Origin of the sequence: Actinosynnema sp. NPDC050436, assembly GCF_040655415.1 — a bacterium.
In the GTDB taxonomy this organism is placed as follows: Bacteria; Actinomycetota; Actinomycetes; order Mycobacteriales; family Pseudonocardiaceae; genus Actinosynnema.
This window is the reverse complement of sequence record NZ_JBFAJV010000003.1, coordinates 784,275-841,709: the sequence shown is the minus strand read 5'-3', so window position 1 is coordinate 841,709 and position 57,435 is coordinate 784,275. Positions and strand designations below refer to the sequence as shown.

At 73.4% G+C, this 57,435-nt stretch carries 52 protein-coding genes and 1 tRNA gene (2 of these 53 running past the window's edge); 18 read left to right on the top strand and 35 right to left on the bottom strand.

What is annotated here, in order from left to right:
• Nucleotides 1-55, top strand: the 3' end of a protein-coding gene (locus tag AB0I60_RS12530) for an NADH-quinone oxidoreductase subunit D (RefSeq protein WP_360728447.1). 1,019 nt of this gene lie to the left of the window's left edge; only the last 55 of its 1,074 coding nucleotides appear in the window; its start codon lies off the left edge, out of view; it ends in the stop codon at nt 53-55.
• 66 nt (nt 56-121) lie between these two features.
• Here the strand turns inward: AB0I60_RS12530 and AB0I60_RS12525 are convergent, their stop codons facing one another.
• From AB0I60_RS12525 to ftsH, 8 genes are all read right to left on the bottom strand, one after another.
• On the bottom strand, nt 122-2,098 hold the full coding sequence (locus AB0I60_RS12525) for a DUF6779 domain-containing protein (protein ID WP_360728445.1): 1,977 nt from the start codon (nt 2,096-2,098) through the stop codon (nt 122-124).
• Nucleotides 2,099-2,148: 50 nt separating this feature from the next.
• The gene (locus AB0I60_RS12520; protein WP_360728444.1) at nt 2,149-2,601 is read right to left on the bottom strand and encodes a DUF3180 domain-containing protein; all 453 of its coding nucleotides are present in this window, start codon (nt 2,599-2,601) and stop codon (nt 2,149-2,151) included.
• Nucleotides 2,602-2,614: 13 nt separating this feature from the next.
• Nucleotides 2,615-3,271, bottom strand: a complete 657-nt coding sequence (locus tag AB0I60_RS12515) for a maleylpyruvate isomerase family mycothiol-dependent enzyme (protein ID WP_360728441.1) — start codon at nt 3,269-3,271, stop codon at nt 2,615-2,617.
• Nucleotides 3,272-3,356: 85 nt separating this feature from the next.
• The gene (folK, locus tag AB0I60_RS12510; RefSeq protein ID WP_360728438.1) at nt 3,357-3,839 is read right to left on the bottom strand and encodes a 2-amino-4-hydroxy-6-hydroxymethyldihydropteridine diphosphokinase; all 483 of its coding nucleotides are present in this window, start codon (nt 3,837-3,839) and stop codon (nt 3,357-3,359) included.
• Nucleotides 3,836-4,198 (bottom strand): dihydroneopterin aldolase, encoded by a 363-nt coding sequence (gene folB, locus AB0I60_RS12505; protein WP_360728436.1) that lies wholly within the window; start codon nt 4,196-4,198, stop codon nt 3,836-3,838. The genes folK and folB overlap by 4 nt, the downstream gene beginning before the upstream one ends.
• A complete protein-coding gene (gene folP, locus AB0I60_RS12500; RefSeq protein WP_360728574.1) occupies nt 4,191-5,000 on the bottom strand; it encodes a dihydropteroate synthase in 810 nt (269 codons plus the stop codon). The genes folB and folP overlap by 8 nt, the downstream gene beginning before the upstream one ends.
• Before the next feature lie 29 nt (nt 5,001-5,029).
• Nucleotides 5,030-5,653, bottom strand: a complete 624-nt coding sequence (gene folE / locus AB0I60_RS12495; protein WP_360728572.1) for a GTP cyclohydrolase I FolE — start codon at nt 5,651-5,653, stop codon at nt 5,030-5,032.
• A gap of 5 nt (nt 5,654-5,658) precedes the next feature.
• A complete protein-coding gene (gene ftsH, locus AB0I60_RS12490) occupies nt 5,659-7,890 on the bottom strand; it encodes an ATP-dependent zinc metalloprotease FtsH (protein ID WP_360728433.1) in 2,232 nt (743 codons plus the stop codon).
• A gap of 422 nt (nt 7,891-8,312) precedes the next feature.
• On the opposite strand from ftsH, the gene AB0I60_RS12485 reads away from it, so the two are divergent.
• On the top strand, nt 8,313-10,013 hold the full coding sequence (locus tag AB0I60_RS12485) for a substrate-binding and VWA domain-containing protein (RefSeq protein WP_360728430.1): 1,701 nt from the start codon (nt 8,313-8,315) through the stop codon (nt 10,011-10,013).
• A gap of 163 nt (nt 10,014-10,176) precedes the next feature.
• Here the strand turns inward: AB0I60_RS12485 and hpt are convergent, their stop codons facing one another.
• Genes hpt through dacB form a run of 4 tightly spaced genes read right to left on the bottom strand, consistent with a single transcriptional unit; the run spans nt 10,177 to nt 14,165 of the window.
• Nucleotides 10,177-10,728, bottom strand: coding sequence for a hypoxanthine phosphoribosyltransferase (hpt, locus tag AB0I60_RS12480; protein ID WP_360728569.1), 552 nt, complete (start codon nt 10,726-10,728; stop codon nt 10,177-10,179).
• Nucleotides 10,729-10,745: 17 nt separating this feature from the next.
• On the bottom strand, nt 10,746-11,684 hold the full coding sequence (tilS, locus tag AB0I60_RS12475) for a tRNA lysidine(34) synthetase TilS (protein WP_360728428.1): 939 nt from the start codon (nt 11,682-11,684) through the stop codon (nt 10,746-10,748).
• Nucleotides 11,681-12,703: a zinc-dependent metalloprotease gene (locus AB0I60_RS12470; protein ID WP_360728425.1), complete on the bottom strand. Its 1,023-nt coding sequence runs from the start codon at nt 12,701-12,703 to the stop codon at nt 11,681-11,683. The genes tilS and AB0I60_RS12470 overlap by 4 nt, the downstream gene beginning before the upstream one ends.
• Before the next feature lie 58 nt (nt 12,704-12,761).
• Complete coding sequence (gene dacB, locus AB0I60_RS12465) at nt 12,762-14,165, bottom strand: D-alanyl-D-alanine carboxypeptidase/D-alanyl-D-alanine-endopeptidase (protein WP_360728423.1); 1,404 nt, start codon at nt 14,163-14,165, stop codon at nt 12,762-12,764.
• Between the two features lie 719 nt (nt 14,166-14,884).
• Here dacB and AB0I60_RS12460 point away from each other — a divergent pair.
• A complete protein-coding gene (locus AB0I60_RS12460; protein ID WP_360728420.1) occupies nt 14,885-15,388 on the top strand; it encodes an inorganic diphosphatase in 504 nt (167 codons plus the stop codon).
• 98 nt (nt 15,389-15,486) lie between these two features.
• Here AB0I60_RS12460 and AB0I60_RS12455 read toward each other — a convergent pair whose 3' ends face one another.
• The gene (locus AB0I60_RS12455) at nt 15,487-17,157 is read right to left on the bottom strand and encodes an MDR family MFS transporter (protein ID WP_360728418.1); all 1,671 of its coding nucleotides are present in this window, start codon (nt 17,155-17,157) and stop codon (nt 15,487-15,489) included.
• A complete protein-coding gene (locus AB0I60_RS12450; RefSeq protein WP_360728415.1) occupies nt 17,157-17,660 on the bottom strand; it encodes a MarR family transcriptional regulator in 504 nt (167 codons plus the stop codon). The genes AB0I60_RS12455 and AB0I60_RS12450 overlap by 1 nt, the downstream gene beginning before the upstream one ends.
• Nucleotides 17,661-17,800: 140 nt before the next feature.
• Between AB0I60_RS12450 and AB0I60_RS12445 the strand changes: the two genes are divergently transcribed.
• Nucleotides 17,801-18,256: a DUF4442 domain-containing protein gene (locus tag AB0I60_RS12445; protein ID WP_360728412.1), complete on the top strand. Its 456-nt coding sequence runs from the start codon at nt 17,801-17,803 to the stop codon at nt 18,254-18,256.
• Here AB0I60_RS12445 and AB0I60_RS12440 read toward each other — a convergent pair.
• Complete coding sequence (locus AB0I60_RS12440) at nt 18,253-18,672, bottom strand: 50S ribosomal protein L11 (RefSeq protein WP_360728410.1); 420 nt, start codon at nt 18,670-18,672, stop codon at nt 18,253-18,255. The two genes, AB0I60_RS12445 and AB0I60_RS12440, sit on opposite strands and share 4 nt — an antisense overlap.
• A 116-nt stretch (nt 18,673-18,788) precedes the next feature.
• On the opposite strand from AB0I60_RS12440, the gene AB0I60_RS12435 reads away from it, so the two are divergent.
• Nucleotides 18,789-19,721: a TIGR03617 family F420-dependent LLM class oxidoreductase gene (locus AB0I60_RS12435; RefSeq protein WP_360728407.1), complete on the top strand. Its 933-nt coding sequence runs from the start codon at nt 18,789-18,791 to the stop codon at nt 19,719-19,721.
• Here the strand turns inward: AB0I60_RS12435 and AB0I60_RS12430 are convergent.
• Both AB0I60_RS12430 and AB0I60_RS12425 read right to left on the bottom strand, forming a co-directional pair.
• Nucleotides 19,708-19,845: a hypothetical protein gene (locus AB0I60_RS12430; protein ID WP_360728404.1), complete on the bottom strand. Its 138-nt coding sequence runs from the start codon at nt 19,843-19,845 to the stop codon at nt 19,708-19,710. The two genes, AB0I60_RS12435 and AB0I60_RS12430, sit on opposite strands and share 14 nt — an antisense overlap.
• A gap of 196 nt (nt 19,846-20,041) precedes the next feature.
• Nucleotides 20,042-20,115 (bottom strand) — tRNA-Thr (locus AB0I60_RS12425).
• Between the two features lie 126 nt (nt 20,116-20,241).
• On the opposite strand from AB0I60_RS12425, the gene AB0I60_RS12420 reads away from it, so the two are divergent.
• Nucleotides 20,242-21,813, top strand: a complete 1,572-nt coding sequence (locus AB0I60_RS12420; RefSeq protein WP_360728401.1) for a hypothetical protein — start codon at nt 20,242-20,244, stop codon at nt 21,811-21,813.
• A gap of 7 nt (nt 21,814-21,820) precedes the next feature.
• Here AB0I60_RS12420 and AB0I60_RS12415 read toward each other — a convergent pair whose 3' ends face one another.
• The 8 genes from AB0I60_RS12415 to AB0I60_RS12380 all read right to left on the bottom strand — a co-directional run bounded on the left by AB0I60_RS12415 (nt 21,821) and on the right by AB0I60_RS12380 (nt 33,043).
• On the bottom strand, nt 21,821-23,023 hold the full coding sequence (locus AB0I60_RS12415) for a DNA polymerase III subunit delta' (RefSeq protein ID WP_360728399.1): 1,203 nt from the start codon (nt 23,021-23,023) through the stop codon (nt 21,821-21,823).
• A gap of 22 nt (nt 23,024-23,045) precedes the next feature.
• Nucleotides 23,046-25,049, bottom strand: coding sequence for a dTMP kinase (locus AB0I60_RS12410; protein ID WP_360728397.1), 2,004 nt, complete (start codon nt 25,047-25,049; stop codon nt 23,046-23,048).
• A gap of 84 nt (nt 25,050-25,133) precedes the next feature.
• Entirely contained in the window at nt 25,134-25,676 is a 543-nt protein-coding gene (locus tag AB0I60_RS12405) for a hypothetical protein (protein WP_360728395.1), read from the bottom strand.
• A gap of 15 nt (nt 25,677-25,691) precedes the next feature.
• Entirely contained in the window at nt 25,692-28,460 is a 2,769-nt protein-coding gene (gene topA / locus AB0I60_RS12400; protein WP_360728392.1) for a type I DNA topoisomerase, read from the bottom strand.
• Between the two features lie 126 nt (nt 28,461-28,586).
• Nucleotides 28,587-29,273, bottom strand: a complete 687-nt coding sequence (locus AB0I60_RS12395) for a hypothetical protein (RefSeq protein WP_360728390.1) — start codon at nt 29,271-29,273, stop codon at nt 28,587-28,589.
• A gap of 113 nt (nt 29,274-29,386) precedes the next feature.
• The gene (locus AB0I60_RS12390) at nt 29,387-29,998 is read right to left on the bottom strand and encodes a hypothetical protein (RefSeq protein WP_360728388.1); all 612 of its coding nucleotides are present in this window, start codon (nt 29,996-29,998) and stop codon (nt 29,387-29,389) included.
• A 32-nt stretch (nt 29,999-30,030) separates the two neighbouring features.
• Nucleotides 30,031-30,603 (bottom strand): hypothetical protein, encoded by a 573-nt coding sequence (locus AB0I60_RS12385; protein WP_360728386.1) that lies wholly within the window; start codon nt 30,601-30,603, stop codon nt 30,031-30,033.
• Nucleotides 30,604-30,736: 133 nt separating this feature from the next.
• Entirely contained in the window at nt 30,737-33,043 is a 2,307-nt protein-coding gene (locus AB0I60_RS12380; protein ID WP_360728383.1) for a sodium-translocating pyrophosphatase, read from the bottom strand.
• 210 nt (nt 33,044-33,253) lie between these two features.
• Between AB0I60_RS12380 and AB0I60_RS12375 the strand changes: the two genes are divergently transcribed.
• On the top strand, nt 33,254-35,602 hold the full coding sequence (locus AB0I60_RS12375; RefSeq protein WP_360728382.1) for a DEAD/DEAH box helicase: 2,349 nt from the start codon (nt 33,254-33,256) through the stop codon (nt 35,600-35,602).
• Nucleotides 35,603-35,993: 391 nt separating this feature from the next.
• Here the strand turns inward: AB0I60_RS12375 and AB0I60_RS12370 are convergent, their stop codons facing one another.
• From AB0I60_RS12370 to ssd, 8 genes are all read right to left on the bottom strand, one after another.
• A complete protein-coding gene (locus AB0I60_RS12370) occupies nt 35,994-36,623 on the bottom strand; it encodes a bifunctional DNA primase/polymerase (RefSeq protein ID WP_360728381.1) in 630 nt (209 codons plus the stop codon).
• A gap of 263 nt (nt 36,624-36,886) precedes the next feature.
• Nucleotides 36,887-37,363, bottom strand: coding sequence for an Rv3654c family TadE-like protein (locus AB0I60_RS12365; protein ID WP_360728566.1), 477 nt, complete (start codon nt 37,361-37,363; stop codon nt 36,887-36,889).
• A complete protein-coding gene (locus AB0I60_RS12360) occupies nt 37,356-37,769 on the bottom strand; it encodes a TadE family type IV pilus minor pilin (RefSeq protein ID WP_360728563.1) in 414 nt (137 codons plus the stop codon). The genes AB0I60_RS12365 and AB0I60_RS12360 overlap by 8 nt, the downstream gene beginning before the upstream one ends.
• Nucleotides 37,770-37,846: 77 nt before the next feature.
• Nucleotides 37,847-38,002: a DUF4244 domain-containing protein gene (locus tag AB0I60_RS12355; RefSeq protein WP_360728379.1), complete on the bottom strand. Its 156-nt coding sequence runs from the start codon at nt 38,000-38,002 to the stop codon at nt 37,847-37,849.
• A 28-nt stretch (nt 38,003-38,030) separates the two neighbouring features.
• Nucleotides 38,031-38,534: a type II secretion system F family protein gene (locus AB0I60_RS12350; RefSeq protein ID WP_360728377.1), complete on the bottom strand. Its 504-nt coding sequence runs from the start codon at nt 38,532-38,534 to the stop codon at nt 38,031-38,033.
• 356 nt (nt 38,535-38,890) lie between these two features.
• A complete protein-coding gene (locus AB0I60_RS12345; protein ID WP_360728375.1) occupies nt 38,891-39,667 on the bottom strand; it encodes a type II secretion system F family protein in 777 nt (258 codons plus the stop codon).
• The gene (locus tag AB0I60_RS12340) at nt 39,664-40,794 is read right to left on the bottom strand and encodes a TadA family conjugal transfer-associated ATPase (protein ID WP_360728373.1); all 1,131 of its coding nucleotides are present in this window, start codon (nt 40,792-40,794) and stop codon (nt 39,664-39,666) included. Before AB0I60_RS12340 ends, AB0I60_RS12345 begins: the two co-directional genes overlap by 4 nt.
• A gap of 129 nt (nt 40,795-40,923) precedes the next feature.
• On the bottom strand, nt 40,924-42,027 hold the full coding sequence (gene ssd / locus AB0I60_RS12335; RefSeq protein WP_360728371.1) for a septum site-determining protein Ssd: 1,104 nt from the start codon (nt 42,025-42,027) through the stop codon (nt 40,924-40,926).
• Between the two features lie 465 nt (nt 42,028-42,492).
• Here ssd and AB0I60_RS12330 point away from each other — a divergent pair, with 465 nt between their 5' ends.
• From AB0I60_RS12330 to AB0I60_RS12305, 6 genes are all read left to right on the top strand, one after another.
• Nucleotides 42,493-43,305, top strand: a complete 813-nt coding sequence (locus tag AB0I60_RS12330; RefSeq protein ID WP_360728369.1) for an HAD-IB family hydrolase — start codon at nt 42,493-42,495, stop codon at nt 43,303-43,305.
• Between the two features lie 578 nt (nt 43,306-43,883).
• A complete protein-coding gene (locus tag AB0I60_RS12325) occupies nt 43,884-45,605 on the top strand; it encodes a glycoside hydrolase family 3 N-terminal domain-containing protein (RefSeq protein ID WP_360728366.1) in 1,722 nt (573 codons plus the stop codon).
• A gap of 34 nt (nt 45,606-45,639) precedes the next feature.
• Entirely contained in the window at nt 45,640-46,923 is a 1,284-nt protein-coding gene (locus tag AB0I60_RS12320; protein WP_360728363.1) for a DUF1343 domain-containing protein, read from the top strand.
• 23 nt (nt 46,924-46,946) lie between these two features.
• The gene (locus AB0I60_RS12315) at nt 46,947-48,701 is read left to right on the top strand and encodes a serine hydrolase domain-containing protein (RefSeq protein WP_360728361.1); all 1,755 of its coding nucleotides are present in this window, start codon (nt 46,947-46,949) and stop codon (nt 48,699-48,701) included.
• Between the two features lie 107 nt (nt 48,702-48,808).
• Complete coding sequence (locus AB0I60_RS12310) at nt 48,809-49,723, top strand: MurR/RpiR family transcriptional regulator (RefSeq protein WP_360728358.1); 915 nt, start codon at nt 48,809-48,811, stop codon at nt 49,721-49,723.
• Nucleotides 49,720-50,652 (top strand): N-acetylmuramic acid 6-phosphate etherase, encoded by a 933-nt coding sequence (locus tag AB0I60_RS12305; protein WP_360728355.1) that lies wholly within the window; start codon nt 49,720-49,722, stop codon nt 50,650-50,652. The genes AB0I60_RS12310 and AB0I60_RS12305 overlap by 4 nt, the downstream gene beginning before the upstream one ends.
• Here AB0I60_RS12305 and AB0I60_RS12300 read toward each other — a convergent pair.
• Nucleotides 50,621-51,070: an Lrp/AsnC family transcriptional regulator gene (locus tag AB0I60_RS12300; protein ID WP_360728353.1), complete on the bottom strand. Its 450-nt coding sequence runs from the start codon at nt 51,068-51,070 to the stop codon at nt 50,621-50,623. The two genes, AB0I60_RS12305 and AB0I60_RS12300, sit on opposite strands and share 32 nt — an antisense overlap.
• A gap of 106 nt (nt 51,071-51,176) precedes the next feature.
• Here AB0I60_RS12300 and AB0I60_RS12295 point away from each other — a divergent pair, with 106 nt between their 5' ends.
• Both AB0I60_RS12295 and kynU read left to right on the top strand, forming a co-directional pair.
• Nucleotides 51,177-51,992 (top strand): tryptophan 2,3-dioxygenase family protein, encoded by an 816-nt coding sequence (locus AB0I60_RS12295; RefSeq protein ID WP_360728352.1) that lies wholly within the window; start codon nt 51,177-51,179, stop codon nt 51,990-51,992.
• Complete coding sequence (kynU, locus tag AB0I60_RS12290; protein ID WP_360728350.1) at nt 51,989-53,113, top strand: kynureninase; 1,125 nt, start codon at nt 51,989-51,991, stop codon at nt 53,111-53,113. The genes AB0I60_RS12295 and kynU overlap by 4 nt, the downstream gene beginning before the upstream one ends.
• A gap of 12 nt (nt 53,114-53,125) precedes the next feature.
• Here kynU and AB0I60_RS12285 read toward each other — a convergent pair whose 3' ends face one another.
• On the bottom strand, nt 53,126-53,851 hold the full coding sequence (locus AB0I60_RS12285) for an oxidoreductase (protein ID WP_360728348.1): 726 nt from the start codon (nt 53,849-53,851) through the stop codon (nt 53,126-53,128).
• 91 nt (nt 53,852-53,942) lie between these two features.
• On the opposite strand from AB0I60_RS12285, the gene AB0I60_RS12280 reads away from it, so the two are divergent.
• The 3 genes from AB0I60_RS12280 to nhaA form a co-directional block, all read left to right on the top strand.
• Nucleotides 53,943-54,512 (top strand): GNAT family protein, encoded by a 570-nt coding sequence (locus tag AB0I60_RS12280; protein WP_360728347.1) that lies wholly within the window; start codon nt 53,943-53,945, stop codon nt 54,510-54,512.
• A gap of 202 nt (nt 54,513-54,714) precedes the next feature.
• The gene (gene acs / locus AB0I60_RS12275) at nt 54,715-56,700 is read left to right on the top strand and encodes an acetate--CoA ligase (protein ID WP_360728345.1); all 1,986 of its coding nucleotides are present in this window, start codon (nt 54,715-54,717) and stop codon (nt 56,698-56,700) included.
• A gap of 123 nt (nt 56,701-56,823) precedes the next feature.
• A protein-coding gene (gene nhaA / locus AB0I60_RS12270; protein WP_360728343.1) for a Na+/H+ antiporter NhaA crosses the window boundary here: on the top strand, nt 56,824-57,435 show its 5' portion. It continues 585 nt past the right edge of the window; 612 of the gene's 1,197 nt are visible here — the first part of the coding sequence; the start codon lies at nt 56,824-56,826; the stop codon falls past the right edge of the window.

Genomic DNA, 57,435 nt, shown 5'->3' with positions numbered 1-57,435 from the left:
CCTGCCGGCCGTGCTGGGGTCGTTCGCCGTCGTGGTCGGCGACATCGACAAGTAGTCCCCGCCGACCTCCGCCCGGCACGACCTTTCCAGGTCCCCCGCAGGTCCCCCACCGATTCCGGGGTCAGTCCTCGCCTCGCCGCCGACGCCGACGCGGCGACTCGCCCCCGCCGAACGCGGCGAGCAGCTCGCTCACCGACTTGCCGTCCGCGTGCGCGCCGGCCGGGGTGGGCTCGGGTTCGGGGGCGCTGCGCCGACCGGTCGGCCGGTCCTCGGCCCGCCGCCGGCCACCGCCGTCCTCGGCCGCCCGCCGCCCGGTGGACAGCTCGGCCGACGAGCGCCCGGCGGGCTCCGCCGTCACCGGCAGGTACCCGCTCTGCTCGGCGGCCCGGGTGCCGACCGCCTGGTACCCGCGCTGCTCGGCGGCGCGGTCGCCGACCGGCTGGTGCTCGCCCAGCTCGGCGGCCCGGTTGCCGACCGCCGCCTGGTACCCGCTCTGCTCCGCCGCCCGCGTGCCGGGGGCGACGTGGTAGCCGCTCTCCTCCGCCGCGCGGTGGCCCGGGGTCGGCGCGGCCTGCTCCGCGCGGTTCCCGGCCGGCGCGGGGTGGTGGCCGCTCTGGTCGGCGCGCTTCGCCGCTGCGGGGACGGGCTGCTGGTAGCCGCTCTGCTCCGCCGCCCGACGGCCGGGCCGGACGGGTTCCGCGCCGGTCACCGGGGGGAAACCGCCGGTCCGCTCGGCGGCCGTCGGCGTGGTGCGTCGCGCCGGCTCGGGCCGGGCCTGCTCGCCTGCGGGGCGACGGGCGGGCTGGTCGGCCTCCACCGCGTCCCGGCTGAACATCTCGGTCCGCTCGGCGACCCGGCTGCGCCGCTGGACGGTGCGCCCGGTGCGGGAAGTCTCGGTACGAGCAGCCTCGGCACGAGGAGCCTCGGCACGAGCGGCCTCGGGGCGGGACGCCTCGATCCGAGCAGCCTCGGCACGCGCGACCTCGGGCCGGGACGGCTCGGGCTTGCGCGCGACGGGTTCCGCCGGAGCCTCCGACCGCCCACCCTCCGACCGCCCACCGGCAGAACCAGCAGAACCGCCGACACTCCCACCAGCACCACCGACACCGGCACCACCGCCGACACCGACACCGGCACCGCCGACCCGGCTGCCCAGCACCGCGCCGCTGCCCATGACGCCCGGCGCGGGACGGGCCGGGGTCTTCACGTCGGAGAAGAAGTCCGCCTCGGCGGACTGCCGGGCCGGTTCACGCCGGGCCTGGTCGGCGGTCCGGCCGGCCGGTCGCCCGGCCAGGTCCACCCGGCTCACGCGCTCGGTCGGCTCCGGCGCGCGCGCCGCCGTCGCGGGGCGCTGCTGCGCCGTCCGCGCCGGTTCGCGCCGGGTGGCCTGGGCCCCCTCGCGCCGGTCGGGTCGGCTCGGGTCGGGCCGCACGGCGTCGGGGCGCACGGGTTCGGGACGCCGCACGGTCTCCTTGCGCGGGGCCTCGTGCGCGACGCGCTCGATCAGCTCCGTGCGGTCCGGCGCGGAGGGCTTCTCGACGGTCTTCTTCACGGTCGTCTTGGCGGGCCCGGCGGTGATGATCCGCTGGTCGCTCACCGCCATCACCCGGGACTGGTCGGACAGGGCGCGCATCCGGGTCGACTCGGCGCGCAGCGCCACCCGTTCCACCAGGACCTCGCCGCCGAGCAGGGCCTCCAGGTTCTCCCGCAGGGCGCGCAGCTCGCCGCGCAGCGCCTCCAGGTCGTCCTTGGCCTCCTCCTGCACCCGCTTGCGGGTCTCCGCCTCGATCTCCAGCTCGTACTCGCGCCGGGCGGCGACCTCGCGCTCCAGCTCCAGCTCGTACACCGACTGGAGGTCGGCGACCTCGTCCTCGGTGTCCACGACCTGGCGGCGGTAGCGGGCGGCGAGGAACGCGCCGACCAGCGCGGCCCACAGCGCGGCGACGACGGCCAGTCTCAGCCACCGGGCGTTGTCGCTCAGCACCAGCACGGCCGCGGCGCCCAGGGCGAGCGCCAATGCTGCTACCAGCAGTAGTCGCCCGGAGCCCCGACCGTGATCTTGCTGCTCGTCGTCCTGCGACGTGCCTCGCCCGGTCATGGCGTCTACCGTACCGGTCAGTTACCCGATTGAGACCTCCGCACCGGTATTCACCCGTCCCGGTGGGAATCTTTGGGCGTCCGGCAGCAGTGCTCCAGCCACAGCGCCGCGCCGATGAGCAGCACCGCGCAGACCAGTCCCACGACCGCGCTGACCAGGTCGTGGTCGGCTGCCTCGACGTCGCCGCGCGCGGGCAGCACGTAGATCAGCACGCCGGCCCACGCGCCGGCCATGATCGCGCCGAGCAGGGACGACGCCTTGGCCAGCGCCACCGCGCGCGCCGCCGTCAGCGGCTGCACCGGTTCGCTGCCGGGTTTGCGCTGGATGCGGGCGCGCAGCGAGAAGGCCAGCACCAGGTCGACCGCCGCGATGACGAGCAGGGTGAACCCGGCGAAGGTCGGCAGCGGCGGGAGCGTGTCGTAGGCGAGCCGGAGCAGCAGGTGCGCGAGCAGGCCGGCGATGATGCCGGCGGCGAGCAGGTCACGGGGCTTGGTGAACCTCACGCACCCCATGGTGTCATTCGACCAGCGCGGTCTCCCGCGTGCCGAAGAGCTGGATCGCACCCAGCCACCGGGTCGGGTCGGCGTCCCAGTCCAGCGACCGGATCTGACCCTCGCTGCGCCGCCCGCCGACGACCCGCAGCAGCTCGAACGACGACGTGCGCAGGGTGGCCGCCGGGTCGCCCTCGCCGACGATCCGGTCGCCGTGCTCCAGGGTGATCCGCAGCGCGGGCAGGTCGCGGGTGCGCAGCCGCTGGTCGACCTCCTGCAACGGCCGGGTGAGCGCGGCGCGCACGGCGGCGTTGTCCCGCTCGCCGGGCCGGCCCAGCGCGGTCCGGATGTCGTGCTCGTGCTCGACGACCTCGGCGATCAGCACCGCGCCCAGCGGCGAGTCGAACAGGCCCCCGGCGGCCTGGAAGTTGCGCTCCCACTCGGCCAGCAGGTCGCCCAGCGGGTGGTCCCTGCGGTCGCGGACCTGGCGTTCACCCCACTCGCCGGTCTCCACGCCGTCGAACGCGTTGTCCGCGAAGTCGCCCAGGCCGGCCGCGAGGTGCGCCACCACGTCCTTGACCGTCCACCCCGGGCACGCCTCGACCTCGGCCGCCGGGTCGCCGTTGGTGACCAGGCTGACGATCCGCCGCCGCGCGACGTCGTACGTGACCGCGTTGCTCATCGCCGACCTCCTGCGCCGACGCTAACCCCGCTCACCGCCCCCCGCAGCCCCGGAGCGCGCGATTCGCCGCGCGCGGGACTGCGAATCAGGCCAGGCGCAGGTCGTCGCGCCGCGTCACACCGCCGAGGTCGAGGTCCGCGACCAGGTCGGCCACCCGCCCGTGACCGGGCAGCACCGCGCCCGGCTCGACGTCCAGCCACGGGACCAGCACGGTGGCCCGCTCGTGGGCACCGGGGTGCGGCAGCAGCAGCTTCGGGTCGTCCGACACGACCCCGTCCACGGTGACCACGTCCACGTCCAGCGTCCGGGGACCCCACCGCAGGGTGCGCACCCGGCCGGACGCGTCCTCCAGCCCCTGCCCGCGCCGCAGCCACTCCCACGGCCCGAGGTCGCCCGCGACCACCAGCACGGCGTTGAGGAAGTCGTCCTGGTCGGTCACGCCCCAGGGCGCGGTCTCGTAGACCGGGGACACCGCGACCAGCTCGGCCGCGAACCCCGCCACCGCCTGCCGCAGGAAGCCGAGCCGGTCGCCCAGGTTCGAGCCGACCGACAGGACCGCGCGGCTCACCCGCGCTCCCGGCGCACGGTCACCGACACGTCCTCGAAGGTGAGCGGGATCGGCGCGGACGGCTTGTGGACCGTCACCTCGGCGGCCCGGACCCGCAGGTCGGTCATCACCTCGTCGGCGACCTTGCCCGCCACCGTCTCGATCAGGTCGTACGGGCCGCCGGCCACGATCGCCGCCGCCCGCTCGGCCAGCTCGCCGTAGTGCAGCGTCTCGCGCAGGTCGTCCGTCGCCGCCGCGCGGGACAGGTCCAGCCACGCCGTCACGTCGACCAGGAAGTCCTGGCCGTCGCGCTTCTCGTGCTCGAACACCCCGTGGAAGCCGCGCACCCGCAGCCCCCGCAACGAGATCCGATCAGCCACGGCCCGCCCTCCAAGCTCGTGCCACCGCCACCGCGTCCAACGACTTGTCCACGTCGTGCACCCGCACGCCCCACGCGCCGGCGAACGCGGCCAGCGCCGACACCGCCGCCGTCGCGTCCTCGCGGCCGTCCGGTGGGCGGTCACCCGGCCGCGCGCCGGGCAGCGCGCCCAGCAGCGATCCCAGAAAACGTTTGCGGGACGCGCCCACCAGCACCGGGAAGCCCAGCGCCAGCAGCTCGTCCAGGCGCTGGAGGAGCTGCCAGTTGTGGTCGGCGTTCTTGGCGAAGCCCAGGCCGGGGTCGAGCACGACCCGGTCCGCCGCCACGCCCGCCGCCAGCGCGGCGTCCACCCGGGCGCACAGCTCGTCCCGGACGTCGCGCACCACGTCGTCGTACACGGCGAGGCGGTCCATCCCGGCGCTGTGCCCGCGCCAGTGCATCAGCACGTAAGGCACCCCGGCGGACGCCACCACCGACGCCATCGCCGGGTCGGCGAGGCCGCCGGAGACGTCGTTCACGATCGACGCGCCGGCCTCCAGCGCCGCCTCCGCCACCTCGGCGCGCATGGTGTCCACCGACACCGGCACGCCCTCGGCGACCAGCTCGCGGATCACCGGCGCGATCCGGGCCGCCTCGACGGCGGGGTCGACGCGGGCCGCGCCCGGCCGGGTGGACTCGCCGCCGACGTCGACCACGTCCGCGCCCCGGCGGAACATGGCCACGCCGTGCTCGACCGCGTCCGCGCGGCCGAGGTACCGGCCGCCGTCGCTGAACGAGTCCGGGGTGACGTTGACGACGCCCATGACCACGCAGTGCCCCGGCCGAGGCAGGCTCACCTCGTGCGCCCTCGGATCAGCTCGATGGCCTCCGCCCTGGTCGACGCCGAGGACCGCAGCAGCCCGCGCACGGCGGACGTGGTGGTCCGCGAGCCGGGCTTGCGCACGCCGCGCATACCCATGCACAGGTGCTCGGCCTCGACCACGACGATCACGCCGCGCGGCTCCAGCCGGCGCACCAGGGCGTCGGCGACCTGGGAGGTCAGCCGCTCCTGCACCTGGGGCCGCTTCGCGTAGAGGTCGACCAGCCGGGCCAGCTTGGACAGCCCGGTCACCCGTCCCTGCTCGTTGGGGATGTACCCGACGTGGGCGACCCCGTGGAAGGGCAGCAGGTGGTGCTCGCAGAACGAGAACATCGGGATGTCGGTGACCAGGACGAGTTCCTCGTGGCTCTCGTCGAAGGTCTTGGCGAGCACCGAGTCCGGGTCGGTGTACAGGCCGGCGAACAGCTCCCGGTACGCCCGCGCGACCCGCGCCGGCGTGTCCTGGAGCCCTTCGCGGTCCGGGTCCTCGCCGCAGGCGAGCAGCAGCTCGCGCACGGCCGCCTCGGCGCGCTTCTGGTCGAACGTCCGCCTCGTGGAACCGGCCCCCCCGTTCGCGGAGGGGCCGGCCTGGTCGATCTCGGTCACGTGCGGTTGTCCGGATCCGTGTCGAAGGACCGCTTCCCGGCGTCCGCGTCCGTGGGCTCCGGCTGCCACTGGGGGGCGGGCTGGCCGCCACCGGGCACGGTGGCCGGGGTCCACCCGGGAGGTGCGCCGTAGTTCGGCGGACCGGACGTCGGGTGCTGGGGCTGCTGCGGCTGGTAGGGCGTGCCGTTGCCGTTGGGCACCGCCTGCGGCGGCGCGGGCACCGGGTCCCGGTCCGGGGGCAGCTCCTGCCCGAGGGTGTCCTCGATGGCGGGTGGCCACGGCTCGCCGCGCTCCTTCGCCAGCTCCGCCGGGGTCTTGACCGGCGGCTTGTCGGACGGCGTCCGGTTGCCGAAGTCGTTGAACTTCGTGATCCTCGGGCGCTTCTCCACGGCGGCGAAGATCCGCTCCAGGTCCTTCTGGTGCAGGGTCTCCTTCTCGATCAGCTCCAGGGTGAGCGCGTCGAGCACGTCGCGGTAGGTGTTGAGCACCTCGTACGCCTCGGTGTGCGCGGCCTCGATCAGCTCGCGCACCTCCTCGTCGATCTCGTGCGCGACCTCCAGCGAGTAGTCCGCCTGCCGGCCCGCCGTGCGCCCGAGGAACGGCTCGCCCTGCTCCTGGCCGTACTTGACGGCGCCGAGGCGGGCGGACATGCCGTACTCGGTGACCATCGCGCGGGCGATCTTGGTCGCCTGCTCGATGTCGTTGGACGCGCCCGTGGTCGGCTCGTGGAAGACCAGCTCCTCGGCGGAGCGCCCGCCGAGCGCGAACACCAGCCGGGCGATCATCTCGGACCTGGTCATCAGGTCCTTGTCCTCTTCCGGCACGGACAGCGTGTGACCGCCGGTCCGCCCCCGGGCGAGGATGGTGACCTTGTAGACCGGGTCGATGTCCGGCATCGCCCACGCGGCCAGGGCGTGCCCGGCCTCGTGGTAGGCGGTGATCTTCTTCTCCTTCTCGGAGATGATCCGGCTCTTGCGGGCCGGACCGCCGATCACCCGGTCGACCGACTCCTCCAGGGCGGCCCCGTCGATGACGGTGCCGTTCTGGCGGGCGGTGAGCAGGGCGGCCTCGTTGATCACGTTGGCCAGGTCCGCGCCGGAGAAGCCGACGGTGCGCTTGGCCAGGCCGTCCAGGTCCGCCTCGGGGGCCAGCGGCTTGCCCTTGGCGTGGACGCGGAGGATCTGCTTGCGACCCTTCAGGTCGGGCGCGGACACCGGGATCTGCCGGTCGAACCGGCCGGGGCGCAGCAGCGCCGGGTCCAGGATGTCGGGCCGGTTGGTCGCCGCGATCAGGATGATCCCGCCGCGCGAGTCGAAGCCGTCCATCTCCACGAGCAGCTGGTTGAGGGTCTGCTCGCGCTCGTCGTGACCGCCGCCGAGTCCCGCACCGCGATGGCGGCCGACCGCGTCGATCTCGTCCACGAAGATGATGCACGGCGCGTTCTGCTTGGCCTGCTCGAACAGGTCGCGAACGCGGGAGGCGCCCACACCGACGAACATCTCGACGAAGTCCGAGCCGGAGATCGAGTAGAACGGCACCCCGGCCTCACCGGCGACGGCCCTGGCCAGCAGGGTCTTGCCGGTGCCGGGCGGGCCGTAGAGCAGCACGCCCTTCGGGATCTTCGCGCCCAGCGCCTGGTAGCGGCCGGGGTTCTGGAGGAAGTCCTTGATCTCCTGGAGCTCCTCCACCGCCTCCTCGGCGCCCGCGACGTCCGCGAAGGTCGTCTTGGGCATGTCCTTGGACAACTGCTTGGCCTTGGACTTGCCGAAGTTCAGGACGCGGTTGCCGCCGCCCTGGGCGTTGTTCATCATCCACATCAGGAGCAGCAGCAGCAGGCCGAGCGGGACCAGGTACAGCAGCATCTGCATCAGGAACGAGTCCTGGCTGACCTTGGTCTCGACGGTCGGCTTGCCGGTGGAACCGGACTGGTCGCCGGTCCCGGTGAGGATGTTGAAGATCTCGTCGGTGGAGCTCGCCGGGAACTGCGTGATCAACCGGTTGTGACCTTCGAAGGTCACCCCGTCGTTGAGGGTCAGTTTGAGGCGCTGCTCCTTGTCCTCGATCGTGGCTTCTTTGACTTTGCCGTCCCTGACCTGTTGCAGTGCCTGGGACGTCTTGACCGGGGTGTACCCCCGTGCGTCGTCGAAGAGCACGGTGAAGGCGTAGTACAGCAGCAACACCGCCACGATCCACAGCAGCGGGTTGCGAAGCAGGCGCTTGCGGTCCATTCACTTACGGCCGGCGGGCGGCCTCGACCCTCCCTGACTTGGTGACGGGCGCGGACGGGCACGACCCGTCCGACCAGCCTACCGCCCGAGGCGCGGGCGGAGTGCTCCGCGTTGGGGGCTGGCACGTCTCGTGGGAGCAACGGACGGGGCCGGCGCTGTGTTCCCCGCGGTGACCGCGAACACTGTTCGCAGGTCAGGAGCGGTGCTCCCGCGCCGGGCGGGCCGCAGACGGCGGCCGACGGTCCGCCGTAACACTTGGGGGGCGTCGGACGTTACTAGCAGGTAGCCGGGAAGTGAGGTCCGTTCGGGTGACCCAGGCCACGTGAACGGGTCGCCGGAACCGACCGTGTTCTCCTCGGCAGCTACCGAGCGTTCGAATGCCACCCGAAAAGGTGAACACCGACCCGAAGGTACCCAGGTCTATGTCAGCACCGACCGAGCGTCCCACCGGCCGCGCGCGCCGGACAGCACTCCCGATCGGCGCCCTGATCGGCGTCGTCGCGGCTGCGGCGGCCACCGTCGTCGCGGTCCGGGCGGCCGACGGCCCGGACTGCCGGGGCACCCTGCCGCTCAAGGTCGCGGTCACCCCCTCGGTCGAGGAGGTGGTGCGCGGCGCGGCCGACGACTACCAGGCCGACCAGCCCGTAGTGGACGGCAAGTGCGTCCAGGTGCAGGTCGAGGCGCGCGGGGCGGCCGACGTGTCCCACGAACTGCCCACCGCGCAGATCAACCCGCCCGCGCTGTGGGTCCCCGACTCGTCCATGTGGGCGGCCGAGAGCCGCCGCCAGGCCGGCGACCAGGGCCCGGACGCGCCGAGGCTGGACATCAAGGGCTCGCTGGCCTCGTCGCCGCTGGTCATCACCGGCTCCGAGGGCTCGATGAGCGCGCTCGGCTGGCCCGTCACCCCGGTCAGCTGGGCCCGCGTGGTCGACCCGCAGGTGGCGGTCGCGCTCAGCGACCCCACCACATCCTCGGAGGGCCTGGCCACGCTCGCGGTCATCCGCGCCCAGCTCGGCAACCCGGACGGCACGCCCAAGCCCGAGCTGGTCGGCGCGCTGCTGAGGGTCGGCCGAAGCGCGCTGCCGTCCGTGCGGGACGCGTTCGGCAAGGTCGTGCAGGGTGCCGAGAACGCGCCGGTGTTCACCGCGACCGAGCAGGCCGTGCTCGCCGCCAACCGCGCCGCCGGCTCCCGCCGGGTGGTCGGGTCGTACCCGAAGGAGGGCACGATCAGCTTCGACTACCCCGTCGTCCGGGTGAGCCGGAGCGGGGAGGTCGCCGGCACGGCGCAGGCCGCGGCGGGCTTCGAGCAGGCCCTGCGCACCGAGCGCAGCGCCCGGCGGTTCGCCGACGCGGGCTTCCGCACCACCGCCGGCCAGGCCCCGCAGGGCTGGAGCAACGACGAGGAGGGCGTGCGCGGCGACGACGTGGCCGCCATCGGCACGCCGCCACCGGACCAGGTCGCCGAGCTGCTGCGCACGTGGGGCGCGATCGGCCTGGACACCCGGATGCTGGCCGTCCTGGACGTGTCCGGCTCGATGGCGGAGAAGATGCAGGGCAGCGGGCTGACCAGGGCCGAGGCCGCGAAGGAGGCGGCGCTGACCGCGCTGTCGATGCTGCCCGACACCTCGGAGGTCGGGCTCTGGGCGTTCTCCACGGCCAAGGGGCCCCGGGGCTACACCGAGCTGGTGCCGACCGGCCCGCTGGGCGAGCCGATCGGCGGCGCACCCCGCCGTGACCAGCTGCAACGGGGCGCGGGCGCGATCGCCGGCATGGTCGGCGGCGGGACGTCGCTCAACGACACTGTGCTGGCCGCGTTCCGCAGCGCGCAGCAGTCGTTCGACCCGAACAAGATCAACTCGGTGACCCTGATGACGGACGGCAGCAACGACGACATCTCCACCACCGCGCTGCCCGAACTCCTCGACACCCTGCGCCGCGAGTCCGACCCCGCCCGCCCGCTGCCGATGTTCCTGGTCGGCCTGGGCCCGGGAGCCGACATGGACGCCCTGCGCAAGATCGCCGAGGCCACCGGCGGCAAGGCGTACCAGGCGACGCAGCCCGACGACATCAAAACGGTCCTGCTGGACGGCATAGCCCAACGCCGCTGCCGGCCGAACTGCTAGGGCCCGGCCCGCCTTCTGCCCGCTCTCCAACTCGATCACCACGCGAGGCCGCGTCGGTCTGTCGGCTCGCCTCCCACCCCGATCACGCTCTTCGATCGGGGTGGGAGACGAGCCGATGGGCCGACTTCCAGGCGGCCGAGCCGCCGCGACGGAGTCGCGGCAATCAGGTGCTGTAGACCTTGGGGTCGAGGGTGCCGATGTAGGGCAGGTCGCGGTAGCGCTCGGAGTAGTCCAGGCCGTAGCCCACCACGAACTCGTTGGGGATCTCGAAGCCGACGTACTTGACCGGGACGTCGACCTTCACGGCGTCCGGCTTGCGCAGCAGCGAGCACACCTCCAGCGAGCGCGGCTTGCGCGACGCCAGGTTCTTGAGCAGCCAGGACAGCGTGAGACCGGAGTCGATGATGTCCTCGACGATGATCACGTCCCGGTCCGCGATGTCGCGGTCGAGGTCCTTGAGGATGCGCACGACGCCGGACGACGAGGTGGAGGAGCCGTAGGAGCTGACCGCCATGAACTCCAGCTGCACGGGCACCGGCAGCGCCCTGGCCAGGTCGGTCATGAACATCACCGCGCCCTTGAGCACGGTGATCAAGACGAGGTCCGACCCGCCGTCGGCCGGGTGGTCCGCTCCGACCTTGTTGGCCAGCTCGGTGACCTTGTCGCTGATTTCCTGCTCGGTGATGAGCACGGAGGCGATGTCGCCGTCGTACACGGACGATCCCCTTTTTGTCATGATCGAACTGTTTTGAGCAGTGGTTCATCAGGCCGTTCGACGGCCAGCCTGCCATGCGCGCGGCGTGCCACAAAGCCGCCGGGCAGCCAGACGCCGCCCTGGCCGTGCCACTCCCCCACCAGCGCGTCGACCCGGCGCAGGTGGGAGTCGGACAACTCGGGCACGCCCGCGTCGAGCAGCCACAGGCGCAGCAGTCGCCTGCGGAGGGCGGGTGGGAGGTCGTGGAGGTCGTCGGTCGCGCGGGGGTCGCCGGCGAAGCGCCGGGCGATCTCGTCGAGGGCGTCGCAGTCGTCGCGCAACTGGGCGGCGGTGCGCGCCAGCGCGTCCGCGACACCGTGCTGGAGCACGTCCTCCAGCAGCGGCAACACCTCGTTGCGCAGCCGGACCCTGGTGAACGCCGGATCGGCGTTGTGCGGGTCGACCCACGGCTCCAGCCCCAGTTCGGCGCACGCGGCGCTGGTCGTCCCGCGCGCGACGGACAGCAGCGGCCGGCCCCACGGCGGGTCGTGGGGCCGCATCCCGGCGATGCTGCGGGCACCGGAGCCGCGCCCCAGCCCGAGCAGCACGGTCTCCGCCTGGTCGTCCTTGGTGTGGCCGAGCAGCACGACCCCGCTCTCCGGGCGCAGCGCGGCGTACCTGGCCCGCCGGGCGGCGGCCTCCGGACCGCCCGGACCGGCCACGACGACCCTTCGGACCTCCGCCGCCAGGCCGAGCCCCGCGCACGTGGCGGCGGCCCGCTCGGCGACCTCGGCGGACCCGTCCTGGAGGCCGTGGTCGACCACGACGGCCCGCGCGCCGGGCACCAGCCGGGCGGTCGCGGCGGCGAGGGCCAGCGAGTCCGCCCCGCCGGACACGGCGACGGCCACCCGGTCGGGCCGGTGCTCGGCGAGGAACCGCTTGACGGCCGCGCGGACCTCGGCCAGCGGCCCGTTCACGGCGATACGCGGCGCAGCCAGGCGGCCGGGTCGGCGATCTCGGCCCTGGTGGGCAGGGTTTCGGGGCTGGTCCACACCGCGTTGAAGCCGGCCATGCCCGCGCGGTCCACCACGTGCCGGGTGAACGCCGCGCCCTCCGCGTACTGGCGGACCTTCGCCTCGACCCCGAGCAGGGTGCGCAGGATGCGGTCCAGCACGCCGCCGCCCTTGCGCCGGGCGGTGAACCGCTCGCGGATGACCGAGACGGACGGGACGACCTCCGGGCCCACCGCGTCCATCACGTGGTCGGCGTGGCCTTCGAGCAGCGTCGACAGGGCGATCAGGCGGTCCAGCGGCTCGCGCTGGGCCGGGCTCTGCAGCAGGTCGACGAACCCGCCCGCCTCGCGCAGCCGCCGGGGCAGGTCGCGCAGCCTCGGCGCGACGCCCTCGTCCATCGAGCCGAGCAGCGTGCCGACCTGGCCGGAGAAGTGCGCGGCCAGCCACGGCACGGCGGTGAACTGGAGCCGGTGCGTGCACTCGTGCAGGCACACCCACATGCCGAAGTCCGTGCCGGCGACGTCCAGGGCGCGCTGCGCGCCGACGACGTTGGGCGCGACGAGGAGCAGCCGGCCGCCGTCGGAGAACGGGTCGTACTGGCCGAGCACCCGGCCGCTGAGGAACGCGACGACCACGCCCGCCTGCACGCCGGCGGTGCCCGACAGGACGCCGCTGAACGCGCCGGACTGGCGCGGGAGGGCTCCGTCGGTGAGCGCGGCCAGGCCCTGCACGGCCGCGCGCACCCAGCCTGGCCGGTCCACGACCTCGCCGGACCGCAGCGGCAGCCCGTGCCCGAGGCCGGTCAGCTCCCGGACGTGCACCTCCGCGTCGATGGCCTGCTCGCGCAGCCGCCCGACGGCGAGGTCCGCCTCCGCGCGGGGCACCACCGGACCGGGCCGGACCAACCGGTCGGCGGTCGCCACGGCCAACTCCCAGTCGACGGGTCGGCTCCCCGCCCGGTGATCCTGCGTAGAGGCGCTCACCCCGCTGACGCTACCTGCGTCGCCGGGGCCGGCGACACTCCTCGGCCCGTACGCGGCGTCAGGCGCACCCGCAGCCGCGCAGCGCGGCGGCCAGCTCGTCCAGCCCTCCCCGGACGGTCAGCGCGTCGGTCTGGCTCAGCGACATGAACGCGAACACCAGCAGCCGACCGTCGACGTCGACCACCACGCCGGCCAGCGAGTTCACCCCGGTCAGCGTGCCGGTCTTGGCGCGCACCCAGCCCTTGCCCGCCGCGCCCGCCGTGGCGTAGCGGCCGGCCAGCGTGCCGCTGCCGCCGGCGACCGGCAGCGCGGTCAGCAGGGGCCGCAGCTTGGCCGTGCGGGCGTCCGAGGCGTCCGGCTTGGCGGCGGCGACCAGCAGGTCGCCGAGCAGCCGGGCGGGCACCTTGTCGGCGGGCGACAGCCCGGAGGCGTCGACCACGTCGGCACCGGTCAGGTCGAACCCGTTCTCGGTGAGCACGTCGCGCACCGCCTGCACCGCGCCCGCGAAGGTCGGCTCCAGGCCCTTGGCCAGCGCCACCTCCCGGGCCAGCGTCTCGGCCAGCACGTTGTCCGAGATCTGCATCATGTTCTCGACCAGCCGGTCGACCGGCGCGGACTTGACCTCGCCGAGCACCTTCGCGCCGGAGGTCACGGTGGTCGCGCCGACCGCCGTGACGCCCAGCCGGGCGGCCAGCGCGGACGCCGCCGCCGCGCCGGGCGTGGACGTGCGGGGCGTATCGGGCATGGTCGGGTCCTGCCGGCCGCCGTCGGCCATCAGCGGGCCGATCGGGGCCACGTAGCCGTTGGGCACGTCGGTGGGGTCCCAGCCGGGGGCGGTGCCGTCGCCCTTGTAGCGGCTGACGTCGAACAGCACCTGCGTGACCGGGCCGTTCTTGGCGACCTGGGACGCGAGGTCGTCCAGGGTCGCCGCGCCGGGGTAGACGGTGCTGCGGTCGGCGGGGAACGTCGACAGCGTCGGGTCGCCGCCGCCGACCAGCACGACCGTGCCGGGCTGGTCGCCCTGGACGACCTTGGTGGTGAGCTGCGCGGTGTGGTCGAGGGTGAGCAGGGCGGCGGTGGCCACCAGCACCTTCACCGTCGAGGCCGGGGTCAGCGGGGTCGTCTCGCCCTGCTTCCACAGGGTGGTGCCGGAGGCCGGGTCGACCACGGTGCCGGTGAGCGTGCCCAGCGCGCCGTTGCCGGCCGGACCGCGCAGCACGGCCGCGACGCCGGTCGCGGACGGGGCGGGCGCGGTCGAGCCGACGCCCTTCACGGCGAGCGAGACCGGCGCGGGTGGCTGCGGTGCGGCGGTCGTCGGCGTGGGCGCGGTCTCCAGCCAGCCGAGCTGCCAGCCCGCCACCGCGCCGCCCGCGAGCACGACGACCAGGGCCAACGCCCCGACCAGCAGCCACGGCCGCTTGCGCGGAGCCTCCTGCTCGACGGGGTCGGCGGCGGGCGGCACCCGTCGGGGCTCGCTGCGCGGCTCCGGCTCGGCGTCGCGCGCGCCCCCGGCCGCCTGGGCGGCCGAGGCGGATCGACCACCGGGGGTCTGCGTGCCGGACGGCTGACCGCCGGCGGCTCGTGCACGGGAGGGCGGGCTGCCGGCCGTTCGGCCACTGGCAGCGGGACCGCCGCCGTCCGGGGCACCGCCGGCAGCCTGGGCGCCGGAAAGTGCGCCGCCCGCTGCCTGCGCGCTCGCGGGGAACCCGCGCCCGGGGGTCGCCGGGCCGCCCGGCTGCGGGCGGGTGCCGGCCGGGTGCGGGACGGTCGTCGAACCACCCGATGCGGTGACGGCGGACGTGCCCCGGGAGGTGGGCGCGGGTGGCGCCCCGGTGGGTGGCGCAGAGCTCTCACGTTCCGTGATCGGTTCAGCCGACGGCGGCGGAGCCGGCCTCCCGGCGGTCCCCGCACCGCCCGGACGGGGGTTCGCGGGCAGGGGCACGGGGATGCGCATGGTCGGCGGATCGGCCGGTCGCGACCGCCTGACCTGCACGGTCGGCGGTTCACCGGCACTGTCGTCGCCGTCGACGGTCGGCCAGGATGGCTCGTCGGCCACGCAGTCCTCCGGGGTTGATTACGGGCAACGTCACACCCGCGACCTGCACGTGGGTGAGGGGAGGCGACACCTCGTGGTCCACACTAGTGGCGTAACGAACGTCAAAGACGAGCGAGGACCGCGCAGTGGAGTTCGACGTCACCATCGAGATCCCCAAGGGGGTCCGCAACAAGTACGAGATGGACCACAAGACGGGGCGCATCCGCCTGGACCGCACCCTGTTCACGGCCACTCAGTACCCGGCGGACTACGGCTTCGTCGACGACACCCTGGGTGAGGACGGCGACCCGCTCGACGCGCTGGTCCTGGTCCAGGAGCCGACGTTCCCCGGCTGCCTCATCCGCGCCCGCGCCATCGGCATGTTCCGCATGACCGACGAGAAGGGCGGCGACGACAAGCTGCTCTGCGTGCCGGCCGAGGACCCGCGCAGCGAGCACCTCCGCGACATCCACCACCTCAGCGAGTTCTACCGGCTGGAGATCCAGCACTTCTTCGAGGTCTACAAGGACCTGGAGCCGGGCAAGAGCGTGGAGGGCGCGACCTGGGTCGGCCGCGTCGACGCCGAGGCCGAGATCGTCCGGTCCTACCAGCGCCTCAAGGACGCCATCGCCAACGGCGAGGACCACTGACCCGCAGCACGCGAGAAGCGGGCCACCCCCCGACGGGTGGCCCGCTTCCGCACTTCACGCGGCGGACCTGAGCACTGCGGTCCGCCGCGCCCGGCGGGTCAGTGGATGGCGACCGGGGCCTGGGCGGCCTCGTCCTCGTCGTTCACCCGCTCCAGCCCGGACCGGGTGGACAGCGGCACCTCGCGCAGGAACCACACCACCGCGAAGCCGACCACCGTCACCAGGCCGCCGACCAGGAAGACCAGGTCGATCGAGCCGGAGAAGCCGTCCAGGAACGGGCGGGCCAGCACCGGGTCGAGCTTGGTGAGGAACTCGGTGTTGTCCAGGCTCAGCCCGGCGCCGCCGTCCTTCAGCGACGCGGCGAACTGCTGGTTCTCCGGCCGGGCCAGCGCGGCCATGAACTCCGGGTTGCCGAACGCCGAGTTCAGCGCGTTGCCGATCTTGTCGCCGACCGTGCTGAACAGGACGGACAGGAACACGGCGGTGCCGACCGTGCCGCCGATCTGCCGGAAGAACGTGGCCGAGGCGGTGGCGACGCCCATGTCGCGGGGCTCCGCGTCGTTCTGGATGGCCACCAGCAGCGTCTGCATGCACAGACCGAGGCCCGCGCCCATGAAGAACATCAGCACCAGCGGCTGCCAGACCGGCGTGTCCGTGCCGACCGTGCTGAACGTGAACAGCACCACCGACATCAGGCCCAGGCCGACGATCGGGAAGATCCGGTAGCGGCCGGTCTTGGCCGTGTACTGGCCGCTGGTGCCGGCCGCCGTCATGATGCCGAACGTGAGCGGCAGCATCATCAGGCCCGCCTCGGTGGCCGAGTAGCCCTTCACGATCTGGAGGTAGAGCGGCAGGGAGACCATGCCGCCGAACATCCCGATGCCGAGCAGGAAGTTCACCACGTTGCCCAGCGAGAACGTCTGCCGGCGGAACAGCCGCAGCGGCAGCAGCGCCTCGTCGCCCATCCGCTTCTGCACGAACACGAACGCGACCAGGCCGAGGACGCCGACCACGTACATGGCGATCGAGGTGCCGGACGCCCAGCCCCACTCGCGGCCCTGCTCGGCCACGATCAGCAGCGGCACCAGGCCGATGGTGATGGTCGCCGCGCCCAGGAAGTCGATCCGGTGGTTCACCCGCTTGTGCGGGATGTTGAGCACCTTGGCCACGACGACCAGCGCGACCAGCGCGATCGGCACGTTGACCAGGAACACCCAGCGCCAGCCGGCCGTGCCCAGGAAGGTCTCCAGGCCCGCGAACAGGCCGCCGACCACGGGACCCGCGACGCTGGCGACGCCGAACACGGCCATGAAGTAGCCGGTGTACTTGCTGCGCTCGCGCGGCGAGGTGATGTCCGCCAGGATCGCCATGGCCAGCGACATCAGGCCACCCGCGCCGAGGCCCTGCACCGCGCGGAACGCGGCGAGCTCGTACATCGAGTTGGCGATGCCGGACAGCAGCGAGCCCGCGAGGAACAGCGAGATCGCGGTGAGGTACATCGGCTTGCGGCCGTAGATGTCCGACAGCTTGCCGTACAGCGGCGTCGAGATCGTGGCCGTGATCAGGTAGGCGGTGGTCGCCCACGCCTGCAGCGTCTGGCCGTTGAGCTGGTCCGCGATGGTCTTCATGGCCGTGGCCACGATCATCTGGTCCAGCGCGGCCAGGAACAGCCCCAGCAGCAGGCCCGACAGGATCGTCAGGATCTGCCGGTGGGTGAGCAGCGCGGCACCCGGAGGTGTCGCGTCCGCTCGGGTTGTCGTCTCCGACATCACTTCTCCCCTTCTGAGCGCGGCCCCAGTCCGCTCTCAGCGATGAAATTCGGCAGCGCCCGCTCGTAGTCGCCGACGAAGCGCTCGAAGTAGTCGATGAACGCCCCCAGATCCCCCTCGGACCACTCGGCGAACATCCGGGCGATGGACTGGTTGCGCATCAGCCGTCGCTCTTCCAGCAGGCGTTTCCCCGCGTCCGTGACGGCCAGCACGCTGGCCCGGCCGTCGTCGGGATCCGCCCGGCGCTCGACCCACCCCTCCTTGACGAGCGTCGCGACCTGTCGGCTGACCGTCGAGGGGTCCGAGAAGACCGCCTCGGCCAGGGCGCTCGATCGTGAGGGTCCCAGGTTCATCAGGTTCGCCAGCAGCACGAACGAGGCCTTGTCCAGCCCGGCCTTGCTCATGTGCGCGGCGACGCACGCGTGCATCTTGTTCAGCCGCACCAGCGCCATGCCGATGCGCTCGGCCTGCGCGAGCTGCGCGTCCTGCGCCTCGTCACTCACCGGGGTCACCATGGGACACTCCGTTTGCTTGCATCATCCAACTAGTTGCTGGGTACAAGCATGAGCCGATCGGAGAATCTTGGCAAACGAAATAACCGGTGACTCGCGTCTCATGACTACCGGTCGGTAACATCCGGGCCATGAGCGCTGACTACTCGTTCGTCGCCGACGCGATGAAGCAGGCCGTGCCGTGGGTGAAGACCAGCCGGGTGGAGTTCCCCGAGGTCACGGGCGACCGGGTGGTGGCCGAACTCCCGGACGAGCCGGCCACCCACAACCACGTCGCCGGCCCGCACGCGGCGATGATCTTCGGCCTCGGCGAGACCGCGTCGGGCGCGGTGACCATGGCCGCGTTCGCCCCGCACATGGCGAAGGCCACACCGCTGGTGGCCCGGTCGGAGATCTCGTACAAGAAGCTGGCGCTCGGGGCGCTGCGCGCCGAGGCCGTGCTCGGCCGCCCGGCGGACGAGGTGGTGGCCGAACTCGACGCGGGCACCCGCCCCGAGTTCCCGGTGCGCGTGACGGTCACCAACGCCGAGGGTGCCACCACCGCCGAGATGGTCGTCGTCTGGACACTGCGCCCGAACCGGACCTAGTCCTCGACCGCGATCCCCATCGACCGCGCGGTGCCCGCGACGATCCGCTCCGCCGCGTCCAGGCTCGTGGTGTTCAGGTCGGGCAGCTTCCGCTCGGCGACGGCGCGCAACTGGTCGCGGCGCAACGTGCCCGCCGTGCGGTGGCCGGGCCGGTCGGACCCCTTGCCGCCCAACGCCTTGCGAATCAGGAACGCGGTCGGCGGCGTCTTCAGGCGCAGGTCGAACGACTTGTCGTCGCGGACCGTGACGACCACCGGCACGACGTCGCCGCGCTGCCCGGCCGTGCCCTCGTCGTACGCGCGCTTGACGGCGACCAGGTTCACGCCGGTCTGCCCGAGCATCTTGCCGAGGTCCATCATCGAGGCGTTGCCGGCCTCCAGGTTCAGGGTGATCTCGTGGGTCTTCTTCGCTGCCATGCCGGGCACGCTAGGAATTGACGCAACGGCAGACTCAACCCGTTATCCGGCGCCTGGACCGCTCCGGACCCGACCGCGATGGCGGCGGCACGGCCCGCGCGCCGTAGGTTGCCGGTGTGAAGGTGGAGCACCTGGAGATCGACTACGACCCGCGCACCGTCGCCGACACCGCACGCCGCGCGCGAGCCGCCGGCCGCACGGGGTTCTGGCTCGCCGAGACCAAGCACGACCCGTTCCTGGGCCTGGCCCGGGTGGCGGACGTCGACCTCGACCTGGGCACCGCCATCGCCGTCGCGTTCGCCCGCAACCCGATGAGCACCGCCGTGCAGGCCAACGACCTGCAACTGGCCTCCGGGGGCAGGTTCCACCTGGGGCTGGGTTCGCAGGTCGAGCCGCACATCACCAAGCGGTTCGGGATGCCGTGGTCGCGGCCCGCCGCGCGGATGCGCGAGTTCGTCCAGGCGCTGCACGCGATCTGGGACGCGTGGGCCACCGGCGAGCGCCTCCGCTTCCGGGGCGAGTTCTACGCGCACACCCTGATGACCCCGTTCTTCGACCCCGGCCCGAACCCGCACGGCCGGCCGAAGGTGTGGCTCGCGGGCGTCGGCGGGCTGATGACCGAGGTCGCGGGCGAGGTGGCGGACGGCTTCCTGTGCCACAACTTCACCACCGAGCGGTACCTGCGGGAGGTGACGCTGCCCGCGCTGGAACGCGGCCGGACGACCGCCGGGAAGACGCTGGAGGGGATGGAGATCAGCGCGCCGTCGCTGTTCGCAACCGACGACCGGGAGGTCGCGGAGGCCCGCCGGCAGATCGCGTTCTACGGCTCCACCCCCGCCTACCGGAAGGTCCTGGACCTGCACGGCTGGGGCGAGCTGCACGAGGAGCTGCACCGCATGTCCCGCCGACAGCTGTGGGACGACATGGCCGCCGCCGTGGACGACGAGGTCCTGCACGCGTTCGCCGTCGTGGGCTCCCGGTCCGAAGTGGACGCCGAGGTGGAACGCCGCTACGGCGACGTCGCCACCAGGGTGATCAAGACCGCGTGAGCCGGTGGTGGAACGCGGCGAGCCCGACCGCCCCCGTCCGCCGGACCCACCGCCGCCGCCCGACCCGCGCCGCCAGCAGGGCGAACGGCAGCGACAAGACCGTCAGCAGGACCATCACGACCACCACGACCACCTCCGCGTGGACGACGGGAAGTCTGGCCGCACCTGACGCGAACGGCCGAAACGCCACCCCGATGGAGCAGCCCAATCGAGACGCGACCGGCCCGGGTCACCGCCGATCCGGTCGCACTGCGGGTCGACCGGTCCCGGGAACGAGAAAGGACCAGGTCAGAAGTACTGACCTGGTCCTCGTCCCACCGAGCCGCCTATCGGAATCGAACCGATGACCTGCTCATTACGAGTGAGCCGCTCTGGCCGACTGAGCTAAGGCGGCGAGACGCGACAACTATAGCCCAGGCGTCGAGCGTCACCCAGCAGGGGGTGCCGTCGTTAGGTTGTTCGTGACGCCGCTCACGCGTGCGCCGCACCGGACGCCGACGATCCTGGAAGGTGGCAGCACATGCGCCTGATGGCCCTGCCCGCTGTCGCCGTGCTGGTCGCGCTGTGCGCCGCCCCCGCGTCGGCCCAGCCGACGACCACGCCCGTGCCGGGGCCCCGGGACCCGGGCCAGCCGCCCGTGTCGGCCGGGCCCGCGCCGACCACGCACGTGATCGGTGACGCGGGCACCGGGCTGGCCGTGGTGCGGCTCGCGCCCGACTCGACGCCCACCAACACGATCCTGCCCGGGTTCGGGGAGGTGCTGCCCAAGCAGTCGGCGGCGGAGATCGGCGTGGGGCTGGCTTCCGCGCAGGCGAACACGGAGGCGTTTCTGTCCTACGAGCGCGCGGTCGCGCAAGCCTCGCCGCTCGGGTTCGCGGTCCAGGGCCGCGCGCCGCAGACGCCCGGCACGATCGTGCAGACCGCGTCGCCGGACAACGCCCAGCCGGTCACCGGCGGCATCAGCCCGCCGCAGACCCCGTTGGACTCGCTGCTCAAGGTCGGCCTGCTCAACGGCAGCGTGCACGCCCGCTGGGACGACGAACTCGGCCCGTGCGTGCAGCCCATCGCCGACGCCAAGACGTCCGTGGCCAGTCTGTCCGTGCTCAACGCCATCCCGACCCTGCCCAGTTCGACCGACCTGACCGGGATGCTCACGCAGGACACGCCGAAGCTCGACGCCGCCGCCAAGCAGTCGCTGATCGACGGCCTGAAGGGCATGGCGGGACCGCTGAGCCGGCTCGGTGGGCTGCTCTCCGGCACGCCCGAGACCGGCGCCCAGGGCTCGCTGCTCAGCCTGCCGGACGCGCTCAGCGCGCACTCGACCGTCGAACTGGTCGACCTGCCCGGCAGCGCGAACAAGGCCGTCAAGTCCACGTCCACGCTCCAGGCGGCGAGCGTGCGGCTGCTCGCGGGCACGCCGGTGGAGATCCGGATCGACGTGGTCAGCCCGCCGACCCTGACCGCGCTGTCGACCGGCGACGCGGCCACGTCGAAGATCACCTACACCGCCCCCGTGCTCAAGGTGTCCCAGGGCGGCCGGGACCTCGGTACGCTCGACGCCGCCAACCCGGGCCTGGACGTGCCGATCGGCCTCCCGGTGCTCGGCGACCTCAAGCTCCCCGTGGTGGGTGCCCTGACCGAGCGCAAGCTCGACATCGGCGTGCTGCGCCTGCAAGTCGCGCAGCTCACCGAGAAGTCCACGGCGCTCGACGGACCGCTCCAGCAGGGCGGCCCGACCATCAAGGGGTTCATGCTCGGGGCAACCGCGCGACTGCTCGACCTCCAGCTGCTGCCGACCGACGCGCTCGGTCTGCCGAACCTGCCTTCGGCGCTGGCGCAGGTGTCCCTGGGTGAGCAGGTGGTTCGCGCGGCTGCCCCGACTGGCGGGGCGGTGTGCGCGCCGACACCGGGACCTCCCGGTGGCGGCGGGCAGGCCGCTCCGCCCAAGAACACGCCGCAGCTCGCGTACACGAGCGCCGCCTACAAGACCGTCCCGATCTTCTGGACGGGCACGGCGCTGCTGTTCGTCGGCGTGGTCGTGGTGGCCGCGCTGCCGGTGCGGCGCCGGGAGGACGAGGCCGCCGAGGGGTGAGGGCGGGTCAGCCGCGCTGGAGGGTGGTCAGCATCGCCTCGACGGCGATCCGGGGCTTCACGTTGAGTTCCAGCGCGTCCCGGCACGCCAGCACGGCCTCCAGCCGGCGCAGGGTCGACTCCTGGCTCCACGCCCCGGCCGCCGCGCGGGCGTCGGGCTCGCGGTCCGGGTGGTTCAGCACCGCCGCCGCGCCCGAGGACGTGACCAGCACGTCCCGGTAGAACGCCGCCAGGTCGACCAGCGCCTGGTCCAGCGAGTCCCGCTGGGTGCGGGTGGCGCGCGACTTCTGCCGCTTCTCCAGGTCCTTCAGCGCGCCCTTGGCACCCCGGGTCGCGGCTGCCGTGCCCTTGCCGGTGCCGCCCGCGCCCATCGCGGTCTCCAGCGCCTGCCGCTCGGACTCGTCGCGCGCCTCGTTCGCGGTCAGCGCGTCCGCCTCGGCGGCCTGCACCAGGCTGTCCGCGCAGGTGAAGATGTCCGCCGGCCGGCGCAGCGCGAGCGGGATGCGCAGCACCGACTCGCGTCGCGCGCGCACCGACTCCTCGGTCGCCAGGCGGCGCGCGCGGGTCACGTTCCCGCCGCACACCGAAGCCGCCCAGGACGCCTGGTCGGCGGGCACGCCGTCCTCGACCAGCGCCGACGCGATCGCGTCGGGCCGGGGTGTGCCCAGCGGCACGATCCGGCAGCGCGAGCGGATCGTCACCGACACGTCGTCGGGGTGGTCGGAGGGCGCGCAGAGCAGGAACACGGTCCGGTCGGGCGGTTCCTCCACCGCCTTGAGCAGCGCGTTCGACGCGCCCTCGGTCAACCGGTCGGCGTCGGCGATGATCACCACCTGCCACCGCCCGGACGTCGGCCGGCGGGCCGAGACCTGCACCAGCGCGCGCATCTCGGCCACCGCGATCGACAGGCCCTCGGGCGCGACCACCCGCACGTCGGCGTGGGTGCCGGCCAGCGTCGTGTGGCACCCGGCGCACGCGCCGCAGCCCGGCCGGTCGTCGGTCGCCGTGCACTGCAACGCCGCCGCGAACGCCCGCGCCGCGCCGGAGCGGCCCGATCCCGGCGGGCCGGTGAACAGCCACGCGTGCGTCATGGCGCCGGGGGGAGGTGCGCCGCCCGCCACGATCGACGACGCGGCGTCGGCTGCCGCGCTCAGCACGGCGACCGCGTCGGGCTGCCCGACGACCTCGCTCCACACTCCTTTGCCGGCCACGGTCGTCAAACCTACCGACGTTTCAGGAGTTCTCCGCCACCGGCCGCGCGGAAGCGCCGGCCAGCAGCGGCAGCACGGCGGCGCGCACCCGCCCCGCCACCTCGTCCACCGTCCCGTCGCCGTCCACGACCAGGTAGCGGCCGGGGTCGGCGGCGGCCATCTCGGTCAGCAGCCGCTGCACCCGCCAGTGGTGCCCGACGGCGTCCACGGACGCGCGGCCCCCGGTCGGCGTCCGGTCCAGCAGCACGGTCACGTCCGGGCGCAGCCGCCCGGTGGCCCAGTCGACCAGGCCCTCCACCTCGCGCGGCTCGACGCTGCCGGCGGCGCTGAAGTGCGCCAGCGGGCTGTCCACGTACCGCTCCATGACGACCAGCGACCCGTCGTCGAGCGCCGGCCGCACCTCGCGCTCCACGACGTCCGCCCGCACCGCCGCCGCGACCAGCGCGTGCGCCCGGACCCCGGCCAGGTCGGCGGTGGACAGCAGGTCGCGCAGCCGCTGCTCGTCCAGGTCCGGGTCGGAGGCGAGCAGCACCCGGTGCCCGGCGCCGCGCAGCGCGTCCGCCAGCCGCCGGGCCTGGGCCGACGTGTCGGCCCGGCTCTCGCCCTCGACCGCGATCAGCACCCCCGCGCCCTGCCGGGACCGCCCGCGCAGGGCGGCCAGCAGGTCGGACAGGATCGGTTCGGCCCGCCGGTCGTCCATCTGCCGGTAGGCGATCAGGCCGAGCAGCGCCGCGAGCAGGCCCGCGCCGAACATCACCGGCCGGGTGCCGTCGACCTGCATCTCGTGCCCGAACAGCGTGATGTCCCGCTGCTGGATGACGCTGACCAGCAGCGGGGCGGTCGCGGACGCGGCGAACAGCACGACCTTGAGCAGCGACTGGAGCAGCGCGACCGTCCGGCCGCGCATGGCGTCCTCGACCTGGGACCCGACGATGGTCAGGCCGGTCAGGAACGCCGCCCCGGCGCAGCCGCCGACCAGCGCGACCGCGATCAGCGCGGTCCACAGGTGCGGCGCGAGCGCGACGAGCACCAGGCTGGAGCCCGCCAGCACGATCGTCACGCCGAACAGCCGGTCGTAGGGCAGCCGGCGGGCCATCCGGGGCGCGAGCGCCATGCCGACCGCGAGGCCCGCGAACACCGCCACGAACAGCAGGCCGAAGGTCGAGTCGCCGCCGAGCAGGGACAGCGCGTACAGCTTGGCCGTGCCGATCACCGCGCCGGCCGCCGCGAACGCGCCGATCATGCCGATCACCAGGCCCCGGACCAGCGGGGTGCGGCCGGCGAATCGCAGGCCGTCGCGCAGCATGGCGAAGAACCCCTCGCGCTCGCCCTCCTCCCGCTCGACCGCGTTCACCCGACCGGACAGCTCCGGGATGCGGACGGCGACCAGGACCGCCGAGGTCACGTAGAGCGCGCCGTTGACCATCACGGCGATGGTCGCGATCCGGAACTCGACGTCGGTGCTCTGCAGGTGCAGGTAGCCGGGGATGCCGGAGATCAGCGAGTACAGGCCCGCGCCGCTGATCACCGCGATGCCGTAGGTCATCACCAGGCCGAGCTGGTTGGCGGTCTCCACCTGGTCGGGCCGGCGCAGCAGGTTCGGCACGGCGGAGTCCTTGGCCGGGATCCACAGCATCGCGCAGCAGCCGACCAGGAAGTTGGCGATGAACAGCCACCACGCGGTGCCGACCAGGGCGATCGAGAAGAACAGGCCGCCACGCAGCAGGTCGCAGACGACCATGATCCGGCGGCGGTCGAACCGGTCCGCGAGCACGCCGCCGAGCGGGGCGAACAGGATGCCGGGCAGCAGCTGGGTGAGCACGACCAGGCTGAGCGCGAAGCTCTCCCACTGGTAGCTCTGGGTCAGCTTGGAGACCAGGCCGGTCAGCGCGAGCAGCGACAGCCAGTCACCGACGCTGCACAGGTAGGTGACGCCCCACAGCCTGCGGAACGGCCGGATCGCCAACACGCTGCGAATCCGGTGGCTGGTCGAGGCCGCTGTGCCGCCGTCCTGGATGGTGCTCACCCCCGCCGTCCGTGCCGGGGGACCAGGGTAACCGGGGTGCGCCCGCCACCCGACCACCTCCGCCGCCCGGGTGGCGCGGGTCGGTCACGAGAACAGCTCGACCAGCGCCTCGAACACCTCGCGCAGCACGGTGAGCAGCAGGCCGCTGGTCACCAGGAGCGCCACCAGGCACCCGAGCACGCCGTTGCCGCTCTTCGGGGCGGTCTGCTGGACCACCTGGCCCATCGGGGGCCGCTGCGCGAGCGGGACCCGGCCGCCGGTCGGCTGCCGGCCCACCGGCGGCCGGGGCGTGAACGGGCCCGGGGCGACCGCCGGGCGCTGGGTGAACGGCACCGGCCGCTGCTGGTACGCCTGCGCGGCGTTCGGCCAGGCGGGCGCGAGCTGCGGCGCCGGGCCGGGCGCGCGGCGGGTCTGCTTGTGGTGCGCGGGCCGGCGCGGCGGTTCCGCGTACACCGGTTGCGCCGCGACCTGCGGGATCACCGGCGGTCCCGGTGCCGCCGGCCCGCTCAGCGCGTCCGGGAACGGCCGGGGCGGGTCGGCGTCACCGGTCACCAGACCGGCGAGCGAGTCCGGGAAGAGGTGGGGTGGTGGTGGTGCCTGCGTGCCGTCCGGGCCGAAGTCGTCCACCACCCCATCATCCCGCTAGCCCTTCGACTTGGCGGGTGCCTTCTTGCGGGCCGGGGCCTTCTTCTTCGTGACCGGCCCCTTGGCGCGCTTCTCCGCGAGCAGCTCGGCCCCGCGCTCGTCGGTCAGCCCCTCCACGCTGTCGGACTTGCGCAGCGACGCGTTCGTCTCGCCGTCGGTCACGTAAGGCCCGAACCGGCCCTCCTTGACCACCATCGGCTTGCCGGACACCGGGTCGTTGCCCAGCTCCTTCAACGGCGGCGCGGCGGCGGCCCGACCCCGCTTCTTCGGCTCGGCGTAGATCTTGAGCGCCTCGTCCAGGGTCACCGTGAACAGCTGGTCCTCGCTGGTCAGCGACCGCGAGTCGGTGCCCTTCTTGAGGTAGGGCCCGTAGCGGCCGTTCTGCGCGGTGATCTCCGCGCCGGTCTCCGGGTCCTTGCCGACCACGCGCGGCAGCGACAGCAGCCTGAGGGCGTCCTCCAGCGTCACCGCGTCCAGCGACATGGTCTTGAACAGCGAGCCGGTGCGCGGCTTCGGGGCCTTCTTGGTGCCCTCGGGCGCTTCGGGCAGCACCTCGGTCACGTACGGGCCGAACCGGCCCTCCTTGGCCACGATCTCGTGCCCGGTGACCGGGTCGGTGCCCAGCGAGCGGCCCTCCTGCGGGGTGGCGAACAGCTTCTCCGCGACGTCCCGGTTCAGCTCGTCCGGCGGCAGGTCGTCGGGCAGGTTCGCGCGCTGCGACGTGAGCGCGCCGTCCTCGCCCTCGACCTCGCGCTCCAGGTACGGCCCGTAGCGGCCGACCCGGACCACGACCGTGCGGCCCTCCAGGTCCACGAACAGCGGGATCGAGTTCACCTCGCGGGCGTCGATCTGCTCGACGCTCGACCCGACCAGCTTCTTCAGCCCGCCCGAGCGGCCCACCGACGACTCCGGCCCGACGTTGCCGCCGAAGTAGAAGCCGGACAGCCACGTGGTGCGCTCCTGGCGACCTGCGGCGATGCCGTCGAGCTCGTCCTCCAGGGCGGCGGTGAAGTCGTAGTCCACCAGCCGGCCGAAGTGCCGCTCCAGCAGGCCGACCACGGCGAACGCCACCCAGGAGGGGACCAGCGCGGACCCCTTCTTCCACACGTAGCCCCGGTCCTGCACGGTGCTGATGATCGACGCGTAGGTGGACGGGCGGCCGATGCCCAGCTCCTCCATCGTCTTGATCAGGCTCGCCTCGGTGAACCTCGGCGGCGGGGAGGTCGAGTGGCCGTCGGCGGACAGCTCGGCGGCGACCAGCGCCTGGTCCTTGACCAGCTGCGGAAGCCGCGACTCGGCGTCGTCGGACTCGCCGCCCGCCTCCGAGTCGACCGTCTCCACGTACGCCTTGAGGAAGCCCGCGAAGGTGATCGTGCGGCCGGACGCCGCGAACGTGACGGCCTCGCCGCCGGGCCCGGCCGTACCGGGGACCGCCTGCGTGGTGCCGGAGATGCGGACGCTGGTCGTGTTGCCGCGCGCGTCGGACATCTGGGAGGCGATCGTGCGCTGCCAGATCAGCTCGTAGAGCTTGAACTCGTCGGACTCCAGCTCCCGCGCCACCTGGCCGGGCGTGCGGAACACCTCGCCGGCCGGGCGGATGGCCTCGTGCGCCTCCTGGGCGTTCTTGACCTTCCGGGTGTACTGGCGGGGCGTCTTGGAGACGTACTGCGCGCCGTACAGCTCGGTGGCCTGCGCACGGGCTGCCGTGATCGCGGTCTCGGACAGCGTGGTGCTGTCGGTGCGCATGTAGGTGATGTAGCCGTTCTCGTACAGCTTCTGCGCGGTGCGCATGGTCCGGTCGGCCGAGAACCGCAGCTTGCGGCCCGCCTCCTGCTGGAGGGTCGAGGTCATGAACGGCGCGTACGGCTTGCGCGTGTACGGCTTCTCCTCCACCGAGGAGACCGTCATGTCGGCCTTGACCAGGCCGTCCGCGATCGCGCGGGCCTGCGCCTCGTCCAGGACCCGGACCTCCGAGCCCTCCTTGAGCCGGCCGGTCGACTCGAAGTCGCGGCCGGTCGCCAGGCGCTGCCCGTCGACGGCCACCAGGCGCGCGCCGAACTGGCGCGGGGAGGCTTGCCCGCCGGCGTCCATGGTCGCCGAGACGTCCCAGTAGGAGGCGGTCACGAACTTCATCCGCTCGCGCTCCCGCTCGACCACGATCCGGGTCGCCACGGACTGCACGCGGCCCGCCGAGAGCTTCGGCATGACCTTCTTCCACAGCACGGGGCTGACCTCGTAGCCGTAGAGGCGGTCCAGGATGCGGCGGGTCTCCTGCGCGTCGACCAGGTCCTGGTCGAGGTCGCGGGGGTTCGCGGCGGCGGCCAGGATCGCGGGCTCGGTGATCTCGTGGAACACCATCCGGCGGACCGGCACCTTGGGCTTGAGGGTGTCCAGGAGGTGCCAGGCGATGGCCTCGCCCTCCCGGTCGCCGTCTGTCGCCAGGTACAGCTCGTCGACGTCCTTGAGCAGCTCTTTCAGCTCCGCGACGGTCGCCTTCTTGTCCGGCGTGACCACGTAGAGGGGCTCGAAGTCGTGGTCGACGTCGACGCCCAGCCGCGCCCACGACTGGCCCTTGTACTTGGCCGGCACGTCCGCCGCGCCGCGCGGCAGGTCGCGGATGTGCCCCTTGGAGGACTCCACGACGAAGTCGGTGCCGAGGTAGGACGCGATCTTCCGCGCCTTCGCGGGCGACTCGACGATCACCAACCGCCGGTTGCCGCTCGCGGATCCCCCGCTGCTCTTCTTCGCCCGTGTCGATCCAGCCACGCCGTCCCGCTCTCTCCGAACACTGTGTCCCGACCCGCCAGTGTGCACTGTCCTATGTCGCCGCAGGGGCAGCCCTGGTCGGGACAGGGTGACACAACTGTGCCCGATCACCCGCCAGGAGGACCGCTACGCGGCCGGCCAGGTCCGCTCCCCGACCCCGCGCGGAGCCCTCCCGACCAGCTCGGCGAGCCGCTCCAGCCGCCGCCTGCCCACCACCCGCAGCGCCGGCCCGCCGGTCTTGAGCAGTGTCGCCGGAAGTCCCGAAGCGGCCAACGCCTTTTGCAGCGGCTCGTGCGTGTCGGGCGAGCCGGGGTCGAGCCCGAGCACGTACGCCGACTCGGCCCAGCGGCCCGAAGCCAGCGCCCACAGCCGCAGCACGCCCCCGTGGGGGGTGAAGTCGGCGGGCACCACCTTCGTCCCGTCGGCCAGCCACTGGTGGGCCAGGCCGGTGAGGTCGGTCCGGTACGCCGTGGCCACTTCGAGCCCGCCGGACTGCGGCGGGACGACCGGCAGCTCCGCGCCGGAGCCGTCCGGCGGCAGCTCCGCCGCACCGGGCCCGTCGGGCGGTTCCCCACCGGGTTCGCCCGGCGGCGGGGCTGCCCGGGGCAGCACCTCGATCCGGGCTTGCACGTCCCGCTCGGCCAGCGCCGCGACCAGCGCCAACCCGCGCCAGCGCTCGTCCAGGCACACCGAGATGCGGGCCGCGCGACCGCGCGCGAAACCCACCGCCCGCCCGGGCCCGCACAGCAGCCCGGCCAGGTCCGCGACACAGGGCCGGCGTGCCTCGGCCGAGAAGAAGGACAGTTGCCCCACGGTCCCGCAGCGTAGAACACACGTTCGACCTCGGCCAGTCCCCGATCGCGGGTCACCGGCCCCGGGTCCGACCGGCGCGGGCGGCACCGCCCGACCGGTCGGACCGCCGGTGGTCAGCCGCCGAGCGACTTCATCTTCTCGGTGAGCTGGGTGCACGCGGGCGCCTTCTTGAACGCCTCGCTGAGCTTCGGGTCATTCTGCAGCTTCTTGATCTGCACGCCGGCGGTCGTGGTCTCGTCGCCGCCCAGTTCACCCAGCTTGGTGGTGAACTCGGGGTCGTTCGGGTCGAGCTTGCCGACCTCCTCGCTGGCCTTGGACCAGGTCCGCGACGAGTCGTCGAAGAACTTGACCAGCTCGTCGTGCAGCGGCTTGGCCTCCGGCGACGGCGGGCCGACCTCGGCCAGCTTCTTCCCGGCGTCGGTGAACGACTTGCCGGACTTGTCCGCGAACTCGACGATCTTGGCCTTCAGCGTGGCCGGGTCGGTGGTCGCGCCGCCCAACATGACCTGGAGCAGCTCCACCACGCCTTCCAGCGCCGGCGTGATGCCCTCGCAGTAGGTCCCGGCCCACTTCACCGGGTCGGCGGGCGGTGCCGTGGTCGTCGTGCCGCCGGCGGTCGTCGTGGTGCCGGAGCCGGACGGCCCCGACCCGGAGCCCGAACAGGCCCCGGTCACGAGGACGGCCGCGAGGACGGCCGGCACCGTCAAGCGCAGTTTCACGATCATTACCCCCACGTTGTCCGGTTGACGGCCGGATCCTACGACGTCGGGGTTACCGGTTCGGACGGCCGCGAGGTGCGCAGCTTCTGGCAGGCGGGGGCCCTCTCGGCGGCCTCCTTCAGCTCCGGCGTGGCCTCCAGCTGCTTGAGCGGCTCGGCGAACTGGTCCAGCCGCCCGATCACCTCGCCCGCCGCCTGGAGCCCGCCGACCGGGTCGTTCGCGTCGGCCGCCTCGACCGCCGCCTTGGCGTCGCTGAAGGACTTGCCGATGTCGGAGAACGTGGCCGCCATCTTCGTCACCTGCTCGTCGCCGCCCGCCACCGGCGACGGACCGACCTCGCCGAGCTTCTGGGCCGTCTGGTTGAACGCGTCGGCCAACTGGCCCATGTACGTGCTCATGTCGGCCTTGAGCTTCACCGGGTCGTTGGCGTCGAGCTTCGGCGGTGTCTTGGACACCGACACGAACGACGACGCGGCCGAGCACACCTTGTCCATGTAGGCCACGGTGTCGCCGGACGAGGACGAGGACGTCGTCGGGGCGGGGTCGTCGCCGGAACCGCACCCCGCGGCGAGCATCGCCGACGCGGCCACCACGGCCAGCCGGATCCACATGTCGGACTCTCCATTCACCCGGAATGCCGTCCGGGAGCACCCACAGTGTGCCCATCCCCGCCGCTGCGCACACGCCGGAGCGGGCACCCCCTCGTGCCGGGGTGCCCGCTCCGGGTCGGTCAGGCCGAGCCGGTCACGCCGCCCCGTTGGAGACGGTGGCCTCCGCCGGGGTCTCCGCGATCGCGGTGCCGCGCCGCTTCGACACGACGACCGCGCCGATGATCACCACGACCGCGACGAGCGCGATGGCGTAGCGGATGCCCGCCGACTCGCTCGCGCCCACCGAGAACGTGACGATGGCCGGGGCGATCAGCACCGAGACCAGGTTCATCACCTTGATCAGCGGGTTGATCGCCGGGCCGGCGGTGTCCTTGAACGGGTCGCCGACGGTGTCGCCGATGACGGTGGCCGCGTGCGCCTCGGAGCCCTTGCCGCCGTGGTTTCCGTCCTCCACCAGCTTCTTGGCGTTGTCCCACGCGCCACCCGAGTTGGCCAGGAACACCGCCATCAGGGTGCCGGTGGCGATCGCGCCCGCCAGGTAGCCCGCCAGCGGCCCGACGCCCAGGCCGAAGCCCACCGCGATCGGGGCCAGCACCGCGAGCAGGCCGGGGGTGGCCAGCTCGCGCAGCGAGTCCTTGGTGCAGATGTCCACCACGCGGCCGTACTCGGGCTTGACCGAGCCGTCCATGATGCCCGGGTTCTCCCGGAACTGGCGCCGCACCTCGAACACGATCGCGCCCGCCGCGCGGGTCACCGCGTTGACGGCCAGGCCGGAGAACATGAACACGACGGCCGCGCCGATCACGATGCCGACCAGCACGTTCGGCGAGAACACGACGTTGCTGAAGGACACCGGCACGGTCTCGGTGATGCCCGCCAGCGCCTGCTTGATCGCGTCCTGGTAGGAGCCGAACAGCGCGGTGGCGGCCAGCACGGCGGTCGCGATGGCGATGCCCTTGGTGATCGCCTTCGTGGTGTTGCCGACCGCGTCCAGCTCGGTGAGGATCTGCGCGCCCTCGCCGTCCACGTCGCCGGACATCTCCGCGATGCCCTGGGCGTTGTCCGACACCGGGCCGAACGTGTCCATGGCGACGATCACGCCGACCGTGGTCAGCAGGCCGCAGCCCGCCAGGGCCACCGCGAACAGCGCCACGACCAGCGTGCCGGACAGCAGGAACGCGCCGTACACCGCGCCGCCGATGACCAGCGCCGTGTAGACCGCCGACTCGAAGCCGACCGAGATGCCCGACAGGATGACCGTCGCCGCGCCGGTCAGCGACGTCTTGCCGACGTCCTTGACGGGCTTGTGCTCGGTGCCGGTGAAGTAGCCGGTCAGCCACAGGATGACGCCCGCCAGCACGATGCCGATGATCACGGCGATGGCCGCGATCAGCGCCGGGTTGCCCGGCGTGGCGATCACCTCGGGGTCGTCCACGCCCCGCAGCTCGCCGAACGAGCTGGGCAGGAACACGAACGCCGCCACCGTGCACAGCACGGCGGAGATCACCGCCGAGATGTAGAACGAGCGGTTGATCGCCGACAGGCCGCTCTCGCCGGTCCGGGCGGAGGTGATGTAGACGCCGATCACCGCCGTGAGCACGCCGATCGCCGGGACGATCAGCGGGAACAGCAGGCCCTTCGCGCCGAACGCGGCGGTGCCCAGGATGAGCGACGCGACCAGCGTCACCGCGTAGGACTCGAACAGGTCGGCCGCCATGCCGGCGCAGTCGCCGACGTTGTCGCCCACGTTGTCCGCGATGGTCGCCGCGTTGCGCGGGTCGTCCTCGGGGATGCCCTGCTCGACCTTGCCGACCAGGTCCGCGCCGACGTCGGCGGCCTTGGTGAAGATGCCGCCGCCGACCCGCATGAACATCGCCAGCAGGGCCGCGCCGAAGCCGAAGCCCTCCAGCACCTTGGGTGCCTGGCCGGTGTACACCAGCACCACGAGGGCCGCGCCGAACAGGCCGAGGCCCACGGTGAACATGCCCACCACGCCACCGGTGCGGAAGGCGATCCGCGTCGCCTTCTCCCGACCGCCGGGCTCCTTCGCCGCCGCCGCCACGCGCACGTTCGCGCGGGTCGACAGCCACATGCCCAGGTAGCCGATGACGGCGGAGAACGCCGCTCCGACGAGGAAGAACAGCGACCTGCCGATCCGCTCCCCGACGTCCTCCGCCGGGAGCAGGAAGAGCAGCACGAACACGATGACGACGAAAATGCCTAGCGTTCGGAACTGCCGGTTGAGGTAGGCCGCTGCGCCCTCTTGAACCGCCTTGGCGATGTCCTGCATCTTCACGGTGCCCTGGCCGGCGGCCAGGACTTCCCGAAGCAGGACATAACCGACGGCGAGAGCAGCCAGGGCGACCACGGCGACCACGGCCACGAGACCTTGGTCACCTCCGGAGAGCTCTAGGCCCTCCGCGAGGAATTGCCGGGACATCCGTCCTCCTGGTGAGTTTTCCAAGCCCAAGGCGGGAAGCACCGCGCTGCGCCGGGACCGGCCTTGCTCACACGCGACGGTCGGTCCCGACACAACGTGACGCATCCCTCATTGGATGCGATAGCGGCGGAGTCTATTCAAGGTCCGCAAGTACCCGACAGTGAGTCCCCGTCCGTGCACGCACCGTGATAGGCCCAGGAAGCACCCGCGATGTCGGTGGCGTGTGCGAAGCTGCGCCCCGTGGCGAACCAGGGACCTCGACTGCTGGACCGGGTGCTCGCCGGAGTCCCCGCCGGAGAGTCGCCGTTGACGCACCGCGCGGACCTGCCGCGCCGGGCCGCGCAGGTCGTGCCGTGGCCGTCCTGGGCCGCGCCGGAGGTGGTGGCGGCACTGGTGGACCGGGGCGTCCCGGAACCGTGGCGGCACCAGGCGGAGGCGGCCGACCACGCGTGGGCCGGCCGGCACGTCGTGGTGGCCACGGGCACCGCGTCCGGCAAGTCGCTGGCCTACCAGTTGCCGGTGCTCAGCGCCCTGCACGAGGACCCGAGGAGGACCGCGCTCTACCTGTCCCCCACCAAGGCGCTGGGTGCCGACCAACTCCGGTCGGTGGAGGCGCTGGGCGTGCCGCAGGTGCGGGCGGCGACCTTCGACGGCGACACCCCGATGGCCGAGCGGGACTGGGTGCGGGCGCACGCGAACTGGGTGTTCACCAACCCCGACATGCTGCACCGGGGGGTCCTGCCGAACCACGCCAGGTGGATCAGGTTCTTCCGCCGGTTGTCGTACGTCGTGGTGGACGAGTGCCACTCCTACCGGGGCGTGTTCGGGTCGCACGTGGCACTGCTGCTGCGGCGGCTGCGGCGGGTCGCCCGGCGGTACGGGGCGGACCCGGTCTTCGTGCTGGCGTCGGCGACGGTGGCCGATCCCGCGACTTCGGCTTCCCGCTTGACCGGGGTGCCGTGCGAGGCGGTGACCGAGGACTGCTCGCCGCGCGCCGGGAGGACCGTCGCGCTGTGGGAACCGCCGCTGCTCACCGAGCTGGAGGGCGAGAACGGCGCACCCGTGCGGCGGTCGGCGGGCGCGGAGACCGCGCGCATCCTGGCCGACCTGGTCGTGGAGGGAGCCCGCTCGCTGGCCTTCGTGCGGTCGCGGGTCGGCGCGGAGCTGACCGCCATCGGGGCCCGGCGGGTGCTGGCCGAGGTCGACCCGGAGCTGGCCTCCCGGGTGGCCGCCTACCGGGGCGGCTACCTGCCCGAGGAGCGGCGGGCGCTGGAGAAGGCCGTGTCCAGCGGCGACCTGCTGGGCGTGGCGACGACGAACGCGCTGGAGCTGGGCGTCGACATCGTGGGCCTGGACGCCGTGGTGGTGGCGGGCTTCCCGGGGACGCTGGCGTCGTTCTGGCAGCAGGCCGGGCGCGCGGGGCGGACCGGGGACTCGGGCGCGCTGGTGGTGTTCGTGGCGCGGGACGACCCGTTGGACACCTACCTGGTGCACAACCCGGCGGCCGTGCTGGACAAGCCGGTCGAGGCGACCGTGCTCGACCCGACCAACCCCTACGTGCTGGAGCCGCAGCTGGCGTGCGCGGCGGCGGAGCTGCCGCTGACGCCGGACGCGCTGGAGGAGTTCGGCGGCCCGCTCGCGGTCGAGGTGCTGGACGGCATGGTCGGGCGCGGGCTGCTGCGGCGCAGGCCGAACGGCTGGTACTGGACGTCGCACGACCGGCCGCACGGCGAGGTCGACATCCGGGGCTCGGGCGGCGACCAGGTCGTCGTGGTGGAGGGCGACTCGGGCCGGATGCTGGGCACCGTCGACCCGGCGGCGGCCTGCTGGACGGTGCACGACGGCGCGGTGTACCTGCACCAGGGCGAGTCGTACGTGGTGGACCGGCTGGACCTGGAGAGCGGCATCGCGCTGGTGCACGCGGAGAAGCCGGACTGGACGACCACCGCGCGCGACACCAAGGACATCGCCGTCGTGCGGGTGCTGGAGGAGCGGCGGTTCGCCGGGGTGTCGGTGTGCCTGGGCGAGGTGGAGGTGACCTCGCAGGTCGTCGGCTACCTGCGGAAGCTGTCCTCCGGCCAGGTGGTCGACTCGGTGCCGCTCGACCTGCCCGCGCAGACCCTGCGGACCCGCGCGGTCTGGTACACGGTCGGCGAGGAGCTGCTGGGCAGTGCGCCGGGGGGCGCCGGGCTGGACCCGGCGCGCATCCCCGGCGCGCTGCACGCTGCCGAGCACGCGGCGATCGGCCTGCTACCTCTCTTCGCGACCTGCGACCGATGGGACATCGGCGGCGTCTCGACCGCGCTGCACCAGGACACCGGGGAGGCGACGGTGTTCGTGCACGACGGTCATCCGGGAGGCGCCGGTTTCGCCGACCGCGGGTTCGCGGCCGTGGTCCCATGGCTGGTCGCCACGAGGGAGGCGATCGCTTCCTGCACGTGCCCGGCCGGTTGCCCGTCCTGCGTCCAGTCGCCGAAGTGCGGGAACGGCAACGATCCGCTGGACAAGGCGGGCGGGTTGGCCGTGCTGGACGTCGTGCTCGGGGTTGTCGGGGAGTAGTTCCACGACGTCCAACACGGCCGGGCCGGTACTGCTACCGCGGGTGCGTCCGCGGGTGGTGCGCAGGTCGCCGGTGTGAGGCCGACGACCCTTCCAACAGGTGCCGAACCGCCGGAGGAGGACGGCGGTCCGGCCGGCCCTGGTCAAGTGGGCCCGGAGAGGGCCGGTCTCGCTCAGGTCGACCCGGGAGGGGTCGGTGGTGAAGCCGACCCGGGAGGGGTCGGACGTGCCCGGCAGGCCCCGGGTCGGACGGGGGCTGCCGGCGTGGGCTCCGCCGCGCTCGGTTGTGCTCGGGCCGGTCGTGCTCGGGCCGGTCGTGCTCGGGCCGGTCGTCATCGGGCCTTCCCGTCAGCCGGGCGCGGTCAGCCGGTCGTGTTCAGCCGTTGGTGGGTCAGGCCAACCCGCCGGCGACCAGTCCGTAGTCGGCGGCGGCGTGGCCGGCGGGGACGTGGACGGCCTCGGTCAGCGCGTCCTGCACGACGTCCAGGGCGGGCAGCTGCCACGCGCAGATCTGCGGCTTGACCCGCCAGTGCACGACGCCGTGCTGGAACGGCGTCGGCGGCAGCGGGACGTACTCGCCCTGGCCGTAGTGGTGGACGTCGTGGTCGGCGACCCAGTCGGCGTCCAGCGGCCGGCCGGTGGCGACGAGGAACATCCAGCGTCCGGAGGGCGTGGCCGCGATCGGCACCGGGACCCCGGCCGCGCGCAGCGCCACGGCGGCCCGCCGGCCGAGCTCGGCCCCGACCTCGACGGCGTCCACACCGTGACCGGTGGCCAGCAGGAGGCTGTAGGAGTGGCCCGCCCACCAGGTGGCGACCTGCGCCGCCTTGGTGCCGATGCGCTCCTGCCAGTCGTGGTGCACCGGGACCGGGCCGTCGTGCTCGACGCCCTCGCGGCCGGCCCACTGCGCACCCGCCGGATAGGTGCCCGGCAGCACAGGCCACCCGTGCCACGCGAGGTTGACCGCCTCTGCGCGCAGCTCGATGCGGAAGGCCCCGCGCCAGCTATCCGACCACTCCATCTGAGGTTCGCCTCCTTGAAGACCACGACACCGTGTCGGGTGTTCTTCGACACCGCGTCGGTGCCGCCACTTGAACTAACGACATGTCAGGGACTTCTGGTAACCACCAGTCGACAACTGGTAGGTACGGAACGGCGAACGCCGGTCGTCCGGACGGCCGACAGAACTCCCGCGTTCCCGCAGACGGCCGCCGAAGCCGCAACCAACGGGGCTGTGAGTCCGCTCACCGCCGGAGGGCGACCGTTCGTCGCGGCGAGCGGACCTCATGCTTCAGCCGCGCCGGCCCGAGCCCGAGCGCTGGGCGCACCGAACACCGCCCCGAACCCTCCGACAGGCGGCCCCCTGACCTCCACCACCACCTCCGGCCCGCTCCCCTCCAACCCAGCCGGCCCCAACCCAGCCGGCCCCAACTCGGACGGCTCCAACTCGGACGGCTCTTGCTCCGACACCCCTTGTTTCGACGGCTCTCGCTCGGACACCGCGCACGCCACCAGCTCCCCTCCCATCCGCCGGACGACCCACTCGGCCCTCCCGCACGCACTCGCCTCACCACCGCTCACCCACGCGGCCCCGGCGACCGCCGCGAGATCGGCAGCCGCCGCCGCGCGGTGCCGCCCGACCACCACCTCCCCGTACTGGACGCCGAACACCACAGCCACCCCCACCACCCCGAGCACCGCAACGGCCACCCAACTCGCCGCGCCCCGGTCATCCCCGAAGCGACCACCCCTCTCAGCCACGACCACCACCGACAGGCAACTCAGCACCGCGCCCGGACCTGCCCTTCATCTCCACACCAGTCCCGGCATCGGCCCCTACTCCGGTTCCTGCATCGGATTCGGCATCGGTTCCTGCGACTCCCGGTTCCAGCACCGCGTAGGCGTCGGCGCGCACCTCGACCAGCGTTCGCCGCGCCCGGACCTCGACCCTGGCCGTGTCGCCTTCCCGGTGGACGACCAGTTCGGCACCTCTCGGCGCGATCTCCTTCGCGGCGGTGGATGCGCGTGCCGGCTCGCCGCGAGCGACCAGCCGCGCCGCTTCCCGGGCGGCGTCCGTGCACCGGACCTGGGCGACGACGGTCATGACCACCTCGACACCCAGCACCAGGAACGCCACCAGCCCGCAGACCGCCAAGGCGGCCTCCACCGTCACCGCGCCGCGATCACCGTCCACCCAGGATCGGGAGCCTGCAACGAGATCCGGCGGTGGCGGCCGACGCCGGATCACGTCCCCGCCGAGAAGGCTTTGTGCAGCAACCCCCGCATCATCTCGGTCACCCACTCGCCGCCGAGCAGGACGATCAGCAGCCCCGCGAACCCGGCCGCCGCCAAGGTGGCGAGGGCGTACTCGGCCGTCGTTGTCCCCTTGTCGTTCAACACGATTACTCCATCAGTCTGTTGTGGACAGTCACCAGTTCGCGCTCACCCGGCCGGCCAACCCGATCACGACCGGCAGGACTCCCAGGCACAGGAACGCGGGCAGGAAGCACAGCGCCAACGGCCCCGCGACCGACACGGCCGCCCGCTGGGCGCGAGCCTCCGCCCGGTCGTCCGCCCGTGCCCGGAGATCGGCCGCGAGGTCCGCCACGGCCCCGGCCAACGCAGCGCCGGATCGCGCACTGCGCCGAGCCGCCCGAGCCAGCGCGGCGGTGTCGGGGTGGTCGAGCGCCGCAGCCCACGCCGTCACCGAGTCGGCTCCCAACGCCAGCAGGTCGCCGACCTTGCGCAACGCCGCGCCGGGCCCCGGCGGCGCACCCGCCACCACCGCCTGCACAGCCGCTGCCACCGGCAGCCCGGCCCGCAACGCCGCCGCGAGCAGGTCCCACGTCGCGGGCAGCGCGAACGGGTCCGGAGGCGGGGGCTTCGCCCGAGGCACGAGCCTCGGCAACGCGACCACCAGCCACCTGACCACCGGCCACCTGACCACCGGCCACCTGACGGTCCCCGACCGCCCAGCCGCCGACCGCGCGCCGGGCAGCCACATGCCCACCGAGCGCGCGCCAGGCAGCCACGCGCCCGCCGGCCGCGCGGTGGTCGGCCACCCGCCCGCCGACTGTGCGGCGGCCGGCTGTTCCGTGGCCCGCCACCCGCCGGCCAGTCGCTCGGTGACCGGCCGCTCAGGGATTGGCCGTTCCCATGCCGAGCGCGTGTCTGGCGACCACTTGCCCGGCTGAGGGTCGGTGGTAGGCGGGCGGTAGGTGGTCAGGCGGGCCAGTCGGGGGCGGGGCGGTGGGAGGATCGCCAGGGCTGCCGCCAGCAGGAACAGGCTCATGTCAGCACCTGCCTCGTCAGGTGCGCGCTCCACGCCAGGCCGGCGCAGATGAGCACTGCGCCGGACACCAGCAGGACTTGGCCCGCGATGGTGGAGGTCAGCACCGCTACCGGGCCTGAGCCGGTCGCCTCGCCCAGCAGCACGCCGAACACCGGCAGCGCCGCCAGCACCGCCGCGCTCGACCGGGGGCCGGCCATCCGGGCGCGGAACCGGTGGGCGAAGCCGATCCGGCGGCGCAGGTCGCGCCGGACCTCCTCCAGCACGTCCGCCAGCGGCACGCCGTGCTCGCTCGACAGCCGCCACGCCCTGGCCAGCGGGCGCGCGTCCGGGTCGGTCAGCGCGGCCTCCGCGTTGCCGCCCCGCGCCGCTGCCGAGGCGATCGCCCGGAACACGCCGGCAGCCGGAGGCTCCGCGTCCTGGGCGGCACCGGCGGCGGCCTGCGCCGGGTGCGCGCCCGACCGCAGCTCGGCGACGAACCCCGCCAGGCCCTCGGCGAGCGCGGTGGAGGCGCGCAGCCGGGACCGCTCGACGCGGTGCCCGCGACGGACCCGCCACGACGTCCACGCGACGAGCGCACCGGCCAGCGCGCCACCGATGCCGCCGACCAAGCCGACCACCGCGCCCAGCACGACCACCGTCACCTCTTCGGGTGGCCTCCAGCGCACGCGACCGGATCGCCTGCCCTGCAACGCCTTCAGCCGACCGGCCGACGACACCGGGGCCACCAGCACAGCGGCAGCGAGCGGCACGACCACCACCGGCCACGAGGTCATGGCGCACCCACCAGCTCACGCAGGCCGGCTCCCGCCGGCTGCCACCCCCCGTCACGCCGCCAGGCCGTACGGACCAGCAGTTCGCCGTGCCGCCGCTCGAACACCCCGATCTCCGCCAGGTGCCGCTCACCGCCCGGACCCCGGCGCATGTGCAGCACGACCTTCACCGCCGCCGCCAACTGGCTGTGCAGCGCCGGCCGGTCCAGGCCGCCCAGGGCCGCCAGCGCTTCGAGCCGCGCCGGGACCTCGGCGGGCGAGTTGGCGTGCAAGGTCCCCGCCCCGCCGTCGTGCCCGGTGTTGAAGGTGGTCAGCAGGTCGACCACCTCCGCGCCGCGCACCTCGCCGACGACGATCCGGTCCGGCCGCATCCGCAGGGCCTGGCGGACCAGGTCGCGCTGGGTCACCCGGCCCGCGCCCTCGACGTTCGCGCCGCGCGCCAGCAGCCGGACGAACTGCGGGTGGGCGGGGTGCAGCTCGCCGGCGTCCTCGACGCACACCACCCGCTGGTCGTGCGGCACGCAGCCGAGCAGCGCGGCGAGCAGGGTCGTCTTGCCCGAGCCGGTGCCGCCGACGACCAGGAACGCCACCCGCGCCCGGACGACGGCCCGCAGCACCTCGCCGACCTCCCCGGAGAACGTGCCGCGCCGCTCCAGGGCCGCCAGGTCGTGCACGGCGGGGCGCAGGACGCGCAGCGACAGGCAGGTCGACGGGGTGATCGGCGGCAGCACCGCGTGCAGCCGCACGGAACCCGGCAGCCAGCCGTCCACGAACGGCACGGCGTCGTCCAGCCGCCGCCCGGCCTCCACCGCCAGCCGCTGCGCGAGCCGCCGCACGGCCGCTTCCCCGGCGAACGCCACCCCGGTGCGCCGCAGGCCGGCCGGGCCGTCGACCCACACCTGGTCCGGCCCGGTGACCAGGACGTCGGTGTGCTCCGGGTCGCGCAGCAGCGGTTCCAGCACGCCCGCGCCGACGAACTCCTGCCGCAGCACCGTCAGCGCCCGCCGCACGTCCTCCTGGCTGACCACGCCGCCGGCCTCGCTGCGCACGGCAGCGGCCACCGACGCCGACGTCAGCTCCGCACCGCCGTCCGCCAGCCGCTGCCGGACGCGCTCCACGAGTTCGGTCACGACCGAACTCCCGCGCGAATCACCCGTCCGGCCGACGCCCGAGCGGGGACCGGGACGGCGACGCAAGCGCTTTCCACCGGGTGGTGGGCCACCGCGAATCCCGATGGGGTGGACTCGACCGGACGCCACTCACCCACACCCCACCTCCCTCACGGCGTAGGGCTTGGCGGACAGGGGTTTCTGGGCGCGCAGCACCGCCAGCACCTCGCGCGCGGCCGACGCGAGCGGCCCCTTGCGGTGGGCCGGGAACCGGCCCCGGTCCAGCGCGTCGGCCAACCGCCGTTCCGGCCGCATGGAGGTGAGCAGCGGCAACCCCACCGCCTTCGCCACCTGGTGGGCGTGCAGCCCGGTCGGCGACGGCCCCCGGACGACGGCGTGCAGCGCGACGCCCCGGGTGACCACCTGGTCCGCCACCCGCCGCGCCGCCGCGCACGCCCGCAGCCCCGCCGGCACCACCAGGACCGCCAGGTCTGACCGCTCCAGCGCAGCCCCGGCGACGGGCGAGAGCTGCCTCGGCACGTCGCAGACCACCGTCTCGCCCGCCCGCCGCCCGGCCTCGACCACGGCCGCGACGGCCTGCGGTGTCGGGTCGGGGCCGTTGCGCGCGCAGGAGAGGAAGGACAGCCGCCCCTCGCCCCTGGCGCGGGACGGCAGGGCCGAGCGCAGTTCCGCGACCGGCACCCGCCCGCCGCTCAGGCCGAGGTCCGGCCAGCGCTTGCCCGCCTCCCCCTCCGCGCCCAGCGCCAGGTCCAGCCCGCCGCCCAGCGGGTCGCAGTCCACCAGGAGCCCCCGCCCGCCGTCGGCCAGCACGGCCTGGCCGACGGCCGTCGCCAGCGCGGTGGCACCCGCGCCGCCGCAGCCGCCCAGCACGGACAACACCCGACCGCCGCCCGGTGGCGACTCCACCAGGTCGGACAGCACCTCCTGGAGTTCCGCCCGCCCCTGCTCGACGTCGAGCACCCGCTCGACGCCCAGTTCCAGGGCGAGCGGCCACACCGACTGGTCGGGAGGGCCGGTGGACACCACGAACACTGCGGGCCGCCGGGGCAGCGCGGCACCGGCGCACCCCGCCAGGCCCTCGGCGTCGAGCAGCACGGCCGGGGCGGCGCGCCACGGCCCGCGCAGCGCGGCCAGGTCCGGCACCCGCTCCACCTCGGCACCCGCGACGGCGGCGGCCTGGAGCACTTCCTCCAGCAGCGCCGGGTCCGCGACCAGCGTCAGCAGTCGATCCACGATTCCTCCTCGGTCGTTCACGGTGGGTGCTGCCCACGGTCCCGAGTGGTGAGGAAGGCCACAACTGCCGATGATCAATCTGTGGACAGGATTTGGGCCTGTGGACAACCCGGAGCCGCGAATCGGCGGAATTCCCGGTGCCCAAGGCTGGAGGGGAGGCGCCGCGCCGGACCGGCCCGGAACGGGTGCGGGGTCTGGCGGAAGAGGGGACCGATCCGACCCCGGACATGGGACGACCCCCGCCAGGGGGGAGGGACGGGGGTCGTCATTGGTTCAGTCCCGGGGGGTCGGACTGAACCCGTCCGGTCGAGCCGGACCCGTCTACTGTATCCCCACGGGACAGGGTCATGCGTGTCTTCCGTTAGAGGGACACGGAAAATTCGGTAGGCCGCATCACTGTGAGTTCGTAAAGCGCCGAATGACCGTGGTCGTCGGACCCGCCCGACCGGCCCTTAAGCTGGAGCGGTGACCGAGCACGCCACCGAAGGCAGCAGAGTCGCCGCGTTCTTCGACCTGGACAAGACGGTCATCGCCAAGTCGAGCACGCTGGCGTTCAGCCGGCCGTTCTTCCAAGAGGGCCTCATCAACCGGCGTGCGGTGCTCAAGAGCGCCTACGCGCAGTTCGTGTTCATGCTGGCCGGCGCGGACGCCGACCAGATGGACCGGATGCGCTCGCACATCACCGCCCTCTGCGAGGGCTGGGACGTCGAGCAGGTCCGCTCGATCGTGGACGAGACGCTGCACGACATCGTCGACCCCCTGGTCTACAAGGAAGCCACCCAACTCATCCTGGACCACAAAGCGGACGGGCACGACGTCGTCGTCGTCTCCGCTTCCGGCGAAGAACTGGTCGCGCCCATTTCCGCGATGGTCGGCGCGAACCGCAGCGTCGGCACCCGGATGGTCGTCAGCGACGGCCGCTACTCGGGCGACGTGGACTTCTACTGCGCCGGCGAGAACAAGGCGGTCGCCGCGAAGCAGCTCGCCGACGAGCACGACTACGACCTGGCGCGCTGCTTCGCCTACTCCGACTCCATCACCGACCTGCCGCTGCTGGAGGTGGTCGGGCACCCGACCGCCGTCAACCCGGACCGCGCGCTGCGCAAGGTCGCGGCGCAGCGCGGGTGGCCGGTGCTGACGTTCTCCGACCCGGTGTCGCTGCGGGCCCGCATCCCGCGCCCCTCCGGCACGACGGTCGCGGTGACCGCGATCGGGTTGGGCGCGGCGACCGCAGCCGGTGTCGCCTGGTACGGCCTGCGCCGCCGGCGGCGCGGCTGATTCACCCGGCCTCTGCCCGGACAGCGGTACCCGGTGCGGCGCACGAGCGGAAAACGGTGTCACACAAGAAGATCCGCTACTCACGGTCGCTTGACCGGTGCACTCCATCGAGCCCTTGCCGCCGGGCTGGACACGCACTACAAAGGAAGTGCGGACCTCCGGTTGGCCAGGGACGGAGCGGAAGAGAAGCGCCGTTCACCCCGACAGAGCTCCGTGCGCGGACTTCGAGCACCCACGCGCAGCACGCCGCGGGAGGCTTGTCGTCAAGGGCCTGCGTAACGGGACGCCGGACGCCGAGGCCAGGTTGATACGACACGAGTTGCACGCTTGGTAACTCGAACGTCCGCGCTGAAGGCCGGGCCCCCGGTTCGCCGGGGGCCCGGCCTGTTTTTGTGCCCACGTCCGGGACACCTCTGGCAGAAACGCCCGATCGGGTGACGCCGACGAGCCCGGGAATCGTCGGTGCCCGTCCGCACAATGCCTACGCAACGCAACCCGTTGACCCCGTCCCCGTGACGTGGGTAACTTCCGAAAAGGCCCACCACCCGGTGGAAAGATTGCCAAGTGAGGGGGACACCGTGTTCCGTCCGCTCGTCGCCGCGCTCGCGGTCGCGGCGTCCCTCGTGGTGCCGCCGGCCACCGCACGGCCCGCCGCAGGACCGGCCACCGACCGGGCAGCGCCCTCCGCCGAGGCGCTGGTGCGCGGCATGTCGCTGGAGCAGAAGGTGGGCCAGCTGTTCGTCACCTCCCTGCACGGACAGGCCCCGGACGAGGTCCACCCCGGCAACCTGCGCGACTTCGGCGTCGGCACGCCGGCCGAGGTGGTCGCCAAGTACCAGCCGGGCGGGGTCGTCTACTTCGACAACGACAAGTACGACAACCTCGACACCCCTCAGCAGATCGCGCGGCTGTCCAACGGCCTCCGGCAGGCGAGCCGCATCCCGCCGACCGTCGCCACCGACCAGGAGATGGGCCTGGTGACGCGGATCGGCCCGCCCGCCACCCAGTTCCCCGGCAACATGGCGCTCGGCGCGGGCCGCAGCGCGCCGGACGCCGAGCGGGCCGCCGCCATCACCGCGCGCGAGCTGCGCGCCATGGGGGTGAACCAGAACTTCGCGCCGGACGCGGACGTCAACTCGAACCCGGCCAACCCGGTGATCGGCGTCCGCTCCTACTCCGGAGACCCGGCGCTGGCCGCCGAGCTGACCGCCGCCCAGGTGCGCGGCTACCAGCAGCCGTTCCCCTCCCGGCACGGCGTGTCCGCCACCGCCAAGCACTTCCCCGGCCACGGCGACACCGACGAGGACAGCCACAGCACCCTGCCGAAGGTCGACCGGACCGTCGAGCAGTGGCGCGCGATCGACGCCCCGCCGTTCCGCGCGGCCGTGGAGGCGGGCGTCGACTCGGTGATGACCGCGCACCTCCGGCTGCCCCGGATCGACCCGTCGGGCGAGCCGGCCACGCTGTCCAAGCCCGCGATCGACCTGCTGCGCCACGAACTCGACTTCGACGGCGTGGTGATCACCGACTCGCTGGCGATGGCGGGCGTCCGCCAACTGCACCCGGACGCCGAGATCCCGGTGCTGGCGCTGAAAGCGGGCGTCGACCAACTCCTGATGCCGGTGGACCTGGGGCTCGCCGTGGACAGCGTGGTGGCGGCGGTGCGCAGCGGCGAGCTGACCGAGCGGCGCATCGATCAAAGCGTGCTGCGGGTGCTGCGGGTGAAGCTGCTGCGGGGCGTGCTGACCGGCCCGCCGGTGGACGAGGGCGCGGTGGGCGGGAGCGTCGGCACGCCCGCGCACCTGGCCGCCGCGCAGGCGATCACCGACCGCACGGTGACCGCCGTGCGCAACCGGTCGCTGCCGCTCAAGACCACGTCCGCACTGGTCACGGGGTGGGGTGAGGCACCGACCCGCACGCTCGCCGGCCTGCTCGGCGGCACCGCCCTGCCCACCGGCGACGCACCCGCCGAAGCCCAGGTGGCCGAGGCGGTGCAGCGGGCGGCGGAGGCGGACCTGGTGGTCGTGCTGACCAACGGGCTGTCCGCGCGGCCCGAGCAGCAGGCGTTGCTGACGAGGCTGCTGGCGGTGGGCGTGCCGGTGGTCGCGGTGGCGGTGCGCAACCCCTACGACGTGGCGCACACCGCCGCGCCGAACTGGCTGGCCACCTACTCCTCCGGCGCGGGCTCGATGGCGGCGGTGGCGCGGGTGGTGACCGGCGAGGTGCGGCCGACCGGCCGGCTGCCCGTCGCCGTGCCCGGTCCGACGCCGTACCCGCTCGGCCACGGGGTGACCTGGTGACGGCCCGGCGGCCACCGCCGGGCGGAGCGGTGTCGTGAGGCCCGGCGTCTCGCGGCGGCGGCTGCTGACCGGCGCGGCGGTCGGGGCGACGGTCGGCCTGGCGGGTGGCGCAACGGGCACGACGAGCGCGGCGGGCGCTGCGGGCGGCGCGGCGCGAGAGGGGGCGCGGCGGGACGTCGCCACGGGCGCGGAGATCGCGGCGGCGGACGGGTGGCGGCTGCTGGCCGGGCGCGCGGTCGGCGTGCTCACCAACCAGACCGGGGTGCTGCGCGACCAGACCCACGTGGTCGACTCGATGGTGGCCGCCGGGCACGCGCCGAAGGCCGCCTTCGGGCCGGAGCACGGCTTTCGCGGCACCGCGCAGGCGGGCGGCTCGGAAGGCGACTACCGCGACCCGCGCACCGGCATCCCGGTGTACGACGCGCACGGGGCCGATGCCGCGAAGCTCGCCGCCATGTTTGCCAAGGCGGGCGTCGACACGGTGGTGTTCGACATCGCCGACGTCGGCGCGCGGTTCTACACCTACATCTGGACGATGTACGCGGCGATGCGGGCCGCCGCCGCGACCGGTGCCGAGTTCGTCGTGCTGGACCGGCCGAACCCGGTCGGCGGCACCGCGCGCGGGCCGCAGCTCGACCCGGCGCACGCGAGCGCGGTCGGGCGCGAGCCGATCGCGCAGCAGCACGGGATGACGGTCGGCGAGCTGGCGGGGCTGTTCAACGGCGAGTTCCTGCCGCGCCACGGCGGGCAGGCCGCGTTGCGCCGGGTGTGGGCGCGGGGCTGGCGGCGCGACGACCTCGACCCGGGCCTGCCGTGGGTGCCGCCGAGCCCGAACGTGCCCACCCGGGACACCGCACTGGTCTACCCCGGCACGTGCCTGTTCGAGGGGACGGTGCTCTCCGAGGGGCGGGGCACCACCCGACCGTTCGAAACGGTGGGCGCACCGGGGATCGACTGGCGGTGGGCGGAGGACCTGAACGCGGCGGGGCTGCCGGGCGTGCGGTTCCGCGAGGCGCACTTCACGCCGACCTTCGACAAGTTCGCGGGCCGGCCCTGCGGTGGGGTGGCGCTGCACGTCACGCGGCCCGGCGGGTTCGACGCGATCCGGACCGCCGTGGCGATGCTGGTGACCGCGCGCTCCCGCTACCCGGACCTGGTCGCGTGGCGGCCCGACCTGTGGGTCGACAAGCTCACCGGCTCGGACCGGCTGCGCCGCATGGTGGACGCGGGAGCGGGCACCGACGAGGTGGTCGGCGCGTGGCGCGACGAACTGGCCGCGTTCACCCGCCTCCGCCACGACTACCTGCACCACCGGTGAACGGCCGACCGGAGGGACGACACGTGCGGACCCTGCTGATCACCGCCCTGCTGGCGGTCCTCGCCACGACCACCCCGGCGCACGCCGGCGGGACGACCGCGCACGCGGGCACTGCCGGGGCCGTCCGCAGCACCGGGCGGGCCGGAGCCGGCGCGGTCGGCGAAGATGGGGCGGACGTGGTTGCGGCGGGTGGGCGGCGGGGGCGGTTCGACGTGGTTCGTCGGGGGTGGGCGGACCACGTGCTGCGGACCGGCACGCCGGCACGGGCGGGCCTCGACCCCGCGCCGATCGCCGGTGCCCTGGACCGGGTGCGCCGCTTCACCGGGCCGGACGCGTCCGGGCACCCGCTGTTCGCCGGGGCCGTCACGCTGCTCGTCCACGACGGGGTGGTCGCCGCGCACGGGCCCGCCGGCTGGGCGGTCCGCTACGCCGACGCCGCCGGCACCGAGCTGCCGGAGGGCCGGCGGGTGCCGATGGCCCCCGACACGATCTTCGACGTCGCCTCGATCTCCAAGCTGTTCACCTCCCTGGTCGTCATGCGCCGCCAAGAGCTGGGCGAGCTGGACCTCGACGCCCCGGTCGCCCGCCACCTGCCGGAGTTCGGCGTCAACGGCAAGTCCGCCATCACCACCCGCCACCTGCTCACCCACACCTCGGGCCTGGAGCCGTGGCTGCCGCTGTGGTCGGACCACCCGGACGTCCCGTCCCGCCTCAAGGCCGTCATGGACGTGGCCCCGAAGAACCCGCCGGGATCGACCTACACCTACTCCGACCTGAACCTGATCACGCTGGGCGTGCTCGTGCACCGCCTGACCGGCAAGCCGCTCGACGTGCTGGTCCGCGAGGAGCTCACCGAACCGCTGGGCCTGCGGGACACCGGCTACACCCCGCCGGCGGCGAAGCTCGACCGGGTGGCGGCGACCGAGTTCCAGGCGCACCGGGGCCTGGTCCGGGGCCAGGTGCACGACGAGAACGCGTGGTCGCTGGGCGGGGTGGCGGGGCACGCCGGGGTGTTCTCGACGGCCGCCGACCTGGCCGTGCTGGGCCAGGCGATCCTCAACGGCGGGGTGTACCGGGGTCGCCGCGTGCTGCGGGAACGGACCGTCGAGCTGGTGCTCACCGACTTCAACCAGCAATTCCCCGGCAACGCGCACGGCCTCGGCTTCGAGCTGGACCAGCGCTGGTACATGGGGGCGCTGACCTCGCCGGCGACCGCCGGGCACACCGGTTTCACCGGCACCTCGCTGGTCCTCGACCCGCTGTCGGGCTCGATCGCGGTGCTGCTCACCAACCGGGTGCACCCGAGCCGGGACTGGGGCTCGGTCAACCCCGCGCGCCGGGCGGTGGCGGACGGCCTGGCGCGGGCGCTCGCGGTGCGGCCGGAGCGCGGCGGGACCGCGTGGACGGCGACGGCCCACCTCGGCACGCTCACCACGGGGCCGCTGCCGGCCCGGGACGGGCGGCTGGAGCTGGAGTTCGACGCGTTCATCGACCTGGACCCGCACGACCGGGTGGTGGTGCAGGCCAGTGACGACGGGACGTCCTGGCGCGACCTGAAGACGTTGGCCGGCTACGGCACGCGCCGCTGGGAGCGCGTGCGGCTGGTCACCGGGCCGGCTTCCGCATTCCGCTGGCTCTACGTGCGAGGCGACGGGTACGGCGGGCGCGGCGCGTACGTGGACGGTGTGCGGGTGACGGACCGGCACGGCGTGCTGCTCGACGCAGAGCGCGATCCGGGGGCGGTGACCGCTGTCGGGTGGCGTTCGACCGACCGGTAGTGGCCCCCTGCCCGAACAGCCCACGCCACCGGGTGGGATTCGGCACCGGGGGTGGGAACAGCTCACTGCGCGTTGATTTTCCGTTGGGCGGTTAGTAAGTTTCCCACGTGTCCACCGAGAGCACCGACGCCAGCCCCCTCGTCAAGATCCGCTCCCTGCTGCCCGGCCTGGCCCGCGCGGAGCAGCGGGTGGCCAAGGTGGTGCTGGACAACCCGGCGACCGTCGCGCACCGCAGCATCACCGAGGTCGCCGAGGCGGCGGGCACCAGCGAGACGACGGTGACCCGGTTCTGCAAGGCGATCGGCGTCGGCGGGTACCCGGAGCTGCGCATCGCGCTGGCCGCCGACACCGCCCGCACGGCCGCGCGCACGGACCGGGACCTGGGTGGCGACATCGGACCCGGCGACGACCTGCGCCAGGTGGTGGGCAAGGTCGCGTTCGCGGACGCCCGCGCGGTCGAGGAGACCGCCGAGCAGCTCAACGTCGAGACCCTCCAGCAGGTCGTGGAACTGGTCGCCGGCGCGCGCCGGGTGGACGTCTACGGGTTCGGCGCGAGCGCGTTCGTGGCGTTCGACCTCCAGCAGAAGCTGCACCGCATCGGGCGGACGTGCTTCGCCTGGAACGACACCCACATCGCGCTCACCTCGGCCGCCGTGCTGACCGGGCAGGACGTGGCGGTCGGCATCTCGCACACCGGCTCCACCGCCGAGACCGTCGAGGCCCTGCGGGTGGCCCGCGAGCACGGCGCGACCACGGTGGCGCTGACGAACTTCCCGCGCTCGCCGATCAGCGAGGTGGCCGACCACGTGCTGACCACCGCCGCCCGCGAGACGACGTTCCGCTCCGGCGCGATGGCCAGCCGGATCGCGCAGCTCACGGTGATCGACTGCCTGTTCATCGGCGTCGCCCAGCAGCACGTGGACAGCGCCAAGACCGCGCTGGAGGCGACCTACGACGCGGTGTCGGGCCACCGCCTGGGTGCCCGCCCGGACGGCAGGCGTCGCCGGGAGACCGGTAAATGACGCCGCCCCGGGACGGTGTCGCGATCCGGGTGGAGTCGCCCACGGAGGCCCGCAACCCCCGGACCGGGGACATCGACCGGCTGTCCACGCTGGACGTGCTGCGGTTGATCAACTCCGAGGACCACCGGGTGCCCGACGCGGTCGAGGCCGTGCTGCCGGAACTCGCGCGGGCGGCCGACCTGGCGGTGGGCGCGCTGCGCGCCGGCCACCGGGTGCACTACGTCGGCGCGGGCACGTCCGGCCGGCTGGCCACGCTGGACGCCGCCGAGCTGGTGCCGACCTTCAACGCCCCGCCGGACTGGTTCGTCGCGCACCACGCGGGCGGGGCGGAAGCCCTGGTCAAAGCGGTGGAGGACGTCGAGGACGCGGCGGCGGGCGGTGCCGCGCAGATCCGCAGGCACGCGGCGGCGGGCGACCTCGTGCTGGGCCTCACGGCGTCCGGTCGCACGCCGTTCGTGGTGGCGGCGCTGGCCGAGGCGCGCGCGCTGGGCGCGCACACGGTCCTGGTCTCCAACAACCCGATCGCGCCACCGGTCGACGTCGACGTGCTGATCGCGGTCGACACCGGCCCGGAGGTGATCGCCGGCTCCACCCGGATGAAGGCGGGCACCGCGCAGAAGCTGGTGCTCACCTCGTTCTCCACGGCGGTGATGGTCCGCCTGGGCCGCACGTACTCGAACCTGATGGTGTCGATGCGCGCGACGAACGCGAAGCTGCGCGGGCGCACCGTCCGGATCCTGCGCGAGGCGACCGGCCTGTCCGAGGACGAGTGCGCGTCGGCGCTGGTGGACGCGGGCGGCGAGCTGAAGGTGGCGCTGGTGCGGCTGCTGGCCGACGTGCCGACCGCGCGGGCCGCCGAGGCGCTGCACGAGTCCGGCGGGCACGTCCGGCAGGCGCTCAGCCTGCTGTCACCGGACGCCACGGGATAGGCGTCGACAGCACCATCGCCGAGGACGTCTCGCCGTACCCGCCCAGCCGCACGAGCAGGCGTTCCAGTTCGAGGATCGAGCTGGTGACGACCTTGACGACCGAGCAGATGTCGCCGGTCAGCCGCACCACCTCGACCACCTCGGGGCAGTCGTCGAGCAGTTCCGGGTGCACGGTGATGCACCGGGGGCCGTAGCACTTCATCCGCACCAGGGCGACCACGGACCGCCCCACCGCCGTGGGGTCGACCGTCGCCCGGTAGCCGGTGATCACCCCGGCGTTCTCCAGCCTGCGCACGCGCTGCGCCACGGTCGGCGGCGACACGTGCACGCGGCGTGCCAGCTCGTTGTAGGACAGCCGCGCGTCCTCCTGCAACGCCTCCAGCAGGGCCCAGTCGACCCGGTCCAGCTCCACGCTCATGAACCGAAAGCTATCCCCTGAATCCACTTTCATCCATGAGATCTTCGGCGTGGAACGGCCCACGACGGCCATTCAGATCAGCGAAAACGGCCGCCATGATGAAGACATGGAATGCCCGGTCGCACCCAAACTGGACTTCGGCGGCACGACGCCCTACGAGGACTACGTGCACGCTTCCGTGCTGCACTCGTTGCAGCAGCAGTGGTCCCAGGACCCGCGCGAGATGTCGTTCCTGGTGATCACCCAGATCATGGAGCTGTACTTCGGCCTGCTGTGCTTCGAGTGGCGACAGGCGCAGCAGGAGCTGCGCGCCGACGACCTGCGCGCCGCCGTCCGCACGCTCAAGCGCAGCGACCTGCACATGCAGGGCCTGAACGCGGCGTGGCGGCCGATCGCCCGGATGACCCCGACCGAGTTCAACTCGTTCCGGGATGCGCTGGGCGAGGGGTCCGGCTTCCAGTCCGGCCGCTACCGCGAGGTGGAGTTCCTGCTCGGCGAGAAGTCCCGTTCGATGCTGGTGCCGCACCGCGCCGTGCCCGCCCAGCACGACGCCCTGGAAGCCCTGCTCAACGAACCGAGCCTCTACGACGACGTGCTGGCCGCGCTGCACCGCCACGGCCTGCCGATCCCGGAGGACGTGCTCAAGAGGGACCTCGCCGAGCCTTACGAGCCGAACGCGGACGTCGAGCGCGTGTGGGCGGACATCTACCGCGACGGTTCACGTGACCTGCTCGAACTCGGCGAGGCGCTGACCGACCTCGCCGAGGAGTTCGCCCGCTGGCGCTACGACCACCTGCTGGCGACGCGGCGTTCGATGGGCGCGAAGGTCGGCACGGGCGGGTCGGCGGGCGTGGCGTGGCTGGAGAAGCGCACCCGCCGGTCGATCTTCCCTGAGCTGTGGACCGCCCGGAGCTACGTGTGAACCACGACCCGTTGGCGCACGTCCGCGCTCTGTTCGACCTGGACGACGCGGTCGTCTACCTGGACGGCAACTCGCTGGGCGCACCGCCGCGCAACGTCGCGGCGCGGGTGCAGGACGTCATCGCGCACCAGTGGGGCCGGCGGCTGATCCGCAGCTGGTCCGAGGGCTGGTGGCGCGCACCGGAGCGGGTCGGCGACCGGATCGGCCGGCTGGTCGGCGCGGCACCGGGCCAGGTCGTGGTGGCCGACTCGACCAGCGTGAACCTGTTCAAGGCGCTGATGGCGGCGGTCCGGGGCACGGACCGGTCGGAGATCGTGGTGGACGCGGGCACGTTCCCGACGGACGGCTACATCGCGCGGTCCGTCGCCGACCTGACCGGCCTGGTGCTGCGGCCCGTCGACCCCGCGCACCTGGTCGTGGACGAGCGGACCGCCGTCGTGCTGCTCAACCACGTCGACTACCGGACCGGCCGCCTGCTGGACATGGCCGAGCTGACCGGGCGGGTGCACGCGGCGGGCGCGAAGGTCGTCTGGGACCTGTGCCACAGCGTCGGCGTGCTGCCGATCGAGCTGGACCGGCTGGGGGTCGACCTCGCGGTCGGCTGCACCTACAAGTTCCTCAACGGCGGTCCGGGCTCGCCCGCCTTCATCTACGTCCCGACGGGCGCGCAGGCGGGCTTCCACCAGCCGCTGACGGGCTGGACCGGGCACCGCGCGCCGTTCGCCATGACTCCCGACTACACGCCCGACCCGGGTGTCTCGCGGGCCCGCGCCGGCACGCCGGACATCGTGTCGATGCTGGCCCTGGACGCCGCGCTGGACGTCTGGGACCAGGTCGACCTGCGGGACGTCCGGGCGAAGGGCCTGGCCCTGACCGCGCACTTCCGCGAGCTGGTCGAGGGGCTGCCGGGGGTCGAGGTGATCACCCCGGCCGACGAGTGGCGCGGCCACCAGGTCTCGCTGCGGCACGCCGACGCGGAGTCGGTGATGCGGCGGCTGATCGAGCGGGACGTGATCGGCGACCACCGCCCGCCGGACGTGCTGAGGTTCGGCTTCGCGCCGCTCTACAACTCGTTCGAGGACGCCGAACGCGCTGCGGCGGTCCTGAAGGAACTGCTCTAGCGGTCGGGACCGCTAAGCGGAGGCGGCGTCCGCGATGCTGCGGGCTTCGCGGGCGCCGGCCTCCAGCGCCTCGCACCAGAACAGCACCCACTTCGCCACGCCGTCCGGTTCGCCGGTGGAGAAGCCGTGCAGCGCGGCGGCGTAGTCGTCCTGCCGGCGCAGGCAGGCCACCTCGGGCACGCCCAGCGACTTGGGGTCCAGGCCGGTCGCGATGGACGCCAGCCGGGAGGCGGCGCGGGCCACCACGCCGTTGGCCGTGGCGAACGGCGCGAGCGCCATCAGCTCGCCGTGCACGACGGCCACGACCAGCGGCCCCGGCGCGGACGTCCCGCCGGTCACCAGCCCGGCCAGCAGGTCCAGCCGCTCGGAGATGCCGGGTGCGCTGCGCGGCCGGCCGCGTTCCACGCCCAGGTCCGCGCCCGCGAGCACGTGCAGCCGGGCCAGCGCCTGGAGCGGCGCGCGCTGCCAGGTCGGCAGGACGACGCCCAGCGCCTCGGCCACCCGCAGCGACCCGGCCAGCACGGGGTCGGCGACCGTGCCGTCCTCGGGGATCGCGGTGGGCCCGCCGTCGAGGGCCGCCGAGGCGCGCGCGGCGCGCACCGACGCCTCGGCCGCCGTGGTGGCCCAGCCGCGCAGGTTGACCCGGTGCCGGTGCACCTGGAACACGGCGTCGCGGGCGGACTGGACGGCGTCGGCCACACCGGGCAGGTCCAGCAGCGGGGCAAGCGGATCGGTCACGCCGGAGCACACTACCCGCCGGTAAGTGGCCTCTCGGACCTTCCCGGCAATGGCCGTGACAAGGGGCCACTGAGGAGCCTAGGGTCGGGCCATGACCTGGTACGACCGCCCCACCCTCGTCGGTGACCACGTGCGCCTGGAACCGCTGACCGTCGACCACGCCGAAGGTCTGCTCGAAGCCGGCAAGGACCCCGCGATCTGGACGTGGCTGAGCGTGCGGCAGCCGCAGACCCCCACCGAGGCCGCGACCATGGTCGAGACGATCCTCGCCGACCCGGTCCGCCGGGCCTGGGCGCAGGTCGACCCGGCGACCGGCGAGGTCGCCGGCACCACGTCGTACTACGAGATCGACCCCGTCCACCGGGGCCTGTACATCGGCTACACGTGGATCGGCGCGCGCTGGCAGCGCACCGCGCTCAACCGCAACGCGAAGCTGCTGCTGCTCACCCGGGCGTTCGAGGACCTGGGCGCGCACCGCGTCGGCTGGCACACCGACGGCCTCAACGAGCGGTCACAGCGCGCGATCGAACGCCTCGGCGCGACCCGCGAGGGCGTGCTGCGGGCGCACCGCGTCCGACCGGACGGGACGCTGCGCGACACGGTCGTGTACTCGGTGACCGCGCCGGAGTGGCCGGCGGTGAAGGCCCGTTTGGCGGCGTGAGCCTGCTCACGAATGGCGCTGCGGGCCGCCGGCACCGTGCCAGTCAGCGGGATCACCATGGTCAGGCGGGCCGCGCCGGGTTACACAGTTACCCACGTGTTTCGACCATGCTTGAAATTGGTCTGAACCTTTTGGGTGCGCAGTGAGCCGGATCGCACTACCGTCAGTGCGCACCCCCACGGATTCAGGAGGTCCTCGCACCATGACCCAGCCGCAAGCCCAGGGACCGGCCCTGGACAACCTGCTCACCGAGAACCGGACGTTCCCGCCGAGCGCGGAGTTCGCCGCCCAGGCCAACGCCACGCCGGCGCTCTACGACGAGGCAGCGGCCGACCGCGACGCGTTCTGGGCGCAGCAGGCCGAGCGGCTGGCGTGGGACACCCGGTGGACGCAGGTCCTCGACTGGTCGGACGCCCCGTTCGCCAAGTGGTTCGTCGGCGGCAAGCTCAACGTCGCCTACAACTGCGTGGACCGGCACGTCGAGTCCGGCCACGGCGACCAGGTCGCCATCCACTGGGAGGGCGAGCCCGGCGACAGCCGCGCCATCACCTACGCCGACCTCCAGCGCGAGGTCTCCAAGACGGCGAACGCGCTCGTCGAGCTGGGTGTCGGCGCCGAGGACCGGGTCGCCATCTACATGCCGATGGTGCCCGAGGCGATCTTCTCCATGCTCGCCTGCGCCCGGCTCGGCGCGCTGCACAGCGTCGTGTTCGGCGGCTTCTCCGCCGAGGCGCTGCGCACCCGCATCGAGGACTCGCAGGCCAAGCTGGTCATCACCACCGACGGCCAGTACCGGCGCGGCAACCCGGCGGCACTCAAGCCGGCCGTGGACGAGGCGGTGGCGAACGCGGACAGCGTCGAGCACGTGCTCGTGGTCAAGCGCACGGACTCCGCCGTCGAGTGGACCGAGGGCCGCGACCTGTGGTGGCACGACCTGGTGGACCGCCAGTCCGAGCAGCACACCCCGGAGGCGTTCGACTCCGAGCACCCGCTGTTCATCCTCTACACCTCCGGCACGACGGGTAACCCGAAGGGCATCCTGCACACGTCCGGCGGTTACCTGACCCAGGCGTCTTACACGCACCACAACGTGTTCGACCTCAAGCCCGACACCGACGTGTACTGGTGCACCGCCGACATCGGCTGGGTCACCGGCCACAGCTACATCGTCTACGGCCCGCTGTCCAACCGCGTCACGCAGGTCGTCTACGAGGGCACGCCGAACACCCCGCACGAAGGCCGGCACTGGGAGATCGTGCAGAAGTACGGCGTCTCGATCTACTACACCGCCCCCACGCTCATCCGCACCTTCATGAAGTGGGGCCCGGACATCCCGGCCAAGTACGACCTGTCCTCGCTGCGCGTGCTGGGCAGCGTCGGCGAGCCGATCAACCCCGAGGCGTGGATCTGGTACCGGGAGAACGTCGGCGGCGGCCGGACGCCCATCGTGGACACCTGGTGGCAGACCGAGACCGGCGCGATCATGATCTCGCCGCTGCCCGGCGCGACCTCCACCAAGCCCGGTTCGGCCCAGCGCCCGCTGCCCGGCATCGGCGCGAAGGTGGTCGACGACACCGGCGCGGAGGTCCCGCGCGGCGGTGGCGGCTACCTGGTGCTCGACCAGCCGTGGCCGTCGATGCTGCGCGGCATCTGGGGCGACGAGGCCCGCTACCGCGACACCTACTGGTCCCGCTTCGGCGAGCAGGGCTTCTACTTCGCGGGCGACGGCGCGAAGTACGACGACGACGGCGACATCTGGCTGCTGGGCCGGGTGGACGACGTGATGAACGTGTCCGGCCACCGGATCTCCACCACCGAGGTGGAGTCCGCGCTGGTCTCGCACCCGACCGTGGCGGAGGCGGCGGTCGTCGGCGCGGCCGACCCGACCACCGGCCAGGGCATCGTCGCGTTCGTCATCCTGCGCGGCGGGGTGGCCGAGGGCTCGGACGGCGCGGCGGCGATCAAGGCGCTGCGCGACCACGTGGCCAAGGAGATCGGCCCGATCGCCAAGCCCCGGCAGATCCTGGTCGTGCCGGAGCTGCCGAAGACCCGCTCCGGCAAGATCATGCGCAGGCTGCTGCGCGACGTGGCGGAGAACCGCCAGGTCGGCGACGTCACCACGCTCGCCGACTCGTCCGTGATGGACCTCATCTCCAGCGGCCTGAAGTCGGGTTCGGCGGAGGACTGAGCACCACCCGGGGGGTGCCCGCCGCTGCGGCGGGCACCCTTCCGCGTTAACATTGCCCGCAGGTGAGCCGGGAAGTCTGGTCGGCACGAGGATCATCCGTAGCCGACCCACCTGGAGCCACCGTTGAGCCGCAAGCAGAACGCCGTCGCGGACTTCGCCCGCTACCTGCGCACCGAGACCGTCGGCGGCATGGTCCTGCTGGGAGCCACGGCGATCGCGCTGCTGCTGGCCAACTCCCCGGTGAGCGGCGCTTACCAGGCGGTGCGGGACTTCCACATCGGACCGTCCTCGCTGGGGCTGAGCCTGAGCGTCGGGGACTGGGCGAAGGACGGCCTGCTCGCGGTCTTCTTCTTCGTCGCCGGGCTGGAGCTCAAGCGCGAACTGGTGATCGGCGAGCTGAACAGCGTGAAGGCGGCGATCCTGCCCGTCGTCGCGGCGGTCGGCGGGATGGTCGTGCCGGCGGCGATCGCGCTCGGGGTCGGGTGGGGCGAGCCCGGCATCGAACGGGCGTGGGCGATCCCGGTGGCGACGGACATCGCGTTCGCGCTGGGCGTGCTGGCCATCACCGCGTCCGGGCTGCCGAACAGCCTGCGGGTGTTCCTGCTGAGCCTGGCCGTGGTGGACGACCTGGGCGCGATCCTGCTCATCGCGGTGCTGTTCACGGCGAAGTTCGACCTGCTCGCGGCGATCGCCGCCGTGGCGCTGATGGCGCTGTACGCCTACCTCCAGCACAGG

Excerpts from the sequence above, each read along its gene's own strand:
- AB0I60_RS12525 (WP_360728445.1), bottom strand. The coding sequence starts at position 2,098 with ATGACCGGGCGAGGCACGTCGCAGGACGACGAGCAGCAAGATCACGGT.
- AB0I60_RS12515 (WP_360728441.1), bottom strand. The coding sequence starts at position 3,271 with ATGAGCAACGCGGTCACGTACGACGTCGCGCGGCGGCGGATCGTCAGC.
- folP (WP_360728574.1), bottom strand. The coding sequence starts at position 5,000 with ATGGGCGTCGTCAACGTCACCCCGGACTCGTTCAGCGACGGCGGCCGG.
- ftsH (WP_360728433.1), bottom strand. The coding sequence starts at position 7,890 with ATGGACCGCAAGCGCCTGCTTCGCAACCCGCTGCTGTGGATCGTGGCG.
- AB0I60_RS12485 (WP_360728430.1), top strand. The coding sequence starts at position 8,313 with ATGTCAGCACCGACCGAGCGTCCCACCGGCCGCGCGCGCCGGACAGCA.
- AB0I60_RS12455 (WP_360728418.1), bottom strand. The coding sequence starts at position 17,157 with ATGTCGGAGACGACAACCCGAGCGGACGCGACACCTCCGGGTGCCGCG.
- AB0I60_RS12445 (WP_360728412.1), top strand. The coding sequence starts at position 17,801 with ATGAGCGCTGACTACTCGTTCGTCGCCGACGCGATGAAGCAGGCCGTG.
- AB0I60_RS12440 (WP_360728410.1), bottom strand. The coding sequence starts at position 18,672 with ATGGCAGCGAAGAAGACCCACGAGATCACCCTGAACCTGGAGGCCGGC.
- AB0I60_RS12420 (WP_360728401.1), top strand. The coding sequence starts at position 20,242 with ATGCGCCTGATGGCCCTGCCCGCTGTCGCCGTGCTGGTCGCGCTGTGC.
- AB0I60_RS12390 (WP_360728388.1), bottom strand. The coding sequence starts at position 29,998 with ATGATCGTGAAACTGCGCTTGACGGTGCCGGCCGTCCTCGCGGCCGTC.
- AB0I60_RS12385 (WP_360728386.1), bottom strand. The coding sequence starts at position 30,603 with ATGTGGATCCGGCTGGCCGTGGTGGCCGCGTCGGCGATGCTCGCCGCG.
- AB0I60_RS12380 (WP_360728383.1), bottom strand. The coding sequence starts at position 33,043 with ATGTCCCGGCAATTCCTCGCGGAGGGCCTAGAGCTCTCCGGAGGTGAC.
- AB0I60_RS12375 (WP_360728382.1), top strand. The coding sequence starts at position 33,254 with ATGTCGGTGGCGTGTGCGAAGCTGCGCCCCGTGGCGAACCAGGGACCT.
- AB0I60_RS12370 (WP_360728381.1), bottom strand. The coding sequence starts at position 36,623 with ATGGAGTGGTCGGATAGCTGGCGCGGGGCCTTCCGCATCGAGCTGCGC.
- AB0I60_RS12345 (WP_360728375.1), bottom strand. The coding sequence starts at position 39,667 with ATGACCTCGTGGCCGGTGGTGGTCGTGCCGCTCGCTGCCGCTGTGCTG.
- AB0I60_RS12305 (WP_360728355.1), top strand. The coding sequence starts at position 49,720 with ATGACGCCGCCCCGGGACGGTGTCGCGATCCGGGTGGAGTCGCCCACG.
- AB0I60_RS12300 (WP_360728353.1), bottom strand. The coding sequence starts at position 51,070 with ATGAGCGTGGAGCTGGACCGGGTCGACTGGGCCCTGCTGGAGGCGTTG.
- AB0I60_RS12295 (WP_360728352.1), top strand. The coding sequence starts at position 51,177 with ATGGAATGCCCGGTCGCACCCAAACTGGACTTCGGCGGCACGACGCCC.
- AB0I60_RS12280 (WP_360728347.1), top strand. The coding sequence starts at position 53,943 with ATGACCTGGTACGACCGCCCCACCCTCGTCGGTGACCACGTGCGCCTG.
- acs (WP_360728345.1), top strand. The coding sequence starts at position 54,715 with ATGACCCAGCCGCAAGCCCAGGGACCGGCCCTGGACAACCTGCTCACC.